The following is a 57,671-nucleotide window of genomic DNA, read 5'->3' on the forward strand; positions in this document are numbered from 1 at the left end:
ACGTCGCCGAGGACGTCCCCGACCCGTTGCCGCGGAATGTCCTCACCCCGTTGCTGAACCGCTGGCTCGGCGAACTCCGTCCCGAACGCGAGCACCGCGAACTGCTCCAGAGCGTCCGCGCCCAGCTCGCCGCGCACCCGCCCGCATGGGAACCGGCGCGTCGGGAACTCCTCACGGGAGGCCTCACCAGGGGCGGCACCGCGGCACCGCAGGCCTACCAGTTCACGCTCACCACGGACTGGCTGGCCCGGCGGATCCTCGGCCTCGGCCCCTACCCGCACGACGCGGGGTCCCTGCGCTTCCGGGCGATGCCCCGCGGCCCCAGGGACAAGGGCGCCGAGCTCGTTTCGCAGCCGCTGCCGTACGAGCCGGGCAAGCCCGCGGGCACCTGGTGGTTCTCGGTGGTCCTCAACATCACCCTGCACACGGTGCCGTTCGATCCGCTGCCTCGCTTCCATCTGCACTGGTCGATCCGGCGCTGGGCGACCCGCGTCGGCGTCAAGTCCGCCCGTCTGCATCTGCCGTACGGCAGCCGCACGACCGTCCTGCTGCGCCCGCGCGTCCCCGTCCTGCCCGGCGTCCCGCTCAGCGAGCGCTTCGCCGTCGCGCAGATGGAGCGGCGCTTCGACAAGGAGAGGGAAGCCTTCGAGGACGGCTGGGCGGACGGTGGCCCCGCGCGGCTGCTGGCGGACATCGCCTTCGGCGAGCCGTTCCCGGACGTGGAAGCGATCCTCACCGACCCTGAGGGCTGGCTGCGGCGTGACGCCCGCGCAGGGATCGTGTACCGCACGGCCATGGGCTCCCACGCGGTGAAGGCCGGCCTGATGCCGAACCAGTGTTCCCAGCTCACCGAGTGGGCCCAGCAGGCCATCCCCGAGCAGCTTCGCCCCGCCCCCCGGCTCACGCACACCGCGCTCGCCGGTGCGAAACCCCTCAACGCCCCGCCCGGGAGCGTCAAGAAGGAGGAGAAGGAGCAGGAGGCGGCGCGGCGGACGGCCGAGCGCCGGGCCGCTGTCGCCCATGCCGTCGCCGCCCTCGGTGACCCGTCCGACGGCCTCCCGGTGTTGGAGGCCCGGCTGCTGTGGCAGACCGCCGAGATGCGCTCGACGGCCGTCGCGGCACTCGTCGAGCGGCTCGGCCTCAAGGGCGACGGCGGCACAGCCACCGAGGACGCCCACCGGGACGCCACCCCGGAGAACCCGGTCGTGCTGGAGTGGCAGGCCTCCGAAATCACGGTACGGCTGCGCTGCTGCCGACCTGTCCGGGACGGTGTCGACAGTGCCGACGAGGCTGTCGCCCTCACCGGCGGTCTGGTCATCCCGGAGGGAGTCCGGCGCACCAGGGACGTCGTCACGGCGGCTGTGCACGCGCGCCGAAGCGAAACCGCCGAGTGGCTGCGCCGGGACCGCACCGGCGGGACGCCGGCTCTGGCGCTCGTGGAGATCGACCGTCCCGAGGACTTCGCGAGCCGTGACCACGATCCCAAGTTCGCTCTCCGCCTCGGCTGCGCGGACGCCGGCTTCGTGACCCAGTTCATGGCTGTCCCCCAGCAGGTCAAGGGCTACAACACGGTCGGCAACCAGCACCATCGTGCCCTGATGGCCTGGGACGACGGCCTGCGCCAGCTCGGCGCACGCGTCCACCCCGAGCACGGTCTGGCGGAGGGCCTTCCCGAGGGGATGCGGTACGCGGCCGTGTGGATGGTCCGCAAGAACCGCACCACCCGCACCCGTTGGGCAGCCGATGTCCCGGTGGCGGTGCTGGTCACCCCGCACGCCCAGGGCAGTGGCCTGGCCCGGGTGCAGGGGTGGGACCCGGACGCGGACGACGGCGCCGGCGCCTGGGTGCCGTATCCGGCGATGCTGTTGAAGCTGACGCGGCTGGCCGAGGTCCGGCCTCTCGTCCCTGCACCGCGCGGGGCCGAGGACGCGCAGCAGGCCGGAGGGAAGCGGCGTAGCTGGCGCGCGGACCGCGAGGAGCAGCGACGCGTGGCCGAGGAGTGGCTGCAGAAGGTACGGGCCTCGCTGCGCCGGGAGCCGACGCTGCTGTTCGTGGACGCGCAGAACGCCCGATCGCACTGGACCTGGCTCCAGGACGGCCGTACGGTCCCGGACCGGCTCCGCGACGGGCACGCCGAAGCGCGCCGTCTGGACGCCGATCTGCGACTGCTGCGCGTGCGGTCGTCGACGAACCGCGAGACCCCCCAGTGGTGGGGTGTCAACCCGAAAGAAGGGCCCAACGGAATGCCCTCCCACCTGTGGCTGCCCGAGGGCGACGGCTCGGGCAGGGTCTTCTACTCCACGACTCCCAAGCCGGTGCAGTTCAAGAGCTCGGCCGTCGAGGCGGACAAGCTGGCCCCGCGCCCTATCCGGATGGGCAAGCGCAAGGGACAGCCGACCATCGACACGGGTGAGGTCGGCTGGATGCCCACCCTCCTCGAAGTCGCCGTCCTCGGCTGTCACGAGGAGGACGGCGACGACCCCCAGGCCCTGGCTCTCACGGCCCACCTGTTGCGTCAGCCGCCGGACTACCCCGAGGCGCTCGCCCTGCCGCTGCCTCTCCACCTGGCCGGCCTCGGCCAGCAGTATGTGCTGCCGACGCGCGGGCAGCAGGAGGCTTCGGCGGGCGACGACATGGCTCCGGTCGCGGATCCGGATCCGGCGAAGTACCCGGCGCCCGGACTGGAGGAGGAACCCGAGGCGCGGGAACGCGGCGACGAGGACGAGCAACTGCTTCTCTTCGAGGAATCGCCCCAGGAACAGGCGGGCTGCCGACAGCTTGGTACACGGTCGGGTGACTGAATGCGTGTTGACGCCGTCCACGAATGCATGCGTTGATGACGCGATCGAGCTTGTGTACGGTTGCCGGTATGACGGACACCCCCGCCCCACCGGTCGGCCCGCTGGTCACCGGCTCCGAGATCGCCCGGCTGGCGGGCGTCACCCGTGCCGCCGTTTCGAACTGGCGGCGGCGCTACGACGACTTCCCCGCGCCGGCCGGTGGCGGTGTCAGCAGTCCGCTGTTCGACCTGACCGAGGTTCAGGCCTGGCTGGACGGGCAGCGCAAGGGCCACGACGTCTCGGTGGACGTGCGGCTGTGGCAGGCGCTGCGCGGAGTCTACGGTGACGACATGCTCGAAGGGCTCGCGGATGTCGCCCGCCTCCTCGCCGAGAGGCGGACACCCGCGGGGCTTCCGGCCGACGTGGTCCGGCTCGCGCTGGAGCTGGCGGGGAGCAGCGGCCCGGCCGAGGTGGTGAGTGCCCTCGCGGAGCGCTTCACGGACTCTGTACGGCGGGCCGGATCGGACCATGTCACCTCGCCGCGCATCGTCCGTGCCGTGCGCCACTTCGCCGGTGAGGTGCCGTCCGACGCGACTCTCTTCGACCCGGCCTGCGGTATCGGCACGCTGCTCCTGGCCGTCGGCCCCGAGCGCGGGCCCACGCGTCGGGGGCAGGAGTCCGACGCCCGTAGTGCCCGGTTCGCGCAGCTGCGGGCCGGCCTCACCGGACGTACCGGTGTGGACGTCGCCACCGGAGACTCGCTGCGCGACGACCGCTGGGCGGAGCTGAGGGCCGATCTGGTCGTCTGCGATCCGCCGGTGGGTGAGCCCGACTGGGGGCGGGAGGACCTGCTGCTCGACTCGCGCTGGGAGTTCGGCATCCCGTCGCGCGCGGAAGGCGAACTTGCCTGGTTGCAGCACGCCTACGCGCACACCGCGCCCGGCGGTCGCGTTCTCATGGTCATGCCCGCCTCGGTCGCCTACCGCAAGGCGGGCCGCCGCATCCGCGCCGAGCTCGTGCGGCGGGGTGCCCTTACACAGGTGACCGCCCTGCCGTCCGGTACCGCGGCCTCGCACGCGCTCCCGGTCCACCTGTGGCACCTGCGCCGCCCGCGGACCCCGGACGATGCCGTCACCGTCGTCCGGATGGCCGATCTGACGGCGGACGATCCCGACGGCCCCCTGGAACCGGACCCCGGCCGGCTGGCGGAGGTTGCGCTGATCGATCTGCTCGACGACTCCGTGGACCTCACACCCGGCCGCCACGTGGCGGAGCCGCATCGCGACTACGCGGTCGAATACCAGGCCCTGCGCAGCGAGTTGACCGAGCAGGTGCGGCTGCTGGCGGAGCTGCTGCCGGTGTTGGCCGCCGGTGAGGGCCCCAGTTCCCTGGACGGACCTGCCGTCAGCGTCGCTGATCTGGCCCGCGCCGGGCTCGTCGAGTACGGAGATCCGGAACCGGTCTCGGTCAGCGAGCAGCTCGACACCGACTACCTCCAGGGCTTCCTGCGCGGCGCGGCCAACACCCGGCGCTCCACGAGCACCAGCGGTACCTTCCGCTTCGACGGAAAAGGCGCCCGCATCCCCCAGATGGACATCACCGGACAGCGCCGGTACGGGGCCGCCTTCCGTGCGCTCCAGGAGTTCGAGGAGCGGTCGCGCAGGGTGGCGGAGCTGAGCCGGGAGGTGGCCGGTCTGGGGAGGGACGGTCTCGGCAACGGGGCCCTCAAGCCGGAGAGTTGAGCTGCTGTCAGCTCGTCGGTCCCCTCAGCCGGCCTGTCGCTGCGTCAATTCGGCTGCGGCACGAACGGACTGACGGCACCGCTCCACGAAACCGACAGCGCCTCCCGCGCCCGTGTGCAGGCCACGAACAGCAGGCACCGCTCCCGCAGCAGATCCGAGTCGTGCTGCAGCGGGTCCACAGTGGCGGGCGTCACCTCACGGGCGAACGGCACCGCGCCTGCCGTCACTCCCAGGACGGCGACGCAGCGGAACTCCAGTCCCTTCATGGCGTGCATGGTGGCCAGCCGCACCCCGTCCACGCCGGGCCCCGGGCTGTCCCTGACCCGGACCACCGGCACCCCGGCCGCCGCCAGCCTGTCGTACGCCTTGTCCAGCAGAACGTTGAAACGGGCGCACACGCCGATCTCCGAAGGGCGGATGCCCTGGGCGATCCAGCCCTCGACGCGCTCGACGAGAGCCGTGACCTCCGCCTGCTCGGAGCCGTACCTCTCCGTGTGGGGGCTGCGGCCGTGCAGCAGGGAGCGGTAACCGGCCAGGCTGTCGCTGCCCTCACCGCCCAGGTCGCCGACGGACACCGGGCTGAGGATGTCCGTGGACCAGACGAGGATCTCTTCCGTGGAGCGGTAGTTGACGCGCAGGCGGTGGGTGCGTCCGGCCACCGGGACGCCCAGGGAGCCGAGGGAGACCTTCGAGTCGTAGATCCGCTGGTGCGGGTCGCCCGCGATGAAGAGGTCGTCGCTGCCGGGGGCCACCGCACCGCGCAGGACGCGCCACTGGGCGGGGTGCAGGTCCTGGGCCTCGTCCACCACGACGTGATCGTGGGTGGGCGCCGACCCGGCCAGGAGGTCGGCGGCGCGCGCACACACCTTCAGGTGCGTGGTGGCTCTCCGGGTGCGTAGCGTCGACTCGAACAGTTCGACGGCGGGCCAGAGCTGGTCGCGTCGGGCGGAAGGCAGCGCGCTTCCGCGACCGCGCCGCGAGGCGGTGCGGTAGGCGTCGGCGGTGCGCAGGTCCTGAGCGAGGACGACGTGCCGGTACTCCTGAGCCAGGAACTGCTCCGACCACGGCAGCCCCAGCTGCTTGACGACCCGCTGCCACAGCTGCCGTTCCTCCCGGTCGTTCACGGGGGAGGGGGGCTTGCCGTCGAGGCGGGTGACGACACTGTGCGCGTAGGCGTTGACCGTGGTCACGTCGACGCGGCCGAGCAGTGTGTCATCGCCGTCCAGGAGCAGGGACAGGTTCTCGCGCAACGAGGCGGCCAGGGCGGTCGTGTACGTGGTGAGCAGCACCCGGGTGTCGGGGGAGCGCGACAGGAGATGCTTCACGCGGTGCAGGGCCGCGACCGTCTTGCCCGTGCCAGGACCGCCCGTGATCTGGACCGGTCCGCCGTACGACACCCGGTAGGCGACCCGGCGCTGTGAAGGGTGCAGGAACACGCGCCAGGCCGCGAACGGCTTCTCCAGGATGTCCGCCAGCTCCTGCGGGCCGGTGACCAGGGTGATACGGCTCGTGGTGTTGGCCAGGGCGACGGCCAGGCTCTTGTCCGGGTCGGGTCCCGCGTCGACGGGACGGCGTACGGCGACGACGTCCCGGTACACCTCGTCGGGGCTGAACCCCTCGGCGAGGTACTGGAGCACCTCGCACTGATCCTCCGGCAGCAGCGTCTCGAACGCCTGGAGCTGCTGCTTGTCGACGATGGTCCGCACCGCCCGCATCACCTGTTCGTCGATGCCGAGTTCGCGCAGCACGGTGTCCGAGTACGTCGCGAAGAGCAGGGAGTCGGCCGCGGCTGCCGCTTTCTCCAGAGCGGGGGTCAGCTGCTCGATGGCGACCACATTGCGGACTTCGAGCGCCCGCGTCGCGGAGTTCGTCGTGTACAGCCGCTTGGCGGCCCAGGTGTACGCGTCGTCGTGCCGTACGACGTTGACGAGCAGGAACACATCACTGCCGTCGTCCGGTGCGAGGACGACTCCGCGCCAGAAGTCGTTGACGCGGATGGTCCGCATGCGGTTGTCCCGCGCGTTGTGCACGGACTCCAGGTGGAGGCCCTTGTCCGCGTGGAGTTCGCCCACGGTGAGCAGTTGGAACTTCTGCATCGCCTTGCGCACGCCGGCCTTGACGGGCTTCTCCAGGACGTCGTAGCTCTCCCAGAAGCTGTTGGCGAACGCGAGCTGCGGCACGCGGTGAACTCCCCACCCTGGACGGACACTCCGACACTCCGCAGTCGATCATACGCGCGGGGTGTTCGCGGCCCGCGTGCCGGTGTCCGTCATCCGCCGGGCCAGCGCCGCGATGTCCGCGAGCAGCGCGGCGGGTTCCTGGTCGAGGTCCAGGGCGTGCTGGTGGAGGAGGATGCCCGCGTGACGCACCTGATGCGCGGCGTGCGAGGCGTTGCCCTTCGCGTACACGAGGTGCCCCTCGCGCAGGCCGAGAGCCGTGCAGTACGCCAGCATCTGGTACAGGTCGGCGTCCGGATAGCCGCCCCGCTTCTCCGCCTTGTACTTGGCGTCCGCCACGGCGCACGGCGCTCCGTCCACGCCGTACAGCACGAGGTCGGGCTTCATGCGGATCGCGGCGGCCGTGTCGAGGTGGTGGGCGTCCTGGAGCCGGGCGGTGTGACCGGTGTCCCTGAACGCCTCCCGCAGCGCCACCGTCACGAAGTCCTCGAAGAGCTTGTTCATGTCGAACAGGAACCCGTCGACGCGGAGCCCGCCGGGCGCGTGTTCGGCGGAGGCTCCGTCCAGGACGGCGTGGGCGAGGTGAAGGGCATGGTGGTAGCGGAAGTTGAGGCGGGTGGGCGCCCAGTCGGGGAGCGGCTGCCCGCGTACGGTCCTGGTGACGTCGGCCAGCCGGGCGCGCTGGCGCAGCAGTCTGCCGCGCACCTCGCGCGGGACGCCCGGCAGCCGCAGCAGATTCTCGACGGCGGCCCGCAGGATGCGGTTCTCGGCGATATCGGTGGTGAACTCGTCGTACGTCACTTCCACCGGCAGGGTCATGCTGAAGCGCCGCCGCATCTGTTCGGCTTCCCGGATACGTCCGCGCACGACGAGGGCGGTCTCCTCCGCCGCCCGGTACCCCTGCAGCAACCCCTGTCGCAGGGCACGGTCCATCTGCCGTTCCACGGCGTGGGCGAGCGCGGGCAGTACCTCGCGGTGCTCGGCCACCGAAACCAGCCCGTCACGCCAGGGACCCTTCGGGTCGAGGCTGTGACCGAGCAGGAAGAAGAGCCGGGCTATGGGCACCTTCGGTGTGATGCGGACGGTGACCGGCTCGCCACCGTCCGGGGTGGAGACGGCCACCGCCCCGACTCTGCTCCCGGCCCGCAGCGACCATCGGCCCGGCAGGTACGGGTCCGGGGCCGCGTCCACGATGCGCCCGGCGGCGAGGGCCCGGCCGATGGTGTCCGCCAGCGGCACGGAGACGGCCGCCGCGTGTTCGACGAGATGGACGGAATCGACCGCCGGCACGGGTGCGCCGCCGGCACTCATGCCCGCGACTCCCGCAGCGCCGCCAGCCCGTACCGCTTCTCGATGTCCACGCCTTCCCCGTAGTGGTGTTCCTCCAGCAGAGGAAGGATCTTCGTCCGCCAGGTCCGCTCCAGGCCGCCCTCCCGGTGGACGCCCTTCTTCATCAGGTACGAGGGCCCGATGCGGAAGTCCGCCTCGTCGATGCGGGAGTTGAGCACGTCCAGCAGATCGGCGAGCTCGGCGTCCTTGCCCTCCCGGGCCAGCCAGCGGCGCAGCAGCCCGCTCGTCGGCTCCGTACGCGGCGACAGCTCCACGAAGGCGAAACGGCGGCGCATCGCCGCGTCCACGAGCGCGATCGAGCGGTCGGCGGTGTTCATCGTGCCGATCACGAACAGGTTGGGCGGCAGCGCGAAGTCGTCCCCGGAGTAAGGGAGCTGGACGGACTTGTTCCGGTATTCGAGGAGGAAGTACAGCTCGCCGAAGACCTTGGCCAGATTGGCGCGGTTGATCTCGTCGATGATCAGGAAGTGCGGGATGTGCCGGTTGCCCTCGCGGCCCGCGAGGTCGGCCAGCTCACGCAGGGGGCCGGCGTTCATCCGGAAGGCGACCTCCTTCGTGTCCGGGTCCTCCTTCGGCCGGAAGCCCTCGACGAAGTCCTCGTACGCGTAACTGGGATGGAACTGGACGAGCTTCACCTGTTCGGGTCCGCCGCCCAGGAACTCGGCGAGCTTCAGCGCCAGATACGTCTTGCCGGTCCCCGGCGGCCCGTACAGCACCAACTGCCGTTCGTCCGCGAGCAGGTCGCGCACCTCGCGCAGCCACTCGGTTTCGTGTACCAGCAGCTCGGCGGCGAGTTCGTCCGTGGGGTCCGGCAGCTCCGGCTCGCGGCGGGCGACCAGCGCGGGAATCTCCACGCTCGGGTCGCGCTCTATGGCCTCGGCCTCCTCGGCCAGTTCCTCGTCGCTCAGGCCCAGCCCCGCGATCAGATCCTGGACCGCGGCGAGGTCGACGACGTCGTGCTGGATCGACAGCCTCTGCTGAAGCTCCTCCGGCAGGTCGTCGTACGGATGTCCGGTCGGCTGCCAGTCCACCGGCCGGCGCAGGTTGGACCGCCGGTCCTCGGACTCCGTCTGCTCCGCCTCGCCGCTGATCTCACCGACGAACAGCCGCCCGCCGGAGATGGTGCACACGGTGTCGCCGGGCCTCATGCGCGAGAGGAACGCGTGCAGTTCTTCGACGAGCTGCTGCTTCTGGCTGTACGTGGCCGTCGAGTCGTAGTCCTCCTGGACGAGGGTGCGCAGCTCGTCCTTGCTGGTGCCCTGCCGCACACCCTGCCGGAGCCGGGAGGCGGCGAGCGAGACCCGGCCCTCGGGAAGCCAGAGGCGCTGGACCAGGTCGAGCCCCGTGACGTTCGAGCCGCGGATCAGCCAGGGGCGGTTGGAGCCCATCCACAGACCGGGCATGAATTCCCCCAGGGGACGGTTGTCCGGGGTCTTCCAGTCGAGCCAGCCGTTGGAACTGCGGCCGGTCAGCACCGCCGCCGCCTCGGAGGAGGAGCCGAACGTGATGGTGTCGGCGGTCTCCAGCCAGCTCGGCCATGTCGTGGACGGTACGATCCGGCCCTGCCGGATCAGCTCCTCGCGCAACCGGTGGGCGGAAGCCACCCGCGTGGGGAACGACGGCACCACCTCGGGCCGTACCGGCTGCCCCGGGCCGACGACGAACTTCCGGCTGCCGTTGGTCCCCATCTCATGGGTCTGCTGCCCGACGGCGACCGGACCGCCGTTCGGCAGCCGGAGCCGGAACTCCGGGTACACCACACGCTCGTCGACCATGGTCCCCGCTCCCCTCGACAGAAGATCCTCACAACAGTAGATGCTCGCGCTGACAACGGCGTGCCGGTCGTTCCGGCGCACCCCTAGGATGTTGAACTCGTTTTGATCGCGGGTGCGGACGGGGTCCCTCGGCGCGGTGGGGCTCATGGGGAGGGCGTGGACGTCATGGCGGAGCACAGCACAGCCGATACGCGGGTCTCGGTCGAGGGCTTCGGCTCGGCCCGGGACGCGTGGCTGCGGGCGAGGGTCACCGAGTTGAGCGAGGTGCTGAGCGACTTCGGCCCGGAGCTGCATGCGTTGATCCCCGGTGACCTGGGCGATCGGCGGCTGGTGAGCGCCGTGGTCCTGTGCCGCGTCGCGGCCGACGAGGCACGCGTCCAGCCTGTGGCGGAGAGCGTCACGTGGCTGGAGCTGCTGGTCCCGGGCGCCCATCGCCACGACCTGGCCGGCGAGGTGCGCGGGCTGCGTTCCGCCCTCGTGGCGACCGAGGACCCGGCGCTGCGATCGTGGAACGCACGGGCGTGGGAGGAAATCGTCCTCGCACTCTGGAGGCGCGACCGGGCGGAAGCCGCCGGGCAGGGCCGGGCCGACGACGAGCTGGTGTCCCGTTGGGGTGTCCGGGTCGCGGATACGGCCGTCCTCTCGCTCGCCGGGCGGGCACGGTACGAGAACGGTCTGTCGCTCCCGTCCTTGACGGATCATCTGGACGACGAGGCCGCGGAACCCCTGAGTCTGCTCGCACGGGCGGTGCTGTCGCGGCCCGGCACCGCCGAGGCGATCGAGGACTCCCTCGCCGTGTACGAGGATGCCCTTCAGGGTGCGGGACACCTCGCGTTCATCGCCGAACAGCAGCTCTACGTCGAAGAGTTGGAAGAATGGTGTGACAAGCACGCGCGCGGTGCGACGCAGACGACGGAAGGCTTCCTGACCGAGCTGCGCGAGTACTCCGGGAGCTACGCCGACGATGTCCTCGATCCGCTGATCCGCTCGCTCCCGGCCGGTGAGCGGACTCTGTTCCGCACGGCCACGTCCCGCGACTGCCGCGACCGGAACGAGTACCTGACCGAATTCCTCGACTGTGTCGTGCCCCCCGCGGCAAGCGCCTGGACGGACGGCGCGCTGGACACCGGTATCGCGGAAGAGGCCGCGGAGCGCTGTGCCAGGGGGCAGCTCACCTGGCACGCCATGCGCGGCTCCGTACCGGTCTGGTACCACATCGTCACCTCCCCCCAGGAACGGGCAGCCGCACTGGCCCTCTCCGGCGGGGCCCCGTCCTCCGCGATCCGCGTGGACGCCGATGTCACGGTGGCGTTTCAGGGAAGCCTGTTCGACGAGCTGGGTCCGCACGGAGGGAACGAACAGGCCGGACCGGACGACTGGTACCCCGAGCCCGGTATCGAGCCGCGCTACTCCCGGCGCAGCGCCACCGACCTCTGTGAACTCCTGGCCCTCACCGAACTCGGCCACGCGCGCCTGGAGTTCATGACCCGGGGTGCGGACGGCACCTTCGTACCGCTCCGGTCGCTGCGGGCCGGGATCCGGGAGGCCGACGCCGAGGCATGGTCCTCGGGCGCGCTGCACGCCCTGCGGACACTGGTACCGAACGTCGACGACCTGGCGGACGCGATCGTGTCCGAAGGGCCCACGGGCCGGCCGGACCCCGAAGCGGGCGACGAGGAACGCTGGGACGAGACGGACGAACAGGAGCAGCCGTCGGACCGTACCTCCACGACGAACGGCCCGGACAGCCCTGAGACGCCCGCGCGGCCCGAACCCGCGCCGCCCAAGCCCGCCCGGCTCCCCGCCGACGTACTGGCCAAGGTGAAGGCCATGCTCAGGCAGGCCGAGGATCCGGCGGCCACCCAGGCCGAGGCGGAGGCCTTCCTGCAGAAGGCGACGGCCCTCATGGCCAAGTACGGCATCGAACAGGCCATGCTCCGTGGCGACGACCCCGCCACCCGCGAAAAGCCGGCGGACCGGGTGGTCGACGTCGTCGCCCCTTGGGCGCGCGAGTGCAAGCGGCTCCTGTCCGCCATCGCCTTCGCGATGCGCTGCCAGCCTATCTATCCCGGCGGCAAGGCGAACAAGGGCCGGGTTCATCTGTTCGGCTTCACCTCGGACCTGCATTCCGTGGACGTCCTGTACACGAGCCTGCGCCTGCAGATGCTGCAAGGCGCCGACCGCGCGGGCACGCGCCATCGGCCGCCGGGGGAGCTGCCGCGCGCCTACAAGCGTTCCTGGATGCTCGGCTTCATCCGGGCCGTGGCCCTGCGGATCGGCGAGGCCGAACGCGCGGCCCGGGAGGAGAGCGAACGCGACCGCGCCGAGGCCGCCGCGACGGAATCCGCCGTGCGGGGGCGGAGCGTGGCCCTGGTCCTCGCCGACCGGACCACCGAGGTCAAGGCCGAAGTCGCCTCCCACTACCCGAAGGTCGGCAAGACGCGCCGTACGCGCTTCACCGGCAGCGGATACCGGCAGGGACACGTGGACGGGCAGCAGGCCGACATCGGGGGCCTCGCACTGGACGACGAGGGCGAGGAGCTGGGCGCGCTGATCGCCTGATCGTCCCCCTGGGGCGGGGCGCCTTGTCCGCGAGGTGCCCACGTTCGCCCGAGCGAGCGCGCCCACACCGCACGGCTCCCAGGAGTTGTAGCCTGGGCCGGATCGAGAGAGGGCGAAGGATGGACGCGGAGATCACCCTGTTAGCCGGCACCGCCGGGACGACGATCGCGTCACTGCTGGCGACCGACGCGTGGAACGGTGTACGGAACGGGGTGCTCGCACTGTGGCGACGTGTCCGGCCGGAGAACGAGGAGCACGTCGCCGTCCAACTCGACACCTCGCGCCGGGATCTCCTGGACGCGCGGGCCGACGGTGACGAGGAAGCCGAGCGGGAGATCGCGGCGGAGTGGCGGGGCCGCGTCCGCCGTCTCCTCGTCGCCCACCCCGAGCTGGTGGCGGAACTGCGCTCCCTGCTGACCGAGTTCGCCCCTGGCGCACTCGCCACCACGAACGTCACCCAACACGCGACCGCCTCCGGCGACTCACGCGTCTACCAGGCCGGCCGCGACCTCAGCATCGACCAGCCGTGACCGGCCGCAACGACGGCCGGGCCAGTGACCAGGGGCGCGTCTACCAGGCCTCCGGCGACCAGCACATCGTCGAACATCACCATCACGGCGCCGCCTGGACCGGCCCGGACTCGGTGCGGCGTCCCCCCGTCGGCCGGGCACCGGCCATCCTCCGGGATCGCGACGAGCTGATCGGACGCCTGAAGGAGGCGGTGACCGAGGGCGCCGGAAACACCGTGTTCGTCCTGCACGGCCTGGGAGGATGCGGCAAGACGGCCGTGGCGTGCGCGCTCTTCGACCATGCCACCGGGGAACGCGGACGCGTGGGCCTGTGGGTCAACGCCTCCGACCAGGCATCCCTGCGGGCCGGGATGCTCGCGGTGGCCGCCGACCGCGGTGCTCTGGACGGTGAGCTGATGGCCGCGCGCAACGGCCTGCGCGCCGCCGCCGACCTGGTCTGGGACCACCTCGACCGGTCCGACCGGCCATGGCTGCTCGTCCTGGACAACGCCGACGACCCGGCGGTGCTGCGGGACGGCGGGTGGCTGCGCACCAGCCCGCGCGGAACCGTCCTCGTGACCACACGGCAGGCCGCCGGTCACTGGTGGCCCGCCGCCGAGCTGCTGCATGTAGGTGTCCTGCCGCGTGAGGAGGCGGCCCAGGTCCTGTGCGATCTGGCCCCCGGAACGGGTTCCGCCGAGGACGCCGCCGCCATCGCCGACCGCCTCGGCCGCCTGCCGCTCGCCCTCACCCTGGCCGGCGGGTTCCTGGCCCACCAGGTGATCGCTCCCTGGACCATGGAGGAGTACGGGCGTCGTCTGGAGGAACGTCCTGATCCCATCGAACTCATCGACCGGGGCGCCACGGACGCGGACAACGACTCGCGCCATCTGGTCAGCGGAACCTGGCAGCTCTCGCTGAACTCCCTGGTGCGGCAGAACCTGCCCGAGGCCGTCACCCTGCTCCGTCTGCTGGCCTGCTGGTCGAACGATCCGCTGCCCCTGTCGCTGCTGGGCGATGCCCGGATCGACCTGCCCCTGGCCGCCGACCGGGTGGAACTGGCGCTTCGGGGACTGCTCGACCGCTCGCTCACCGAACTCCTTCCCGGCGACATCCGCTGCCTGCGCACGCACGGGGTACTGCTCGACAGCGTCGCGCGCGTCACCCCGGCCGGTGAACGCGACGGACTCGCCGCCGTGGCGGCCGGAATTCTGCTGCGCTCGCTCCCCGCGTCTCCGGAACGCGGCCTGCGCGACAGCCGACTCACCGTCCTCGCCCCCCATGTCATGGCCTTGCTCCGCCGCGTGATCACCTGGCCCGAGATCACGGTCGGCACCGCCGAGTCCGCGGCCACCTGCGCCCTGCGTCTGGTGACGGCGCAGCATCGATCCGGCGACTACGCCTCCGCGCTGGCCGCGGCCGAACAGGCGACGGATCTCGTACGACGGCGACTGGGCGACGATCACGTCCTGGTGCTGCGCCTGCGGCAGCGGATCGGGAAGGCCACCGATCGTCTGGGGCGCCTCGAAGAAGCGGCGTGTCTCCACCGCGAGCTGCTCGACGACCTCGAACGGGTCTGCGGTCCCGAGGCACCGGACACCCTGACCACCTGCCTCCATCTGTCCCGCCCGCTGACCTGGCTCGACCGGCCGGGCGAAGCGGTACGGCTGATGCACCGGGCGGCGACCGGGCGAGCCGCACTGCTGGGCCCGTGGCATCCGCTCACGCTGGAGGCGAGGGCGTGTCTGCTCGAACTGCCTCCCGGACCGGAAGTGGACCGCGAGGTATCGGCAGGACCGGACCTGGTCGCCGACTGCCGCCGTGAGCTCGGTGCGGACCACCCGATCACCCTGTCGGCCGATCTCAACTGCGCGGGAGCGCTGTTCAGCACCGGACAGCACGCCGAGGCGCTGACGTCGGCCCGCCGTGCGCTGGCGGCGCACGAACACCGCTTTGGAACGGACTACCCCATCACGCTGGCGGCACGAAGCCTGCTCAGCAACATCCTGCACGCGGTCGGCGAGTACCGGGAGGCGATCGATCAGGCGGAGGCCGTCAGGGAATGGCGCGAGCGGGTACTGGGTCCGGAGCACCCCTGGACGACGGTGATCCGGGAGAAGCTCGCGCGATACCGGCGCTCCCTGGCGGAGGCGACGCCACCCGCCCCGAGCTGATGGGCGGCGGCCCGCTGTCAGTTCAGGACGGCGGGGTCAGCCACCGGTACGGTCTCCGTGAGCCACACGGGCCCGTCTGCGCACATCACCTCGACGCCGTCCGCCGGATCCAGCGACGTGCGCAGAACCCGGAGCCGACGGTCGTCCACGGTGGCGACCGGGCCGGACCGTCCCGAACTGCCGAACCTGAAGGCGCGCACCTGGTTGTGGATCTCTTCTCTGCCGTTGCTCCAGTCGATCCGCGAGAACTCGGGTTCCATCCAACCCGCGTACGTGGCGGCCTCTTCCTGCTGCGGTGTACCGGGGGACCCGGTGACGGCCCGCGAGAGCGCGAGAGGCAGAAGCCGCTCGATGCATCGGTCGACCTCTTCCCACAGCGACCGGGGAACGACATCGTCGCCCAGCGCGATCCCCGCCTCCTGGGCCAGAATTCCGCCGGTGTCGAACGCGCTCTCCATCCAGTGGATGCTGACGCCGATCTCCTTGTCGCCGTTCCTGATGGCCCAGTTGACCGGAAGCGGACCTCGGTATTTCGGCAGCATGGACGTGTGCACATTGATCGCGCCCAGACGCGTCGACCGAAGGACCGACGGCGGCAGCTTCCAGGGGAAGCCGTAGCAGACGATGAGATCGGCCCCGTACCCCTCGATGATGTGCGGCAGCATGTTCTTCCGGCCGGGGATCAGCAGATCCATCCCGTCCGGCAGCGCATCGACGATCTCGCCCACGACATCGGCCGCACCGCTCCGTGTCGGCCCGCCCGGCCGCAGTGACCGTGCGTGCAGAAAGGCGACGGGCACGTGCCCGGCCCGCTCGCAGACGCCGCGCAGCAGGGCAAAACCCTGCGCGGAGTAGGAAATCAGGAGGACGCGCATACCTCGCCTTTGACTCGCGACCGGCGTTCGACGGAACCTCTCACACCCCGGCCTCGGACGTTCCGGCCGCATTCCGCCGCGTTCCACGACGTCACTTCAGATCCGCTCCTCGGCCGGCTTCGGCGGCGGCAACGGGGCGACGTGACCGCTGAAGAAGTCGGCCAACGGCTCACCGGACCGGTGCATTTCCTGGATCGCCTGTCGGCACTCGGAGACGGCGCGCGGATCGTCGAAGCGGACGCCGCCGGCGAGTTTTCCCTCGTCGTCGTAGAGCACCTCGTACATCACCCAGGGACCGAGCACGACGAGCTCCGGCAGCGTGCGCCGCTCCTCGTACCGGCGGATTCCGTCCCGTCCGAGGACCCTCGTGTCCTCCCCGCACTGGGCCTTCAGGTGCAGCAGATGGAGTTCCCACTGGAGGTACGGGGAGAGGGGCTCCTCCACGCAGCGGACACGGTGGACGGTGAAGCCGTGTCCGGCGATGCGGCCGAAGTACTCCTCGTAATGGCCCCGCTGTCCCTCAAGCAGCGCCAGGGACTCCTCCCAGTCCCCACGGTGGAACGCCTCCCAGCTCTCCACCCCGGGCTCCTGAAAGCTTTGCCGGCGTTCGAGCTTCCAGAACCCCTCGGGGCCGGAACGCCAGAAATAGCGGTCGAAGTCCTCCATGTAGTCATCCAGTGCGAGACGCCGACCGGGGCCGTCGGCCTGCGGGCTACGCATCAGGGATGTCCGCCTTCGCCGCGACGGCCGTCCTGCGGGGGATGACCACGATCCGCTCGTCCGGAGCGACGGCAAGTCCCGGGGGAAGGCGGGTCAGGTAGGAATCGGTGAGGTCACGGCCCACTATGGCGATGTCACCGTTCTCCAGTTCCCAGACGTCCGGGCAGCCCTGTTCGCCGCCCGTGGTCCCGAGTTCGGCGGGAGATTTTCCCAGGCGGCGCACCAGCGGCGAAGAGGGATCGGCTTCCCAGCCCCGAGTCATCACGGTCGTCCCTCAATCTCTCCGAAGGTAACGGAGGTTACACCTGGAGTGAGATCGGGTGCCGACTTTCAGCCGTGCGAAACGGAGCCTCGCGACAGGGGAGTCGGCAACCGAACCGGCCTGGGGGATGGATGCTTCAGGAGGACGGTGGGCTCACCTTCGCCCATACGGTCTTGCCGCTCGGCGGATACGGGGCCACACCCCAGCGGTCGGCGAGGGCCGCGACCAGCAGCAGGCCTCGGCCCGACTCGCTGTCGTCCGGTGTGCCGATCGCCCCGCGCAGCAGCGGAGGCTGCTCGCCGCGTGCGTCGGTGACCGAGACGCGTACGGTGCCGGTCGCCGCGTGGAGCGCGAGGGCGAGCCGGAAGTCGCGCCCCTGCACGCGGCCGTGGAGCGCCGCGTTGGCGGCGAGTTCGGCGACGATCTGCTCCACACGCTCGGTGACCACGGGTGACACCTCCCAGGTGCGCAGTTGCTCGACGGCGAGCAGCCGGGCGAGGCGGGCGCCGCGTCGCGAGGACGACAGCAGCTGGGCGAAAGTGTGTGCGGAAAGGGAGATTTGGGGTGTGGGGGTATTCATGGGGCAACCGTGACGGGCGCGCGGGGGTGCGTTCCAGGGGCGAGGTCCGTACGCTGCGTCGCCGTACGGGCACTTTCTGTGCGAAGTACGGCCATCTCGTCGTCACTCTGGGTAAGTTGATCGTGTCGAAAGGTACGCGTACCCACTTTGGGAGGTGGCCGCGCATGACGGTCAGTACGGACGGCGTGGAGAGTACGGACGGCGACGACCTGACGGACGGCGAGGTGCACCGGGAGCCCGACCCCTCGGACAGCCTGCGCACCTTCGGGGCCGTCGTCCAGGCCCTGCGGGAACACGCGGGGTACAGCAGGGCCGACTTCGGGGGCGTGGTCCGGTTCTCCAAACACACGGTCGAGTCGATCGAGCTGGGTCGCCGGATGCCGGACCAGTCCTTCGTGGAGAGCGCGGAGGAGGTGCTGGGCAACACGGGGGCGCTGCGGAAGGCGGCGAGGTTCCTGACGCGGGGCGAGGCGGGGCTGGCGGCGTGGTTCCGGCGGTGGGCCCGGCTGGAGAAGGTGGCGGTGAGCCTGTGCACGTATGAATGCAGGCTGGTGCCGGGGTTGTTGCAGTCGGAGGAGTACGCGCGTGCCGTGTTCGACAACGGCATCCCGCCGTTCTCGGACGACCAGTTGGAGGCTCAGGTCATCGCTCGACTGGAGCGACAGAAGCTGCTGAGTGAGAGGCCGAACGTCCCGTTCAGCTTCATCGTGGAGGAGCACATCTTCCGGCGGCGGCTCGGCGGAACCGAGGTGACGCGGGGCTTGCTCGACCACGTGCTGGAACTTACTGCCCCGCGCAACGTGACGCTCCAGATTATGCCGCTGGACGCGGAGTTCCACGCGTGTCTCGATGGCCCCATGCGCCTTCTGGAGACTCCGGAGCGTCGGCGGCTCGCGTACTCGGAAGGGCAGCAGAACGGGCGCCTGATCAGCGACGCAAAAGAGGTGAGCCTCCTCTATCAGTGCTATGACACACTGCGCTCGCAGGCCCTGAACCCCAAAGACTCGCGGGGTCTGTTGGAGCGACTCCGAGGAGAGCTATGAGGACGACGGAACTCGCCTGGTTCAAGTCCAGCTACAGCGGCACCCAGGGCGACGACTGCGTAGAGGTCGCCGCCACCGAACAGGCCATCTGCGTACGGGACTCCAAGGACGTGGCCCGACCTCACCTCGCGGTCGGGCGCGACGGCTGGACGTCGTTCGTTCGCCACGCCGCACGCGGCTGAGCCCTCTGGGTGGGCCCAGCCGCACGGCGGTAGAACCTCAACCGGCCTCGGGCCGGGCCTCGTGCCGGGGGCCCTGGCCCGGGGGCGGTGTGAGGGTGGAGGTGTAGTTCTCGCCATCGATCAGCGGGCTCTCCAGGGTGAGCCCGGCCTCCGCCATGCGGTCGTACTCGGCGAGGATCAGCTCCTTGGTGCGGTACGAGCCGTACTTCGCTTCGTCCTTGCGGCGGACGATGGGGAAGGTATCGAGGATGTAATCGGCGTCCTCGCGGGAGATTCCGTAGAGGTGGAAGAAGAGGGCGTCTAGTTCGGCGCGGATCCGTTGGCGTCGTTCCTGGTTCCAGTGGAAGGGGCTGCCGATGTCTCCCGCGTAAATGGCGAACCCCTTCATGTCGGTTGCCGTGTAGGCAAGTTCGAGGACACGCGGCACGATGGAGGGCGCGTGGAGGGAAAGTTGCTCAGGGGAAGGCACGGGGAGCTGTTTGACGATGAAGAAGCTCATGGCAGTGCCACCAAGGTTCTGCCTTGCCGCGTAGTCGAAAACGAAGGACGACCAGGTAGCTCCGAGGAGTTCGGGCGCCAGGGAAATCGCCAGCAGGAACTTGTGTCCCACTCCAGTTTTCGGCATCAGAGCGTTGACCATGCTCCTTTCATCCGTAGCCCGGCAGATGTCCCGCCAGCCGAGGAGGAAATCGTGCGCCCACTTCTTTTCGGCGAGACGCCTACGGACACCCGGAACAGTAATGTCCTCGCCGTTTTTGTCGAATCTTCCTGACGGTGTGTCTTCCTCTGCCACCCAGTACCGGGGCAGAGCCAGGGCGTCGCAGTCGTCCTTCTCTTTCGGTGACAGCGGCTGAATATCTCCCCCGCCGTTGTAGGTGGCCCATCGGTGGTCGAAGTGGTGGAGCATCTTCGCTTCGTATAGAGGGAGCATTCGCGCTTTGCCCTTGACGAACACGTTGTCCTCAAGCGTCCAGCCGGAGGCTTCGAGTTCCTCTTGAGGGTGGAGCAGTGCCGAGTCATGGCTCGTGTGGAACATCATTTGAAACGCCATTCCCCACGGGTTGCCGTGAGGTGCACCTTCGGCCCAAAGTACGGGAAGGCGCCGATACACCCCCAGGGTAATTTCAGCATCTCGGCGGGACCTGAATACCGGAAGCGTCCCAGTATTCGGATTGAGTAGCCCGATCTCCTCCGGCGTGAGGGCGAACGTTTTCTCCGGGTCGTCCAGTTCTGCGGGGGCATGCAAGAAGAACGCAAACCGTGCCGCTGGCTCGCGCAGGGACCGGCCAGTGAGGGACAGAATGCTGAACTTCATACGAGAGTCCACGGCCGGGAAGAGGCCAGCGCGGTTCTCGAAGTCGTACAGCACGGCGATCGACCCGCTCTGCGCCAGGTCCTTGGAGAAATACTGCGTCCGCGCATCCGTAACGATCCCCGTCGGCACAATCACCCCCGCCCGTCCCTTCGGCGCCAGCAGGATGCGATCCGTCTCCGTGAACACGGAGTACGTGTTGAGGTTCCCCTGCCCCGTCAGCGGAACCCGCCCCGAACGCCGCAAAAAGTGGCTCTCCGCGTAGACCTTCCGCTTGCCCGCCTCGAACTCCTCATACAGCGGCACGGTCTCCGAGTGGTGCTTGAGCGCCTCGATCATCTTCTTCCGCACCGACGTACGCGAGGCCTCGGCGATCTCGGGCGCCCTTTGCGCGAAGAACTCCTGCTCACGGAAGTCCACGCTGTCCCACGGCGGGTTCCCCACCACGCAGTCGAAGCCGCCCGCCCACCCGGTCGCCGGGGACACGCCCTGGCCGCTCTCCGGAACGGAGAAGACCTCCGGGAACTCCAGGTGCCAGTGGAAGAAGGTGAACTGCTCGCGCAGGCGCGTGATCTCGGCCTTCGTCTCCGCAGCGACACCCTCGCCGCTCGTGTCCTCCAGAGCCTTGAACACCGCATGCGTCACCGCGCGCGGAGCCTCCGGCGTCTTGAGCCAGACGAACGCGGCGCACCACGCGTCGGCGACACGCTGGGCAGTCCGGTACGCGGAGGAGCCGGACCACTTCGCGTAATCCTCCTCCTGGCCCCATACGTCCTTCAACACCTCGGCCCGGGCCAGCGTGATGGACCGCAGCCCGCGCGCGAACGCGGTGTTGACGACCTTCACCGCCTCGTCGTCGATGTCGAAGAGGCTGCTCTGTCCGACCCGTTCCTGCGCGTTGATCTTCTCCAGGGCCTTGGCGTGCTTCTTGTCGTCGCCCTCGGTGGCGATGAACGCCTCGTCGGGGATCCCGTCTCGCAGCAGCTTCGGTGTCGCCCCGATCAGCCCGTTCCCGTGCTTCAGGTGCGCGTCCAGGAAGCCCAGCGGCTTCCCCGGCTCCAGCGCCTCCAGCCACAGGGAGACCTTGGCCAGTTCGACGGCCATCGGGTTGAGGTCGACGCCGTAGATGCACCGTGCGACGACCTCGTGGAGGGCGTGACGCACCGCGCCCAGAGTCGGCTCAGGGTTCCGTTCCCGTACCGCCGCGACCTGCTTGGCGATACGCCGCGCCGACGCGACCAGGAAGTGCCCCGAGCCGCACGCCGGGTCGCACACACTCAGCGACAGCAGCTCGTTCACGATCGACTCGGAAGGGTCGGCCGCGCCGGACTCCGAGGCCGCCTCTTCGCCCCGCCTGACCGCGTCCTTTATGACCGGGTCCAGCGTCGAGTCCAGCAGGCAGTCGATGAGCGAGGACGGCGTGTAGTAACTGCCCGTCGTCTTCCGGGTGTTGCCCGCAACCTCGACCAGCGTGAACGTGCGCTCGACGGCGCTGTGTTTCGGCTCCAGCTCCAGCAGGGACTCGTAGACGGAGCCCAGTTCCTCCGCGTCCAGGTGCCGGTAGTCCACCGACCGTCGGCGGCCCGAGCGGCCGTCCCGAACCTGCGACAGATGGCGCACAGCCGTCAGCAGCGCCTCGTTGGACAGCTTCAGGCCGCTGAGCGGCGCGTCCGTGGCCGTGTCGTTGAACAGGCCGCCGAGACCGGGCAGGCCGAGTTCGGGCCGGCCCTCTTCCTTGCCCAGTGCCGTGAGGACGATGCGCAGCGCCTCGTACAGGTCACCGTGGGCCGTGCCCCGGCGCCTGCGCGCGTGGGCGCGCAGGCGGGACGACGAGAAGTACGTCTCGTACCGCTCGCGGGCCAGCGGGTCCGCCTTCGGGGACAGCAGGGCGTCACGGTCCTCGGCCACGAAGACGAACAGCAGCCGGTACACGAGCCGCAGCAGGGCGGCCTGGAGGGCTTTCGGGCGGACGTCCTCGCGCAGGGCCGTGTTCTCGGGGTGCCGGAGGAAGCCCGTGCCCAGTGCGGTGATCGCCTGCTGGACGCCCTTGCGGAGCTGGTCCAGGGCGCGTGTGCCGGAGGCGATGGCTTCCGTACGCCATTTCTCCAACGGGCACGCGGACGGCGCCGCGTTCTCCGCGACCTCGAACCTCGACACGTGCAGCAGCCGGTACAGCAGGACGAACTCGCTGAACAGCTCGCCGTCGAAGACGGCCTCAAGGTCGAACTCCACGTACGACGCCGTGGCCAGCGCGCTGGAGTCACGTAGCAGGCGCAACTGGCGGCCGTTGGTGAGGACGCCCCACAGGTGGGCCTCCGTGCGGTTCAGGCACTCCTGGAGCATCGACTGCGGCGGCACCGTGCCTGTTCCGCCGGGCCGCTTGTCCAGGTCGGCGTTCCACGCGCTCTGGTGGATGAGCGCGTGGCCCGAGCGGTGGGAGACTGGGAACTTCTTGGTGGTGTCGGAGTCGGCGGTGATGCCCGCCGCGCCGACCTGCGTCAGGCGGCCGAAGCCCAGTTCCCGCCAGAGCGGGGCCAGCCAGTCGGTGCCGGCGCGGCCGGTCGGGTCGGTGGCGGGCAGGCCGGTCTCGCGGTCCTCGGGGAGGTTCTTGCGCAGGTCGCGCCAGAGCGGCTTCAGATACTCCCAGCTGCGCTCGGCCTCGTCGCGTACCGAACGGGACGAGGGCAGGCCGTAGTCGGCGGGCTGGGACCCGGGGACGTCCTTGCCCTCGGAGATCCGCACCAGCATGTCGGCCGGCAGCAGCCCCCCGACCGTGTGGACGGCGGTGAACACCTGGTGGCGGGTGGTGGCGGACATCAGGCGGACACTCCCGGAGCAGGCGCGGTGGCGGTGGCGGCTGGGGTGGGCAGGTAGACGTACACGCCGAGGACGTCGGCGGGCTTCTGGGCCGTGACGGAGAGACCTCGGACGATCTCACCGGACGCGGTCCTCACCCGCCGGTGCGCGACGTCGAGGCCTGCGGCCAGTTCCTCGCCGTACGCCGACAGGTGGTCGTTCACGCCCGGGAGCTGGTCGAGGGTGCGGGTCATCGTGCGGGTGCCGAAGTGCGGCGGTGTGCTCATGGACGCGGTGGCGTCGAGCAGTTCGGCGGCCCGCTCGGGTGTCAGCCAGACGGCGTTCCTGGCGGAGCCCTCGAAGGCCACCAGCCGGGCGTCCTCCGCGACGAGCTGCTTGTCGCCGTTGCGGGAGGGCAGCGTGAGGTGGAAGCGGTAGCGGACCAGGAGCAGGGTCGTCATGGTGGCGACCGCGTCCGTCGTGACGACGCCGCAGCGGCGGGCCGGGCGGGCCCCCGGCGCGTCCTTGTCCAGCGCGGCGTTCAGGACATGGGCCGCGAGCGCGCCGACGGCCGGGTCCGTGCGGACCAGGGCCGCCTCGCCGCGCGCCACCGCCGGATCCGTACGGAACGGGATCGGGCGGTCCTTCTCGATCACCTCCGCGCCTATGGCCGACGCGAGGGCGTCCTGGAGGCCGATGGGTGTGCCGCCCACCTGCGCCGTGAACTCCTCGTCGCCACCGCGCAGCACCGCGCCCAGGGCCTCCAGCGACTCCCGTACGAACGTCGTGATCTCGCCGGCGCCGCCCAGTGCCTGCCGGATCGAGACGACCTCGCGGGCCACCTCCTCCGGGTGGATCGAGCGCTGCGCGAACCGCGAACGCGACGCCTTCTCGCGCTCGGCGGCCGAGTTCCAGTCGCTCTCCACCTTGCCCGCGGCCGTGTCGAGGGCTTCGGAGCCGAACAGGGTATCCTGCTGGCCCTCGCGCCCGCGCATCAGCAGCCACTCGACGATCGCGTCCGTGACGCCCGTCGACAGCTCGTCGGGGATGGAGACGGAGATGCCGAGGTCCTTCTTGATCTGGCGGTGCTTCTTGATCAGGACTTTGAGGACCAGGCCGTCGATGCCGTTGTCGTCGCCGTAGACCGTGATGACCCGGACCTGGTCCCGGCGCTGCCCGTACCGGTCGACACGGCCCTCGCGCTGGTCGTGGCGGGTCGGGTTCCAGGCCAGGTCGTAGTGGACGACGGCGTCGAAGTGGTGCTGGAGGTTGACGCCCTCGGACAGGCAGTCCGTGGCGATGAGGACGCGGCGCGCGGCGGCGTCCGCGCCCGCCTCGGCGGCCAGCGCCTCGATGCGCTCGATGCGCTGCTGGGGGGAGATCGTGCCGGTGACCGCCTTGACGACCGTCCTGGCGCCGAGCGGGCCGCGCCTGCCGCTGTCCTTGTCGTTCTCCAACTGCTCGACGAGATACTCGGCGGTCGGGATGTAGCGGCAGAAGACAATCGGGTTGTGGCCGTCGGCCAGCAGCGCCTTCAGGTGCTTGATGAGGGCCTTGAGCTTGAGATCCTTGGCCGGGCCCTCCAACTCCTCGGCCCGGTCGGCGAGTTCGCCCAGGCGGGAGCGCGGGTCGTCCTCGGTGATCTCCGCGCCCGGCGCGACGTCCATGCCCTCCATGGCGTCGCTGTCGGCGGCGTCGCTGGTGAGCGGCGCGCCCAGCTTGTCGGCCTCCTCCGCCGAGGTGGCGATCGCCGCCGCCGAACGGGTCCGCAGGGTCTTCGCGGCGGCCCGTGGCGACGACACCAGCGAGCGCAGCAGCGCGATCGCCGACCACCACGCGATGCGCGCCTCCCGCTTGCCCTGGCCGCCCGCCTCCGCGACCCGCTCACCGGCGTAGGCGATCGCGTCGTCGAGCAGGGCCCGGTACTCCGGGGACAGCTGGTACTTCTCGTCCTTGAAGTAGCGGTCCGAGGGGAACGCGGTGCGCTCGGCCAGCGAGTCGTCGCCGAGACCGTCCTCCTTGGTGAGGTACTGGCGTACGTCCGCCCGCTTGCGCGCCACGAAGTGCTGGGCCAGCAGCCGCCGGCCGGACTCCGACTCCAGGCTCACGTCAGCGAGTTCTGGCTTGACCAGTCCCAGCAGGTTGCGGAACGCGGACTCCTTGCCGCTGTGCGGGGTCGCCGTCACGAGGAGCAGATGCCGCGTGGCGTCCTCGGCGACGCGGCGCAGCAACTCGTACCGGAGCTGGTTCTGTGTACTCGTCGAGGTGTCGTCGGCGGCCACACACGTGTGCGCCTCGTCCACGATCACCAGGTCGGGGCAGTGCCGTACGAAGTCGTCGCGGTGGCGCGGGGACTTGATGAAGTCCGTCGACACGATGACGTGCGGGAATTTGTCGAAGAGGGACTGGCCCAGGTCCAGGCCGCGTTCCAGACGCGAGACGGTGGAGGAGAGGACCAGTTCGGCGTCGATGCCGAACTTCGTCCGCAGCTCCTGCTGCCACTGCTCGGCCAGCGCGGGCGAACACAGCACCGCGAGTCCCGTCGCCTCGCCCTGCGCGAGGAGTTCGCTCGCGACCAGGCCCGCCTCGATCGTCTTGCCGATGCCGACGTCGTCCGAGATCAGCAGACGGACCGTCTTCTGCCGCAGCGCCATCAGGAGCGGTACGAGCTGGTAGGCGCGCGGCTCCACCGCGATACCGGCCAGCGAGCGGAAGGGGCCCGCGCCGGAGCGGAAGCCCACGCGCAGCGCCGTACGCAGCAGGCCGGCGGCCCGCTGGTTGCCGAGGTCGTCGGGGACCGGCGGATCGAACCGGGCCTCGTCCACGGTCTCGAACGCCGGGAACACGGCGGCGATGTCATCGTCCGAACCGCCCAGGGGCCGCAGCACGAGCAGATCGGGCTTGCTCTCCGGGAGCACCACCCATTCGCGGCCACGCGCCTTCACCAGGGAACCGGTGGAGTAAGTCTGGGACATGTGGGTCGTCAAATCCTCTGGTCTCTGGTCCGCCGGCGCTCTGGGCGGGGGCTCTCCGGGAAGGCGGTCGGTGAGGGCGGTCAGTCGGCGGCGGCGGCGCCGAAGTAGTTGGTGTTGGCCTTGGCGATGGCGTCCCAGTCGCCCCCGTGGGGGAAGCGGACGACGTCCCAGCGGGCGTTGAACAGGCGTTCCTCGGCGTCCTCGTCGCGGAAGACGTCCTGCTCCTTCGCCGGAGAGTCCACGAAGACGGCCACGTTCACACCGGGCAGCCGGTACGTGAAGTCCGGCGTCGCGTTCGCCTCGGTGAGGAACGCGCCGGGCTCGTCCGGCAGCCGCAGCCCGCGCGCCTTCGCCCAGCCCAGGAAGTCCCCCTGCGCGGCGAGTTCGGCGGCCGACGCCTCGACGGGCGTCGGCTCGGCGGGGGAGTCGGCGAGCAGCCGCCGGTACTGCTCGGAGCGCGACTCGCCCCGGGACGCGCGCCGCGCCGTGGCCGACGCGAGCCGCACCAGCAGGCCGGCCACCGTATGCCGGTTGATCAGCTTGTGGTTGAGCTGGTTGCCGTAGGTCAGCAGGCAGTCGTAGCAGCCGAGCGCGCAGGCCCGTCCCGGGCGGTGCTTCTCGCCGCCCTCGTCCTCGCCGTCCGGCGCGAAGTGGCAGATCTCCAGGGCGCGCGCCGCCGCCTTCGCCAGGGCGTCGTCCTCCGCCTGGAGGCGGCGCAGCACGCCGGCGCCGCCCTCAGCCGCCTCCGTGAACAGGATGCGACCGCGCGGACCGTCGTCCGGCGGCAGCAGCTCGCTGGACAGCTCGGCGTCCTCCAGCTCGAACGCGGCCTCGATGCCCCGCTCCAGCGCGTACATCAGGGACAGCGCGATCGGCTCCGGCAGCGGCTCGTCGAGCGTGAGGACGAGGATGTTGCGCCGGTCCTCCACATACGGGATGACCCGCTTCTTGCGCCGTACCTCCTTGCCGTCCGGGTCGATCACCGGAAGCTCGCTGGAGTCGCCGGACGCCTCGGAGGCGTCCTTGTCGTTCATCCAGCGGCCGTCCGCCAGGTCCAGCCAGTAGCCCGGCGGTTCGTCGTGCTTGGCGCGCACCCGGCCGGTGTTGGTGATCCGGACGGTCGCCGAGTCGCCGTACGCCACCTCCGCGAGCCGGTCACCGGATCCATCGGTGACCGACGCCTCCAGGTGGCCCTTGTCGGTGGCGTCACGCTGGTGGAAGCGGTACGACGTCTCCAGCTTGAATCCGGCGCGCCGCCGCTCCTCCTCGTCCGAGGAGATCCGCTCCCGGCGGGTGGTGTACACGGTGTGCAGTTGCAGCAGGCCGTACGTCGCCGATCCCAGCGGCTCGCCGCAGAAGCCGCAGCGGTCCTCGCGGCCCTCCGGAGGGTGGTGGTAGCCGCAGTGCGCGCAGCGGCGGGCCTCGCCGGTCGTCAGCTCGCCCGAGGAGTCCGGCGGCAGCTGGATGCGCGTCACCTGGTAGCGGGCGCCCTCGTGGTAGATCAGCGCACCCGGGCCGAACTCGCGGATCGCGAGGAAGCGGGGCCGCTGGAGGTAGTCACCTTCACCACGGCGGCGCCCGGTCTTCGGGATGTACGCGGCGAGCGGCAGGCGCGGGAAGCTGTAGCCGGGCAGGAAACCCTCGGAGGCCAGATAGCGGTACGGGTTGAAGTCGGAGAGCACCGACTTGTTGTCGACGCTCTCGTTCATCAGCAGGTTCAGCTGCGTCCAGGCCTCACGCTGGCGGGTGTTGGCCTGCTTGCGGTCCCCGTCCCTGAGGCCGTAGTCGATACGGCGCTCACTCTGCGTGTAGTAGTCCCTGAGCGCGGCGCGGAACAGCTCGCGCCAGCGCTCGAAGGCCTGGTCGAACCTGGCAGGCGCCGAGCGGACCCTGTCCTGGATCCAGTCGTCGTGCCACCAGGTGGTGTCGGCGAACGTGGCCAGCAGCGGGCCGAACACCCGGAGCGAGGCATCGATGGTGCGGCGCTGGGCGCTCTCGTCGAGGGAAGCGGCCAGGACGTCGGGGAGGAGGCCCAGGGCCGGCGCCACGTGGGCTCCGCTGTCCGGAGCCGGTACGTCCAGAACGTCGGACATGGCCCGGCCCAGCCGGAGACCCGTCTCCGCGATCCAGATGCCCTGGAGATGGGAGAGGACCAGGTCCTCGTTGGCCAGATCCAGGCGGGGCGGGACCACCGCGCCCGCCACCATGCGCTCCGAGCGGCGGAAGTAGTACTGGTCGTGGCTGTTGCCCGTCGCGCAGTACGTGGTGACCAGCGCCGGCTGGCCACTGCGTCCCGCGCGGCCCGAACGCTGTGCGTAGTTCGCGGGCGTGGGCGGCACATTGCGCATCATCACCGCGTTCAACTGCGAGATGTCCACGCCCAGCTCCATCGTGGGGGAGCAGTACAGCAGCTTCAACTCCGCCTTGCGGAAAGCCTCTTCACGCTGCTGCCGGTCCTCGGGAGAGACCTGCGCGGTGTGCTCACGGGCGAACAGACCGGACAGCGTGCCCGCCGCGTCCCTGTACAGGTCACGGAAGAACGTGTTCACGCGCGGGCCCTCGCCGCTCGCGTACGTACGGGTCAGCGGGTCGTGCGTGCCGCTCTCGCCCGTACCCGCGCGCCAGACGAGCGACTGGGCGGCCACCCGGTAGCCCGTGGCCGCCGGGCCGGTGGGCCTGCGGAAGCGGCCCGCGCGCTGGGGGGTGACCTCCACCTCCTTGACCAGACCGGCCTTGGTCAGGACCTTCAGCAGCTCCTCGATCACCAGCTGGAGGTCGTTCTGGTCGAGGTCCTTGAACGAACGGTCCGCGCGCCTCAGGTACTTGCCGAACTTGCCGCGCGCCGACAGGAACAGATCCGAGCGGTCCATACCGGGGCGGGAGGGGTGCGGATGAGCGGTGCCGACCCGCGGCTTGTCGGCGGCCGACAGCACCCAGGGGTCCACCAGCCGCTCCTCGCTGGCCCGCTGCAAGGAGTCGAAGACGTCGTCGTGGAAGTCCGACACCTCGATGGCCAGCGACCGGCGCATCTCGTTGAGCAGCGCCTTCATGATCTCGGCCCGCAACGCCGGGTCGGCGTCACGCAGCGTCGCATGGGTGGTGCCCCACCGGTCCTGGTTCCCCGCCACCCACTCCAGGTCCTCGTAGTCGATCTCCAGCAGACCCGTCTGCTCCAGGTTCGGCATCGTGATGCGCCAGCCGCGCTCCAGGTCCAGATAGAGCCGGAAGGCGACCACGTCGCGGAGCGTCCGGGCCGCGTTGCGGGCGAGCGCCGGCGCCAGATCGGGCTCGCCGGTGCACTCCGCCAGATCGATGGCGAGGGCGTTCGTGACGGCGGAGGCCAGCTCCTCGTGGCGCAGACCCTCCTCGCCCGAGTCCAGGGCAGCCCGGTACAGCGCCCCGCGCAACTGCGTGATCTGCACGAAGTCGTTGAAGTGGCCCGCCTGGAGGGAGGCGTCCTGACGGTTGTCGACGAAGGTGAGGAGCTTGCGCGCCTCCTTGTCCAGCGCCTCCTCCGGCACGGACTTGAGCCGGCGCACCACCGACGCCGAGATCAGCGAGGTCGCGGAGGAACGGCCTTCCTGGTCCAGCGTCGCCAGCTTCGCGAAGTCCCGGCCGCGTGTCTGCTCGTACGCCACCCCGCAGTGGAGACAGAACAGGAAGGGGGAGGGGACGAACGCGGCCTTCAGCTCGCCGCGCCCCTCATGGCCGAGCGGGTCGACGGTGACGGCACGCGGCACCCGGTCGCGGTACGACTTCTTCACGACCTCCTGGCCCTTCTCGTCCAACTCCAGCCAGGACTCGGGCAGCCGACGGTCGTCCACCGCGTACTGGAGGCTCGACGGCCACTCCCGCTCATGGTCGATGTACAGGTAGCCGTCCCCCTGCCGCCCGCCCGTCGCGGAGGTGTCCCGGCGTGCCTCGTAACGGATGCCGCCGTCCTTCTCGGTCCGCCACACCGTCAGATACTCCTGGCCGCACTCCCGGCAGAACGCCAGCGGCATCAGCAACTTGCCGCTTTTGTCGGGCTTTTCGAGCTGGTAGGAGCGGGTGAGATAGCGGGAGAGCTTGTCCTCCAGGGTGACGTAGACGGTGTCACCCTTGGAGAGGAACTGGTGCAGCCGGAACGCGAACAGCGGCCGTTCGGTCACCGGGTGGCGGGCCTGTGAACCTGCCTCCAGGGTGGCGCGGATGGCCTGGTCGCACAGGTCCACGCCGACCCCTGACTGTTCGTGCAACTCCGCCGCCGCGTCCTCGATCCGCGCCGGCTTGCGGCGTACGAGCCGCCCCGTCGCCTTGTCCGTGTCCAGGCCGAAGCGGGTCTCGATCCAGCGGGCCAGCGGATCGCGTACGAGATCGGCGTACGCGCGGGGAGCGGCCGGGGAGGTGAGGCGCTCGGCGGGCACGGCGGCGGGCGTTTCGCGGGTCGCGCGGACGAGAGTCTCGCCGATGACGTGCTCGGTCCGGACCGTCGTGCCGAACAGGGTGCGCGCCACGCCGGCGACGACCCGCTTCTGGTCCTCCTCCGTGCCCTCGGTGGACATGGTGGCCGAGGTGCCGATGCACTGGAGGTCACTCGCCTGGCAGGCCTCGCGTACCCGGCGGATCAGCAGCGCGACGTCGGCGCCCTGACGGCCGCGGTAGGTGTGCAGCTCGTCGAAGACCAGGAACTCCAGTCCCCGTGCCATGCCGATGAGACTCGCCCGGTCGGCCGGGCGGGTCAGCATCAGCTCCAGCATCACGTAGTTGGTGAGCAGGATGTCCGGCGGGTTGTCGCGGATCTCCTTGCGCTTCTCGTCGTCCTCCTGGCCCGTGTAACGGGCGAAGGTGACGGGCTCGCGGCCCGCGCCGTACCCGTCACGCAGATACTTCTCCAGCTCCTTGAGCTGGCTGTTGGCGAGCGCGTTCATCGGATACACGATGATCGCCCGGACACGCTTCGGCGCCTTCGGCCCTTCGGCGTCCCGTTGGTGCAGCACCTTGTTGACGATCGGGACGATGTAGGCGAGCGACTTGCCGGATCCGGTGCCGGTCGTCAGGACGTACGACGCACCGGACGCGGCGGCGTCGATGGCATCGCGCTGATGCTGATGGAGCGTCAGCGGGCGGCCGTCGGGGACGGTGCCGCCCTCGGTCTTCTTCGCCTGGAAGATGCGGGCGCACTCGTCGTGCAGCACCTTCTGCCCGGCCAGCTCCGCCACCGTGCCCCCGTTCTGGAAGAACGGGTTGAGCGACAGCCAGGGGTTCGGCCACTGCGACTTCTTGTCGAGGTCCTCCTCGACGAACGCCTCGATGCGGTCGTCGCGGATGATGGTGCCGCCCTCGGTGAAGGACCGGTAGTCCTTGATGAGTTCCCTGTGGACGCCGAAGACATCCATGCCGGCGCCGGAGGCGGTGGCAGGCGCGGGCTTCGGCGCGCCTGCCGGGGGCCGGGGTGCCCGGGTGGCCGTGGAAGCACGCAGGGGGCGGGTGGGGTCCAGGGCGGCCCAGTGCGGCAGCGGCGAGTGATCACCGTCGGTCGCGGCGAGGGGGAGCAGTGCGTCACGGACCGCCACGGCGTCCGCGGGGCGGTCCGCCGGGTCCTTGGCGAGCAGGCGGTGCACGAGACGGGCCAGCTCGACGGGGATCTCGCCGCGGATCCCGGCGACGGGCGTCGGGTCCTCGCCGGTGTGCTTGCGGGCGAGTTCGAACGGGGACTCGCTGGTGAACGGCGGGACCCCGACCAGCATCTCGTAGAGGACACAGCCGAGCGCGTAGAGATCGGCGGCCTGGGAGACCTGCTTGGCCTCGAACTGCTCGGGAGCCATGTACCGGGCGGTGCCGACGCTGACCCCCGTGCTGGTCAGCCGGGCCTCGTCCGGGTCGTCGACGATGCGGCCCATGCCGAAGTCGAGGACCTTCACCGTGCCGCCCTGGGTGAGCATGATGTTGGCGGGCTTCAGGTCGCGGTGCACGATGCCCGCGGCGTGCGCGGCGGCGAGGCCGTCGGCGATCTGGGCGCCGATCGCGGCGGCCCAGGCGACGGGAAGCTGCGGCTCCTCCCCGATCAGGTCGCGCAGCGTTTCGCCGTCCAGGAATTCCATGGCGAGATACGGGAGATCACCGCTGTCCGCTGCGATGCCGCCCGCGACGAGCCGTGTGAGGTTCCGGTGGCGCAGCCGGCGCATGATGCGCACCTCGCGGTCGAAGCGCTGCACGGCCTTGGGGTCGCCGCCGGTGTCGATCCGCACGCCGGTGCGGCGGCGCAGGATGGTCTTGACGGCGACCGTGCGCTCGGGAGATCCCTCGGCGACCCGGAGATCCTCGGCCCGGTGGACCTCGCCCATGTTGCCTCTGCCGATGACGTGCCCGATACGGAATCTGCCGTCGACCAGCTCGTGGCTCACTGCCGCTCCTCTGTCCTCTGCCCGCGGTCCCGCACCAGAACGCGACCCCCTGATCTGCTGCCGCACTGTTCATCGTCGCAGGGGAAGAGTGCGGCAGTCGTCACCGTACACGAAGGGGGTGATATTTATTATGTATTCAGTCTGTTGACATCGTCAACGCGCTGCCTCTGGTGCTTTGCGGTGACATGGGTAGGGGCGCGTGCATACAGACCCGGACGGCGGAGCCGTGGAAAAGGTTGCATGAATCCGTGAAGAAAATGTGCCCGAGGAGGGTGCTGGGCTCAGGGGGGGGCAGAGGTTCAGGGGTTCAGTACGGTGCCGGCGAAGTCCAGTGCCAGGTCGTGGGTGTGCTGGACCGGGAGCGGAGGGTCTTCGAACCAGTCGTCGGTGGCCTCCGGGTGCGGGCCCACCACGGCGACGCGGCCCGCGCCGTACGAGGTGACGAGTGCGGCGACCCGGTTGTTCGTGTACGTGGCGAGGACCGTCGTGTCCGGGCCCGGCGTGGGCGAGAAGCAGGGGCCGTCCTGGAAGAAGACGGTGCGCGGCTGTCCGCGCCAATTGACCTCGACCAGGGTGTTCTCCTCGCCGTGGACCGTGGCGCCCTCCGTGTGGATGTACTGGTCGATCTCGCCGGGGAGCAGGCCGAAGCCCTCGTCCTGTCCGGCGAGGTAGCCGCCCAGGCAGAAGCCCAGGTAGGAGCCGCCGTGTTTGACGAAGTGGCGGATGGCCTTCTTGTGCTGCTTGAGTTCCTGGTACGCGGGCGTCAGGTCACCGCCGCCGGGCTGGGCGTACAGCCGGGCCCGCGCCAAGGTGTCCTTGGACAGGGGGAGTTCTCCCTGCGGGCCGGTGGCGCGGACGTCCAGGCCCCAGGGGCCGCCGGCCAGCAGCTCGATCACCGTGTCGGCGCAGTCCATGTCCTCCTGGGTACGGCCCCGGTGGACGAGCGCCAGCGGACGCGTTTCGGTGGAGCGGCGGCCGGACGGCGCGTCGGACGGTGTGGAGGGGCGGGGGATGCCGAGGGTCTGGCGCAGGGAATCGAGAATTCCGGTGGACTTCATGGTTCCTCACCAAGGGTGTCGGGCGCGGGATCTCCCCTTACCGGTCCCTGGACGCGCGGTGGCGACTGCGTAGGGAGCGACCGTCGTACGAACGGAATTCCCTTTATGGCAGCCGTGCCGTGCCCGGCGCGACAGCCCACCGAGAGGGAACGTTCTTCCGTCACCCGTATGCCGATGGCCTCCGGCTGAATCGCCCATCCGTACCCAGGGGGCGGCTGCGGATCGGCAACGTGCGCCTGGCTCCGCCGGGCCCCGAACTCCCGCGCGCCGGTGGTACGTTGATCCGGCACTCGAACGTGGTTCGAGTGCTCGATCGATGTCCGCCGCGGTGCGACCGCACCGCACCGCGCCAGGCCGTCCCGCACAGGAGGAACTCGTGAAACTGGTCATCTTCGGCGCGAACGGCCCGACCGGCCGGTTGACCACGGAACAGGCGCTCGCCGAAGGCCACCAGGTCACCGCCGTGACCCGCCGGCCCGACGCGTTCCCGCTGAGCGGCGCCGGGTTGAGCGTGGTCAGGGCGGACATCCTGAACCCCGACGAGACGCACAGCGCGGTGGCCGGCCATGAAGCGGTGATTTCCACCGTCGGCGTGCCGTACACGAGGGAGCCGGTGACCGTCTATTCGGAGGGCACCGCGAACGTCATCACGTCGATGAAGGCGCACGGCATCCGGCGCCTGGTCTGCGTCAGTTCGATCGGGGCGAACTACGAGGACGCGCCCGGCGAGGCGTTCGTCTTCCGCAAGGTGATCGTGCCGATCCTGCTCAAGATGGGCCGTCCCCTCTACGAGGACACGAGCCGCATGGAGGCGATCGTGAGCGCCAGCGGCCTGGACTGGACGGTCGTCCGTCCCGCCGGCCTCTTCGACGCCACGACCACCACCGACTACATCATCAGCAGGACCCGTCACCCCGGCTGGTTCACCTCGCGCAAGGACCTCGCGGACTCGCTGGTGCGCGAGGTGGTCGACAACCTCAACGTCGACTCCCGCGTCGAGGTCATCACCACCAAGGGCGTGCCCGGTTACTTCCAGGTCTTCGCCAAGGAGGCGCTGCACATCGGCAAGAAGTGACCCGCACAGGGGCGCCGCCGTCGTCGTACGTGTCCGGGGTCAGCCGGTGGTGGGGAGCTGGGCCTCCAGGCCGTTGAGGACAAGCTTCACGCCCAGGTGGAAGTTGGCCTCCCAGTCCTCGTCGAGCATGTACTCGTAGTCCACGAGCGTCGGGTACGTGTCCCGCTGTCGGCGCAACTGCTCCTGTGCCGAAGCGCGTTCATCCTTCGACCACTGGAGGTTGGACTGGCTCGCGGCGGAGCCCAGGACATGGTTGTACAGCAGCCAGCAGGTTGCCTGCGTTTGCTGTGCGTTGAATCCGGCCCGCGACAGTGTCGCCTGGAGGAACTCCAGCCACGCGAGGAAGTTCGGCCCGATCGACGGCCGCTGACGCAGGGGGAGCGCGGCCGACCAGGGGTGCCGCAGAAGCATGGCCCGGCATCCGGAGAGGAGGGTCACGACGTTCTCCTCCCAGAATCTGTCGTGGCTCTCCTCACTGTCGTGGTCGTCCGGGAGCGTCGCCTCGGCGAAGATGGCATCGGTGGCCAGGTCGACGACGTCGTCCTTGGTGTCGATGTGCCAGTACAGCGTCGCGGTGCCGACGCCGAGACGCTCCGCCAGGTGGCGCATCGTCAGCCGCTCCAGGCCCTCCTCGTCCAGCAGGGCGATGGCCGCCTCGGTGATGCGTTCCCGGGTCAGCGGCGGCTCCTGGCGCGGGGCGGGCGGTCGGCGCAGCCAGACACTCCGCCCGGGACCTGCACCCGTACCCGTACCCCTACTCGTACCGGTACGGCCGTTTCCCCGTGGCTTGCTCACGCTGATCCTCCCCAACCCTTCCCGGCGCATCGTACGTGGCGGTACTCGGCGTCCCGGCCGCGTCACGACTGTCTCCCGCCGCCCCTACGATGAGGGCATGGCATCAAGCCCGCGTGCAGCAGGTGCACATCCTGTGCAGGTACCGGAGGCCGGGGACGGGGACCGGCTGGAGGTCGCCGCCTCGGTGCTGGCGCTGCTCGCGGACCGTACGCGTCTGGCCCTGTTGGAGCGGCTGGGGCAGGGGGACGCCGATGTCACCACCCTCACGTCGGCGTGCGGCGCCGCCCGGCCCTCGGTCAGCCAGCATCTGGCCAAGCTCCGGCTCGCCGGGCTGGTGACCGCCCGCAAGGACGGCCGGCGCGTGGTCTACTCCCTGCGCCACGGCCATCTGCGCCGACTGGTCGACGAGGCGCTGAACGTCGCCGACCACCAGATCGGCGCGCTGCCCGCCCACGACTGAGGCCGCACCCGCGACCTCGGCTGAGGCCGCACCTGCGACTTCGACTGAGGCCGCACCTGCGACCTCGGCTGAGGCCGCACCCACGCCCACGACTGAGGCCGCACCTGAGACCTCGGCTGAGGCCGCACCTGCGACTCGGGCAGCACCCTTCCGCCCGCCCCGGATTCCCGGTCCTTTTCCCGCTCAACATGTGCTCAGGTGCGCACATGTTGAATATGATGGCGGAGGTCTCACACCGCCGACCCGGGACGGGGATCCATGCTGTCCGTGCTGCGCGACCGCACCTACCGCCACCTGTTCACCGCCCAGGTCGTCGCCCTCGTCGGCACCGGGCTGGCCACCGTGGCGCTCGGCCTGCTCGCGTACGACAGGGCGGGCGACCGGGCCTCCGCCGTTCTGGGTACGGCGCTGGCGATCAAGATGGTCGCCTACGTCGCCGTCGCCCCGCTCGCCGGAGCCGTCGCCGCCCGCGTACCCCGCCGCTCCCTGATGGTGGCCGCGGACCTCACGCGCGCCGGTGTCGCGCTCGCGCTGCCCTTCGTCGGCCAGATCTGGCAGATCTACGTCCTGGTCTTCCTGCTCCAGGCGGCGTCCGCCACGTTCACACCGGTCTTTCAGGCCACCATCCCCGAGGTGCTGCCCGCCGAACGCGACTACACGCGGGCCCTGTCGCTCTCCCGGCTCGCCTACGACCTGGAGAGCCTGTTCAGCCCCGCCCTCGCCGCCGGGCTGCTGACCCTGGTCTCCTCCGACCGGCTGTTCGCCGGTACGGCCATCGGCTTCCTCGCCTCGGCCGCACTCGTCGTCTCCGTGGCCCTGCCCGGACCGGCCGCCCCGGCCGGCCCGCCCGCCTCGGGGTGTGCGGGTGCCTTGGGGCGTACGGGTGCCGTCCGTGCCGAAGTCGCCCTCGGTGCCCGGCTGTTCTGGGCCGCCCCGCGGCTACGGGCCCTGCTCGCCCTCGACCTCGCGGTCGCCGCGGGCGGCGCCCTCGTCTTCGTCCACAGCGTCGTCCTCGTGCGCGACCACTTCCACCGGCCGGCGGGTGACCTCTCTCTCGCCCTCGGCGCCTACGGCGCGGGCTCCGTGCTCACCGCCCTGCTCCTGCCCCGGCTGCTGCGGCGGTTCCACGACCGCGCCGTGATGCTGCCCGCCGCCTTCGCCCTGCCGGTGATCCTCGCCGCCGTCGCCGCGCTCGGCGCCGTCGCGCCCGGCGCCGGGGCCTGGGTCGGGTTCCTCGCCGCCTGGGCCGCGATCGGCGCGGCCTGCTCCGCCGTCCTCACGCCCGGCGGGCGCGTGATCCGCCGTTGCGTCGGCGACGCGGAGCTGCCCGCCGCCTTCGCCGCGCAGTTCTCCCTCTCGCACGCCTGCTGGCTGCTGACCTACCCCCTCGCGGGGCTGCTCGCCACGGGCGCGGGGCTGCCGGTCGCGGCCCTGGTCCTCGGCGCCCTCGCGCTCACCGCGGCGGTCGCCGCGACCGTCGTCTGGCCCGCACGTGAACCCGTACGGATCGAACGGGTCCACGCCGACCGGGACCGTCGTCCTCAGCCGTCCCATCCCCCTCACAAATGAAGAGGTGTTCATTCTTTCCTGTACGGTGAGCGGGTCGTTCCGTGCCGCCGTCCGCCGTCCGCCGTCCGCCGAAGGAACCCGCATGTCTTCCGCCCTCACCGAGCGCCCCGCCCCCGACGCGGCCGAGCCCGGCCGGAGTGCTGCCGCGCCCCGTCGCCGTACCCGCGTCCTCGCGCTGCCCGAGGCCCGCTGGGCGGCCACGGCGCTGGCGCTCTTCCTGGTCGCCCTCCCGGCGCAACTGGCCGGTGCCCCCGCCTGGAGCTGGGGCCCGCTGTACGCGGCGGCCTACCTGACCGGCGGCTGGGAACCGGCCCGCGCGGGGCTGCTGGCGCTGAAGGAGAAGACCCTCGACGTCGACCTGCTCATGATCGTCGCCGCGATCGGCGCTGCGGCCATCGGACAGGTGATGGACGGCGCCCTGCTGATCGTCATCTTCGCCACCTCCGGCGCGCTGGAGGCCCTGGCCACCGCGCGTACCGCCGACTCCGTACGCGGACTGCTCGACCTCGCCCCCGCCACCGCGACCCGGCTGGACGCCGGAGGCGAGGAGCGGACCGTCGCCACCGGGGACCTCGTCGTCGGCGACACCCTCCTCATCCGCCCCGGCGAGCGCGTCGGGGCCGACGGCCGGGTGACCGGCGGGGCGAGCGAGGTCGACCAGGCCACCATCACCGGCGAGCCCCTGCCCGTACCGAAGACGACCGGGGACGAGGTCTTCGCCGGGACCCTCAACGGGACCGGCTCCCTGTGGGTCACGGTCGAACGGGACGCGTCCGACTCCGTGATCGCCCGGATCGTGGCGATGGTCGAGGAGGCGTCCGCGACCAAGGCCCCGACCCAGCTCTTCATCGAGAAGGTCGAGCAGCGCTACGCGGTCGGCATCGTCGTCGCCACCCTCGCCGTCTTCGCGGTCCCGCTGGGCTTCGGCGCGAACCTGACCGACTCCCTGCTCCGGGCGATGACCTTCATGATCGTCGCCTCGCCGTGCGCCGTGGTGCTCGCCACCATGCCGCCGCTGCTCTCCGCCATCGCCAACGCCGGACGCCACGGGGTCCTGGTCAAGTCCGCCGTCGTCATGGAACGCCTCGGCCGGATCGACACGGTGGCCCTGGACAAGACCGGCACCCTCACCGAAGGCACCCCCCGGGTCACCGACATCCTCCCGCTGCCCGGCTCCGGACTCTCCGCGGACGCGCTGCTGGGCCTGGCGGCGGCGGCCGAGCGCCCCAGCGAGCACCCGCTGGCCCGCGCGGTCGTCGGCGCCGCCCGCGCACGCGGCCTGGCGCTCGCGGAGGTACGGGACTTCACCTCCGCGCCCGGCGTCGGGGTGACCGCCGTCGTCGACGGCCGTACGGTCACGGTCGGCGCCCCGTCCCGGCTCCCGGACGCCGGGGACGGTGGCGCGCCCGCAGGCGAATGCGCCGCCGCTGCCGTCGCTGAGCTGGAGGAGGGGGGCCGTACCGCGGTCCTCGTCCGGTGCGACGGCGTTCCCGTCGGTGTGCTGGGCATCGCGGACCGGCTGCGCCCCGACGCCGCCGCCACCGTCGCCGCCCTCACCGCCCTGACCGGCACCGCGCCGACGCTGCTGACCGGCGACAACCCGCGCGCCGCGGCCCGCCTCGCCGCCGAGGCGGGCATCACCGACGTACGCGCCGGACTGCTGCCCGAGGGCAAGGTCGCCGCCGTACGGGAGTGGGAGGCGGCCGGACGCCGGGTGCTCGTGGTCGGCGACGGTGTCAACGACGCCCCCGCGCTGGCCGCCGCGCACGCCGGTGTCGCCATGGGCCGGGCCGGCTCCGACCTCGCGCTGGAGACCGCCGACGCCGTCGTCGTCCGCGACGAACTCGCCACCGTCCCCGCCGTCGTCGCCCTCTCCCGCGCGGCCCGCCGCCTCGTGGTCCAGAACCTGGTCATCGCGGGCGTGTTCATCACCGGCCTGGTCGTCTGGGACCTGGCCGGCCATCTGCCGCTGCCCCTCGGCGTCCTCGGACACGAGGGCTCCACCGTCATCGTCGGCCTCAACGGCCTGCGCCTGCTGCGCGACGCCGCCTGGCGCCGGGCGGCAGGCGGCGTGTGAGGTGACGGAGCGTGGGATGGCGGTGCGTCAGATACGTACGCCCCACATGAACGGCATACCGCTGCGCGCGATCGACTCGTAACGGACCTGCGCCCCGGGCTTGGGCGAGTGCAGGATCTGGCCGTTGCCCGCGTAGAAGCCGACATGGCTCAGGTCGGTGCGCATGATGATGAGATCGCCGGGCCTGAGGTCGCCGAGGGAGTTGATACGGGTCCCGGCGTCCGCCTGGGCCTGCGAGGTGCGGGGGATCGAGACACCGGCCTGCTTGAAGGCCCAGGAGGTCAGACCGGAGCAGTCGAAGGAGCCGGGCCCGGTGGCGCCCCACACGTACGGCATGCCGACCCGGCTCTTGGCGGCGGCGAACGCCGCGGCGCCCCGCGACGACGCGCTGGCCTCGTTGCCCAGGTCCACGCGGGCGCTGTCCCGGTTGGCGCGGTCCTCCTGCTCGGTGATCTTGGCCCGCTCCTTGGCGCTGAGCGTGTTGAGGAGCTTCTGCGCCGTGGCCAGCTTGCCCTGGATCTCCTTCTTCTTACGGCCCAACTCGGCCCGCGTCTCACTGAGTTCCGTCAGCTTCGTGGCGGCCTGCGCGCGCTGCTGCCGTACCTCGCGCTGCTGGGTCTGGAACTGCTGGAGGTCGCTCACGTCGCGGGCGCCGAGCTGGTCCATGAGGGTCGCCTGGTCCAGATAGGCGTCCGGGTCGGAGGAGAGCAGGAGCTGCATGGACGGGGCGAGGCCGCCGCTGCGGTACTGGTCGGCGGCCATCGTGCCGATACGGTCGCGCAGTTCGTTGAGATCCGCCTGCTTGCGGGCGGCGGCGTCCTGGAGGGCGTCGACCTCCTTCTGGAGGGTGCCGGCCTTCTCCTTCGCGCCGCTGTACTTCTCGGTCGCCTGCGTGGCCTCCTCGTAGAGGCGGTCGACCTGCGCCTTGACGCCCTTCTTGGTCGGGTCCGGGAGGGGGTCGGCCGAGGCGGACTGCGCCGAGAGGGCGACCGCGGCCGTGGCGGTGGCCGTGAGCATCGTTCCGTAGGCATTGCGCTGCGGCTTGGGACGGCGGTGGGACGCCACGATGGAGCAGCTCCTTCTGTCTGACGTTCGAATACTAAGCAGGTTAGCTCTCCTGTTCCAAGGATGGGTGCTCCGGCCGCAGATGGTGACCTTCTCCTCCCGTGCCACGCGGCCGTTGGTGATGCCCACTCTGCTGTACTGCTAAGTCGATTGGCTCTTCTCGTTCCGGGGCGGCCCGGAAGCTACGATGAGCGGTCCGGGAGTGAGGGGAGCGGTTGTGCGACAGCTTGGCGAGCTGGAGGCGGAGATCATGCACCGCCTCTGGGCCTGGGGCCGGCCGGCCACCGCGCGCGACGTGCTGACCGACCTCAACAAGAAGCGCCCCCTCGCCTACAGCACGGTCAAGACCGTGGCCGACATCCTCCACCGCAAGGGCATGCTCCGGCGCGAGAAGGAGGGCCGGGCCTGGGTGTACGAACCCACCGGCACCCGCCAGCAGTACACGGCGGCCCTGATGCAGGACGCCCTCGGCGGCAACCCGGACCCCGCGGGCGCCCTGGTCAGCTTCGTGGAGCAGATCACGCCGGAGGAGGCCGACGCGCTGCGGGCCGCCCTGCGGACGGCGAAGCGGCGGAGCGGGGCGTGATCGCGGCCCTGGCACTGACCGGGTACGCGGTTCTGGTGGGCGCCGTGGTGCCGTACGGGCTGGCGAGGGCGCGCTGGGCGCACCGCGCCCCGGCCGTGGCGGTCCTGGCCTGGCAGGGGCTGATGGTGACCTTCGTGGTCTCCGTCGCGCTGGCCGCGTACCACCTGGTGCTGACCGAGGAGCATGTGCACCGGGGCCTCGTCGGGCTGCTCAGCATCTGCGGCGTGGCGGCGGAGGCCCCGGCCGGTCCCGATGGCGCCGGTGGTCCGGCCGGTCCGGGTGGTCCCGGTGGTCCCGGGGGCGCCTCCGCCCCGTCCTCCGCCGGTGGTACGACGTCCCCGGACGGCGGAGACGTCGCCCTCCTGGTCCCGGTGGCGGTCGCGCTCCTTCCGCTGGGCTGGCTGCTGCGCACGGCGTGGCGCTCGCGCCGGGCCCGGCAGCGCCGGCTCGACCTGCTCGCCCTCGTCGGCGTCCCGGCCCCCGAGTACGGCGCCACCGTCGTGGAGCACGACGTACCGGCCGTCTACTGCCTGCCGGGGCGACGCCGCCGCGTGGTCGTCTCGCGCGGCGCGCTGGACGTCCTCTCCGACGAACAGCTCCGCGCCGTCCTCGCCCACGAGCACGCGCATCTCGCGGGCCGTCACCATCTGCCGCGCATGGCGGCCGACGCGTTCGCCCGCGCCTTCCCCGGCCTGCCGCTCGCCCGGCACGCCACGGCGCAGACCGCGCTGCTGCTGGAGATGGCCGCGGACGACCGGGCGCTGCGCCGCCATCCCCGGGAGACGCTGGCCGCCGCGATGTGCGAGGTCGCCGCGGGCCGGGCGCCACGTGGCGCACTCGGCGCGGGCGGCCCCGGCACGCTGATCCGGGTGCGCCGGGTCCTCGCACCGCAGCCGAGGCCGCACCGCGCGACCTGGCTCGCGATCGTGGCGGCGTCGGTCGCGGCGCCCGTCCTCCCGCTCCTGCTCACCTGCGGGCCGACCCTCTGATCCGTACGGGTACAGGTACGGGTACGGTGCCGGACCTACCTGCGGGCAATCCCTGACGAACCAGGACGATCCCCCGTCAAAATGTGATTCGCGTCACGTCAGGGTTATGTCAGGTAACTGGCTGGAGGGCGTCAGTCCACTCCCTTTCCATGGGGTGCAGTCGAGTTGTTCAACCTCCCGGACCTCGGCCCCCCACAGCACGGAGGAGACGCCATGACCGAGACCCTGACCTGCCCCGCGGGCGGCGGCCAGTCGCTGCCGGAGTACCCGATGCCGCGCGCCGCGCAGTGCCCGCTGGCACCGGCTCCCACCGCGCAGGAGCTGCGCGCGGAGAAACCCGTCACCAAGGTGCGGATCTGGAACGGCGGCACGCCCTGGCTGATCACCCGCCACGCCGACCAGCGCACCCTGCTCACCGACTCCCGCGTCAGCGACGACGACCTCGACCCGGGGTTCCCGTACGTCAACGCGCACCGGGCGATGATCGCCCCGGTGTCGCCGCGGATGATCACGAACACGGACGCGCCGGAGCACACCCGGCTGCGCCGGACGGTGAACGGACCGTTCGTCGTCAAGCGGATCGAGAAGATGCGCGAGCCCATCCAGAAGATCGTCGACGACCTGATCGACGAGATGCTGGCCGGGCCGGCCTCCGCCGACCTCCTCAAGGCGCTGGCCCTGCCGGTGCCGTCCCTCGTGATCGCCGAGCTGCTCGGGGTGCCGTACAAGGACCACGACTTCTTCCAGACCAGCAGCAGCACGGTGCTGGACAGCTCGGTGGCACCGGAGAAGGCGCGCGAGGTCAGCGGAGCGCTGGCGGCGTACCTGGACAAGCTGCTCGGGGAGAAGCTGGAGAACCCCGGCGACGACGTCCTCTCGGAGATGGGCGGGCGGGTCAAGGCCGGTGAGATGAGCCGGACCGAGGCCGTCCACATGGGCGTCGCCATGCTGATCGCCGGTCACGAGACCACCGCGACGATGATCAGCCTGGGCACGCTGGCGCTGCTCCAGCACCCCGAGCAACTCGCCCTGCTGCGCGAGACCGACGACCCGAAGGTGGTCGCCAACGCGGTCGACGAGGTGCTGCGCTACCTGACGATCGTGCAGACCGGGGTACGGCGCGTCGCCAAGGCGGACATCGAGATCGGCGGCGTCGTCATCAAGGCCGGCGACGGCATGATCTTCGACCTGCACGCGGCGAACTGGGACCCGGAGGCGTTCCCGGAGGCGCAGCGCCTGGACCTGACCCGCCAGGCACGCACGCACCAGGCGTTCGGTTACGGGCCGCACCAGTGCCTCGGCCAGAACCTGGCCCGGCTGGAGCTCCAGGTCGTCTACAGCACGCTCTACCGCCGGATCCCCACGCTGCGGCTGGACGCCGCCCTTGAGGATCTGGAGTTCGACCACACGGGTACGACATACGGCGTGCACAGCCTGCCGGTCGCCTGGTAACCCCTCGCCGACCCTCGCTCCCGACGACCCCCCGTCAACTCACCCCCCCCATCAACCCCCCACAGCGAACAGAACAGAGGCGAACACCATGCGTGTTGAACTGGACGAGCCGAAATGCGTAGCAGCGGGACAGTGCGTGATGGCCTCCCCCGAGGTCTTCGACCAGCGGGACGACGACGGCGTCGCGATCCTGCTGGAGGAACACCCTGACGACGGCCTCCTCGACGGGGTGCGCGAGGCCGTGGCGATCTGCCCGGCCGCCGCGATCCGACTGGTCGAGCAGTGAACCGGATCGTGGTCGTGGGCGCCTCGGCCGCCGGGCTCGCGGCGGTCGAGACCCTGCGCAGGGAGGGGTACGACGGCACCCTCACCCTGATCGGGGAGGAGCCGCACGCCCCGTACGACCGGCCCCCGCTCTCCAAGCAGATCCTCTCCGGCGAGTGGAGCCCCGAGCGGCTGCCGCTGCGCCCGTACGCCGATCTCGACGCCCTCGGCCTCGATCTGCGGCTGGGGGTGGCGGCGACCGGGCTGGACACCGCGGACCGTACGGTGCGGCTGGCGGACGGCGCGCAGGTGCCGTACGACGGGCTGATCGTGGCCACCGGGGTACGGCCCCGGCGGCTGCCCGGCGAGGGTGCCCACGTCCTGCGCACCCTGGACGACGCGCTCGCGCTGCGGGACCGGCTGGGCCCCGGGCGGCGGCTGGCCGTGGTCGGCGCCGGGTTCCTCGGCGCGGAGGCCGCCGCCGTGGCGTGGCAGCTCGGCGCGCACGTGACCCTGATCGAACCCGCCCCCGTACCGCTGGCCCACGCGGTCGGCACGGCGGTCGGCGAGGTGCTGTCGCGGGCCCACCTGGAGCACGGCGTGGACCTGCGCACCGGCGTCTCCGTACAGGAGATCACCGAGGACGGCGTGCTCCTCGCCGACGGCGGCCTGGTCGAGGCCGACGAGATCCTGGTCGCCGTCGGATCGCTGCCCAACACCGAGTGGCTGGCGGACAGCGGGCTGACGGTGGGGGACGGGCTGGTGTGCGACACGTACTGCGAGGCCGCCCCCGGTGTGTACGGGGCGGGCGACGTGGCCCGCTGGCACAACCCGCTGTTCGGCGTCGACATGCGGATCGAGCACCGTACGCACGCGGCCGAGCAGGGCATGGCCGCCGCCCGCAACCTGCTTGCCGCTCCCGGGGCGCGCAAGCCGTTCGCGCCCGTGCCGTACTTCTGGTCGGACCAGTACGACATGAAGATCCAGGCGTACGGCTACCTGCGCGGCCACGACGAGGTCACCGTGGTCGCCGGGGACCTGGCGGAGCGCCGGTTCGTGGCCGCGTACCGCACCGGGGACCGGGTGACCGGGGCCCTCGCGGTCGGCATGCCGCCCAAGGAGATCCGGCAGTGGCGCCAGGCCATCGCGGCGGGCGCCTCCTGGCAGGAGACCGTACCGGCCGGGGCCACCGAGGCGGCCTGACCGCCCTTCACCCCTTCACCGGACAACGAGAAAGAGGTCGTTCATGCAGGAGCGTACGTACGACGACGCGCGGGACGTGGTGGTGGTCACCGGGGCGGGTGGCATGGGGTCGGCCGTCGCACGGCGGCTCGGCAGCGGGCGGACCCTGATCCTCGCCGACGCCTCGCAGACCCAACTCGACCGGGCCGTCGACGCGTTGAGCGCCGAGGGGTACGCCGTGCGGGGCGTGCTCACCGATGTGTCCGACCGGGCGTCCGTCGAGAAGCTGGCGGACTCGGCCGCGGGCGAGGGCCGGCTGACGGCCGTCGTGCACACGGCGGGCGTCGCCGCCGCCACCGCGTCGTCGCGGAAGATCTTCGACGTCGACCTGCTCGGCACGGTGTACGTGATCGACGCGTTCGAGCGGGTGGCCGTCCGCGGCACCTCGCTCGTCTGTGTCTCCAGCATGGCCGGACACTACGCCTCGCTGAGCCGCGAGGACGAGGCCGTCCTCGCGACGGCCCCGGCGGAGGAACTGCTCGGTCTCGGCGCGGTCGCCGCCGTCGGGGAGGACGCGACGGCCGCGTACATCCTGGCCAAGCGCGCCAACCACGTACGGGTGGAGGCCGCGGCGCTCGCCTGGAACCTGAAGGGCGCCCGGATCAACACCGTCAGCCCGGGGGTCATCTCCACCGCGATGTCGAAGGCGGAGGCCGACGCGGATCCGGACGGCCACATGCTCAGGATGGTCCAGGCGTGCGGCGCGGGCCGTACGGGCACGCCCGGGGAGATCGCCGACGCCGTGGCCTTCCTGGCCGGTCCGCAGTCGCTCTACATCACGGGCACCGACCTGCTCGTCGACGGCGGACAGGCGGGCTGGATCCGCTGGCACATGAAGCGCTGAAGTGTTGAGGCGCTGAGGCACTGAGGCACATGAAGCGCTGAGGCGGTTCAAGGGATGAGGCCTTACGGGCCCGTGGTGCGGTCGTCCGCGCCACGGGCCCGTGCGCGTGCCCCGACCGGGCCCGCGCGCGTGGGGCCCGTCCGGCTCAGTCGTCGGTGATGGCCGTGCTGCTGCCGCCCGCCGGGGCGCGGTCGGTCGTGGCGGTCAGTTCCCTGACCCGGTCGGCGGAGAGCGTGACCCCCGGGGTCTCGAAGAACCAGCGTCCGGTCGCCTCCTCGTCCATCCCCTTGGGTCGCGCCGCCATGTACGGCAGTACGTAGACCGAGGTGCCCGGCTCGCTGCGCCAGCTCTCCGCGAGCGGACCGATGTCCACCGCGTCGTAGCCGAGCACGTCCAGCAGCCGCGCCACCCGCGCCTTCGCCTCCGCGTCGTCACCGGCGAGGGGCAGGGCGCTGCGGTCGGCGGCGCCGGCGGGCCGGGCGCTGGTGAACAGGCGGCGGAAGTCGATGTTGTTGAACGCCTTGACCACCCGGGAGCCGGCCAGGTGCCGCTGCACCAGCTCGCTGGTGGTCAGCTCGGCCGCGTCCAGCTCGGCGATGCGGTCGTCGCGCTCCGGGTAGTAGTTCATCGTGTCGATGACGACCTTGCCCGCCAGGTCCGTCGGGGAGAGCCGCGTGTAGGCGCGCAGCGGGATCGTCGCCACGACCAGGTCGCCGGCGCGGGCTGCCTCGGCGGGCGTGGCCGCCCGCGCCTGCTCGCCGAGTTCGGCGACGAGGTCGGCCAGGGTCTCGGGGCCGCGCGAGTTGCTCAGGACGACATTCAGGCCGGCGGCGACGGCGAGGCGGGCCAGCACACTGCCGATCATGCCGGTGCCGATGAGCCCGAGGGTCTCGATGTTCGGCTGGGCCGGGGGCTCGGAACGCAACTCGCTCTGGTCCTGGTTCTCGGACATGGTGCCGCATCTCCGTCTCGATCGTGAACACGAATCGCTTATGTGAAACTCAGTGTCACAATAGAGTCTGTGACTCACTCCTGCAATCCAGGGTCGGAGGGAAGGTACGATCGCGGGATGGACGGAGCGGGTGAACCAGGCGGACCGGGCGCTGCGCGCGGCTCCGCGCGCACGAGCAGGGACATCGCACGGGCAGCCGTCCGGGCGGAGCTGGCCCAGGTGGCCTTCGAGCTGTTCTGCCGCGAGGGCTTCGACCAGGTCACGGTGGTCGAACTGGCCGCCGCCGCGGGGGTGTCGCGCAGCACGTTCCTGCGCTACTTCCACACCAAGGAGGAGGCCGTCCTCGGCGCCTTCGACACGCACGGCACACAGGTCGCCGACGCGCTGCGCGCCCGGCCCGCCGACGAGGACGACTGGACGGCGCTGCGGCGCGCGCTGGACACCGTCGCCGACCAGTACCGCCAGGACCCGGCCGGCACGCTCGCGATCGCGCGCCTCGTCCAGGACACCCCGGCCCTGTGCGCGCGGCAACTGGAGAAGCAGCACGGCTGGCGCCCGGCCCTGACCGAGGCCCTCGCCGAGCGCGGCGGCTCCGACGGGCCCGCGTCGCTGGTCCTGTCGGTCCGGGTCGCCGCCGCGCTGGACTGTCTGAACGTCGCCGTCGACCACTGGAGCGAGTCCGACGGCCGACTGGACCTGGTCGACCTCCTGGACGAGGCCTTCGCCGCCCTCGCGCCGCGCTAGAGGTGCCCGCCCCCCGTACGTGGCCGCGCCTACCCGGCGGGGCGCTCCCGCCGTGCGACCGCCGTACGTCCGACCGCCGCGGCCAGCTTGCGCAGCCGCCGCCGGTCCAGGGGCGGCTGCACCGGCGGGACGCCGGGCCGGTTCCTGGGGACCCGTACGCGCAGGGCGCCGGGCTCGATGCGGCACTGAACGGGCGCGGGCAGCACCAGCGCCTCCCCGTCGACGCCGACCTCTATCTCCGCCCGGTCGGCGTCCACCGTGACCTGGTGGGCCGTCAGGACCGTGAGTCCGGCCGACTGCCGGCCGCGCAGCAGCCCGGCGGCCTCCGCCGCGCTGTCGACCCGTACGCCGAGGACCCCGAGCACGCCCGCGTCCAGCCGCTCGCGCCGGCCCAGACCGGCCGGATCCTCCGTGCGGTACGGGTTGTTGCTCACCAGCAGGGCCTGCGGGCCGGTGACGGTGACGGGCGCCCCGCCGGTGTCGGCGGCGGTGGCGGTCAGCAGCGGGCCGCGCTCGTGCGTCAGCAGTTCGGGCAGCAGGTCGAGCGTGGTGCGTACCTTGTCGTCGCGGTAGGCGGGGCTCTGCACGACCGCCGCGTACGCCCCGAAGGAAGCGTTGTTGACGAAGGGGTGCCCGCCCGCGAAGCCGAGGTCGACATGGAGCTCGACGCCGTCGGTCAGCGCGTCCAGGCAGGCCGACGGGGTCTCCCGGTCGAGCCCGAGGTCCATCGCGAAGTGGTTACGGGTCCCGGAGGAGATCACCAGGAACGGAAGCCCCCGCTCCGCCGCCACGGCCGCGACGAGCGCCTGTGTCCCGTCGCCACCCGCCACACCCAGCAGATCGGCCCCGTCGTCGGCGGCCCGACGGGCGAGGGCGGCGACGTCCTGCGGGTGGTCCGGATCGAGCAGGACGACCTGTGCGCCGAGCCGCTCCGCCTTCTCCCGCAGCCCGAACCTGCCGACCTTCCCGCCGCCGGAACGCGGATTCATGATGAGGAACGGGCGCCGGGGCGACGGCGTCTCGTGTTCCCTCATGGCGGTGGTGCGCGTGGCGCCCGTACTGCTGAGCGCGGTGCGGCCCGTCCAGACGGCCACCGCCCACAGCGCGGCACAGACCAGGACCAGCCACAGCAGATTCGCCGCCTCGAAGACCGCGATGACGGTGAGCGGCGTCGCCACGGCCAGCACCATCGCCCCCACCCGGGCGGCCCCGCGACGGGTCAGGACCCACCAGACGGCCGCCGCGGTGAGCGCGGTCCCCGCCAGGATGGCCCCGATCAGCAGCAGGCTGGCCGCGGCTCCCGCGTACCCCAGCGGCAGCAGTACGGCCGCACCGGAGGCGGCCAGCGAGACCCGCGCCGACCACCGCTGCGCGGCATGGGCGCCCTCGCCGAATTCCACAGCCACTGCTTCTCCCACCGATCAGGCGCGTCGATCACGCGGCCCCGGCGTAGGGTACCGAGCGACCGCCCAGGGGGATGACCATGCCGCACGCCGACCGCACCGACCGGGCCGTCGCCGCGCTGTCCGCGCCCGGGGCGCCCTTCGCCACCGTACGGACGGAGAACGGCTCGCTCGTGTACGCGGACGGGCCGCGCACCCTGCGCGAGTTCGTCGAGGCGACCTGGGCCTACGGCGACCGGCCGTTCCTGCTGGGCGCCGAGCCGGACGCCGGGCCGGGCGCCGAATCCACGTACACGTACGGGGAGTTCTTCGCCGCCGCCACCGCCCTGGCCAACCACTTCGTGGACGCGTACGGACTGCGGCCCGGCGACCGCGCCGCCCTCGCGATGGGCGACCGCCCCGAGTGGCAGACCGCCTTCTGGGCCGCCCAGTTGGCCGGGCTGGTCGCCGTACCGCTGGACGCCACATGGGCCGAGGACGAGTTCACGTACGCGCTGGACGACTGCGCACCGCGCGTGCTCCTCGTGGACGGCGAGCGGTTGCCGCGCGTGCGGCGCTGGGCGGCGCGCCAGGGGGCGGGGGCCGTACGGACCGTCGTCCGCCACCACGGGGGAGCGGTGGAGGCGGGGACCGAGCGGTACGAGGACCTGCCCGCCGCCGGTCGGTACACCGCCCCGCCCGATGTCGAGGTGCGGGCCGAGGACGACGCCACGATCAGCTACGTGCCGGGGCCGTCCGGCCGGCTCCGGGGCGCCGTCGCCACGCAGCTCGCGCAGGCCGGGGCCGCGATGAACGCGCGCTTCCTCGCCACCGTCGCCGCCCTCGAACGCCGGGAGATCCCGGGCCTCGGACCTGTCCCGGTCACGCCGCTGACGTACCCCTTCTCCCGCGTCGAGGCGCTCACCCGCGTGTACGCGGCGATGGCGGCGGGCGGCGCGCTCCGCGTCACGGACGGGCCGCGGAGCGGTAGCGGTGTCTCCGATTCCGGTGACACCTTCGGCCTGCCGGAGACCTGCGGCGCCGTGCTCGCCGGGGGCCGCCCCACCCCCGTCACGGAGGTACGGGTCGACGGGGCGGGGGAGTTGTGGCTGCGCGGCCAGTCCCTCGTACGCGGCTACTGGGGCGGGAAACCGGCGGACGGGGTCCCGGCCCGGGACGGCTGGTTCGCCACCGGCGTCACCGCGACCCTCGGCGACGGGCGCGTCAGGACCGGGTCACCCGCACCCTGAAGTGGTCGTCCGGCTCCTGCGAGAGCACCGAGATCCGGATGCGGTTGTCGCGGTCCACGAAGGACTGCCCCGGCCGGTACGGCGCGTCCGACAGCTCCGCGTGGACGTTCGGCCGCCGCGTACAGCCGCCGCTGTTCTCCTTGCTGTCCGCGATGGTGACCGGACCCCGCCCGGTGTCCACGGCGGCGTCCACGCGGTAGACCAGCACGCCCGGTTCGCAGACCGCCTCGTCGTTGCCGGCCCGCGTCCGTACCTCCACCGCGTACCCCGACTCCTGGGAGACCGGCACGAAGGCCATCTTGGGGCCGCCCGACGTCGCCAGCGGCCCGAGCAGGAAGTCGCTGCTGCCCTGCCCCGACGCGCAGCCGATCTGCTCGTCGTCGAGCCAGCCGAGCTTCCACTTGTGCCAGCCCAGCAGATCGTTGTTGGCGCCCCAGTCCTCGGACATGATGTCCCAGTGCCCGACCGAGCCGCCGCCGTCCACCGTGTAGAGGTCGGGGAGGCCGAAGACATGGCCGTTCTCGTGCGGCAGGACCCGGTAGCCGGTGTCGCCGTACGAGCCGGAGCCGTCGTCCTGGCGGCTGTAGACGAAGGACGTGTTGGCGAGCGGGACACCGTCCGCCTGCGGGGCGTCCGCGTTGCCGGAGAAGGTGACGGACAGGACGGTGTCCAGGGCCGAGGGGCCGGCGTTGGGCGTCACCAGGATGTTGACCAGGTCGTACGCGGTGAAGTCCACCCGCGGGTCGGCGGCGGCCACGATGTCGTCGACGAGCTGCCGGTAGCCGGGTTCGTACGGCGCGCCGCGCGCTATCCCGTACTCCGCGAACGGCAGCGGCATCCGCAGCCAGTTCTTGATCGGCGCCTCGGCACGGTACTCCAGGCGCCCGTACGAACTGGTCCTGAACCACTCCGACGTCTTCGGGAAGAACTCGGCGAGCCGGTCGAGCGCCTTCCCCGGGCCCGGCGCGTCCGAGAAGTCGATCATCAGGTTGAGGGCGCGGATCCTGCCGGTCGAGCGGGAGTAGCCGGGCGGGGTGGGCAGCCCCTCCGACATCTGGACGGCCGTGGCGGCGGAGATGCGGCACGGGCCGCGGCTCGTGTCCTTGACCGCGCCGGGCCCCGACGAGGCGCGGTGGGGGGAGGGGAGGGTACCGCTCGCGCTGGTCAGGGCGGCGAGGGTGAGCGTCGCGAGGCCGGCGAGGGCGCAGAGACGGCGGGAGCCGGTGATGGGTATGAGACGCCTCTGCTGCATACGGTCGCCTTCGGTCTCGGCAGCCTGCCGTCCCGGCTGTCCTCCGTTCGATCACCCTCCGTCGGTCGGTGTGTCGGCGCTCGCTGGGTGCGCCGATCGGGGCAAAAGCCGTAAACGTGGATATGTGACTCAGGTCACACGGGTGGCCGAAATAACCGGGGACAAGTTCCCCGTTTGCATCTACGTCCCCGGGCGCCGGGGGCCACGCAGACCGAGGAACCGAAAGCTGGGAAGGGGCCCGACGTGACCGCCACCACCGCCGCCATCGAGGCTGCCGTCGCTGCTGCCGCGGCCGTAGGACCGGCGGCACGCCGCGTCCCCCGGCCGCGCGCGGACGCGCTGCGCAACCGGGAGCGGATCGTGGCGGCGGCCCGTGAGGTGTACGTGGAGTACGGCTCCGAGGCGCCGCTCGACGAGATCGCCCGCCGGGCCGGAATCGGCAACGCCACGCTCTACCGGCATTTCCCCGACCGGCACACCCTCGCGCACGAGGTCGTCCGCTCGGTCCTGGTCCGCGTCGCGGACCAGGCGGAGCGGATCGAGGCCGAGGAGCCCGACGCGTTCACCGCGCTGCGGCGCTTCGCCCACACCGCGGCCGACGAACGGATCGGGGCGCTCTGTCCGATGCTCTCCGAGGCGTTCGACAGGAGGCGTCCCGACCTGGACGCCGAACGGCGCCGCCTCGAAGGCGCCGTCGAAGGGCTGATGGAGCGGGCACGGCAGGCGGGGCGACTCCGTCCCGATGTCGAGGTCGGCGACCTCATGATCGCGCTCTCCCAGCTCACCCGGCCGCTGCCCGACAGCGGCTGCCTCACGATGGACCGGTTCGTGCACCGGAACCTCCAGCTCTTCCTGGACGGCCTGGAGGCCCCCGCCCGGTCCGAACTGCCCGGCTCGGCCGCGACCCTGGAGGATCTGCGCCGCGCCGCTCCGTGACGCGCCCCTGAACCAAAGAACCAAGAGTCAAAGAAGAATCAAAGAACCAAGAACCAAGAATCGAAGAACCAAAAGAGCCGAAGAGGCGAAGAACCAGCGACAACGGATCAAGGCCCGCGCGCGACCGAGCCGTCCCGGCCACCGCACCGGACGCTCACACCCCGCGGGTCCCTCGCACCGGCCACGCCACTCACCTCACTGACGCATCGCAACTGACGCATCGCACTGACTGACTGACCGACTGACTGAGGCATCGCACTGACGCGTCTCACTCACACGTCTCCCTACACGTCCCAGCGCAGGGCCCGCCAGAAGGCCACGCGCTGCCCGTGACGGCTTCACGCCGTCGCCATCAGCCCGCCATGACTTCGTAAGTCCCGCAGCGTCGCCTGTACTTACGTACGTTTCGCCCTTTCTGCATCCTTAGGTGGATACCTCCATGTCAAAAACAGCCGAGAAGCGGCTTCCCGATCCGGGCGCCCTGTCCGCCCCCGACCCGGGCCGCTGGAAAGCGCTCATCTTCATCGCCCTGGCCCAGCTCATGGTCGTGCTCGACGCGACCATCGTGAACATCGCGCTGCCCTCCGCCCAGCAGGACCTGGGGATATCCGACGGCAACAAGCAGTGGGTCATCACCGCCTACGCCCTCGCCTTCGGCGGTCTGCTGCTCTTCGGCGGACGCATCGCCGACCTGTGGGGCCGTAAGCGCACCTTCGTCACCGGCCTGATCGGCTTCGCCGCCGCGTCCGCCATCGGCGGCGCCGCGACCGGCGAGGCGATGCTGCTCGGCGCCCGCGCGCTCCAGGGCGCCTTCGGCGCGCTGCTCGCGCCCGCCGCGCTCTCGCTGCTCGCGGTGACCTTCAGCGACGCCAAGGAGCGCGCGAAGGCGTTCGGCATCTTCGGTGCGATCGCCGGTGGCGGTGGCGCCGTGGGGCTGATCCTCGGTGGGTTCCTCACCGAATACCTGGACTGGAGGTGGACGTTCTTCGTCAACATCCCGTTCGCGATCGTGGCCGCGCTCGGCGCGTACTTCGTGATCCGCGAGCCCGCCTCCGGCCGTAACCGCTCCGCGCTCGACATCCCCGGCGTCGTCCTCTCCACGCTGGGCCTGGTCTCGCTGGTGTACGGCTTCACGCGCGCCGAGTCCGACGGCTGGAGCGACCCCGTCACCATCACGCTCTTCGTGGCGGCCGTGGCCCTGCTCTTCCTCTTCACGGTCGTCGAGTCGAAGGTCAAGGCCCCGCTGCTGCCGCTGCGCGTGGTGACCAACCGCAACCGCGCCGGCGTCTACCTCTCGCTGGGCCTGGCCATCATCGCGATGTTCGGCCTGTTCCTCTTCCTGACGTACTACCTCCAGGTCGTGCAGGGGTACTCGCCGGTCAAGACGGGCTTCGCCTTCCTCCCGATGATCGCGGGCATGATCACGGGCTCGACCCAGATCGGCGCCCGGCTGATGACCCGGGTCCCGCCGCGCTACCTGATGGGCCCCGGCTTCCTCGTCGCGGCCGTCGGCATGCTGCTGCTGACCCGGCTCGACCTCGGCTCCTCGTACACGGGTGTGATCCTGCCGGGCCAGCTCCTGCTGGGCCTCGGTATGGGTACGGCCTTCATGCCGGCCATGTCGCTCGCGACGTTCGGCATCGAGCCGCGGGACGCGGGCGTCGCCTCGGCGATGGTCAACACCTCGCAGCAGGTGGGCGGCGCGATCGGTACCGCCCTGCTGAACACGATCGCGGCCTCGGCCACGACCTCGTACCTCGCCACGCACGCGGCCACCGCGGGCGACGAGCGGCTCCTCCAGATGCGTGCCCTGGTGGCCGGATTCTCCAGCGCCATCTGGTGGGCGGTCGGCATCCTCGCCGTCGCGGCGACGATCGCGATCACCTTCATCAACACCGGCCGCCCCGGCTCCTCCACAGGCGCTCCCGGCGCGGCCGGTGAGGAGGGCGCGGCGGCGGACGAGGTGCAGGTCCCGGTCGCGATGCACTGACCGACACGCACCCGCCGGCCCGCGCTCGCGGGCCCGCACCCGCGGGCCCGCGCTCGCTGATACGCACCCGCCGGAAGCGAAAGGCGGAACGGCCGCCCCCGCGGCCCGCCCTGGCGCCGCCACTCCCCGGATCCCCGGATCCTCGGAGTCAGCGGCGCCAGGGCAGATCCGCGCCCGTCCCCTCGGGCTGCAGCCCCTCCGCCATCACCCGCATGATCTCGCCGAGCTGACCGACCTGTTCCGGGGTGAGCCGGTCGAAGATCGCCTGGCGTACCGCGGCGACATGGCCGGGCGCCGACCGCTGCAGCATCCTGAAGCCCTGGTCCGTCAGGAACGCGTTCTGTCCCCGCTTGTCGGAGGGACACTCCTCACGCTGGACCCAGCCGTTCTCCTCCAGCCGCGCGATCGCGTGGGAGAGCCGCGAGCGGGTGATCTTGGCTTCCATGGCGAGCTGCGTCATCCGCAGCCGGCGGCGCGGCGCCGACGAGAGTTTGACGAGAAGCCCGTAGTAGATGTGCGGCATCCCCGCGTCACGCTGGAGCTGACGGTCGAGGTGGTCCTCCAGCAGGGTCGTCGCCTGGACGTACGTCAGCCAGACGCGCTGCTCCTCGTCGCTCAGCCAGCGCGTTTCCTCCGCCCGGGCCTCGGGTTCTCCGCTGGTGTCCTCGCCTGGGCCGGCGCCGCTGCCGGTAGATGCCATGCTCATGTACTCCACTCTACTCATTCTTGAAAATTAAACTAGATCTGGTTAAGCTGATAAGTAATGAATGCTTGAGCTTTCAAGTAGACGTCCGGGTGGGGGACGCGTGGACGTCGACACGGATGACCCCGGGAGTCACCATGAACGCCGTTGCCGAGCGCATGCCCGCCCTCTACCTCTCCCACGGGGCCCCGCCCCTGGCCGACGACCCGGTCTGGCCCGGGGAGCTGGCGGCCTGGTCGGCGACGCTGCCCCGCCCCAAGGCCGTCCTGATGGTCTCGGCGCACTGGGAGGAGGCCCCGCTCGCGCTGGGCGCGACCGTCTCCGTACCGCTTGTGTACGACTTCTGGGGCTTCCCCGAGCACTACTACCAGGTGCGCTACGACGCCCCGGGCGCGCCGGAGCTCGCCGACTCCGTACGGAAACTGCTGCGCGGCGCCGGCACCCCCGTACAGGACGTGCCGGACCGCGGGCTGGACCACGGGGCGTACGTACCGCTCGTCGAGATGTATCCCGAGGCGGACATCCCCGTGCTCCAGATCTCCCTGCCGACGCTCGACCCGCGCAAGCTGCTGGAGATCGGGCGCAAGCTGGCCCCGCTGCGGGACGAGGGCGTCCTGATCGTCGGCAGCGGCTTCTTCACCCACAACCTCGCCGCGCTGCGCCACCCGGGCGGCGGCGTGCCCGGCTGGTCGGCGGAGTTCGACGACTGGGGCACGCGGGCCCTCCAGGCGCAGGATGTCGACGCCCTGCTCGACTTCGAGCACAAGGCCCCGTCCGGCCGGCTGGCCCACCCCCGCACCGAACACTTCGCCCCGCTGTTCGTGACGCTCGGCGCCGCGCAGGACGAGCTGGGCACCGGCAGGAGCGTCATCGACGGCTTCTGGCTGGGCCTGGCGAAGCGGTCGGTCCAGTTCGGCTGAGGATCTCCGGCTGACCTCCGGCTGATCTCCGGCCGAGGATCTTCGGCCGGGCCGGGGAATGCCCGGGGAGGGGCGGGGAAGGCGCGGACGTGCGGGCGTCCATGCGGACGGTCGCGAGGGTGCGGGGGGCGTCCGAGGGTGTCCGGAGGGCGTCCGGGGACGCCCTGAGCAACCAAAGCCGCATGCGAATCGTCTTCAAGAAGTGACCGGAGCTGCTGAAGTCGCCGGTCGCGCTCTTCGCGGAGCGCGGTCGGCATCCGTCTCGGCAACTGCCCTGACCTGCGGTTCTGTGCCCGGCAGAGGGCGCGGGTCACTCGGTCGGCGGCACAGGGTACTGCATGATCACAAAATCTATGCACGCCATGGGAATTCTGTCCGGATTCCAGTCGTTGTTTCCAACGGATGCAGGGCACCCGGAAGGGTGTCGCGACCTACTCAGTTCAGTAAGGGAGCTCGCATGGCAACCCGTGCCGTCGCCCGTCGTTCCGCCTCCGGCGGGGCGAAAGCGGCAAGCAGTGTTCGCGCCGTAGGCGGGGAGATCGCCGACCGCGACCTGGTCGGCATGTACCTCGACGAGATCGCTCGTACGCCGCTGCTCGACGCAGCGAAGGAAGTCGAGCTGTCCCAGACCATCGAGGCCGGGGTCTACGCCCGGCAGATCCTCGACGGAGAGGTGGAGAGCGAGGCGCGCGGCGCTTCGCGCGAGGAGCTGGAGGCGCTGGTCGCCGAGAGCGAACGCGCGAAGGACGTCTTCATACGCTCGAACCTCCGCCTCGTGGTGGCCGTCGCGCGCCGTTACCCGCGCAGCGGCCTGCCCCTGCTGGACCTCATCCAGGAGGGCAACGCGGGACTGGTCCGCGCGGTGGAGAAGTTCGACTACGCCAAGGGCTTCAAGTTCTCGACGTACGCGACCTGGTGGATCCGCCAGGCCATCACGCGCTCCATAGCCGACCAGTCGCGCACGATCAGGCTCCCCGTCCACCTGGTGGAGGAGCTGGGCAGGATCCGCCGCGTACAGCGCGAGTTCAACCGCGAGCACGGCCGCGATCCGGAGCCCACGGAGGTCGCCGCGGAGCTGGACTCGAACCCGGCGCGCGTCATCGACGTCCTGGACTGGGCCCGTGACCCGGTCAGCCTGAACATGTCGGTCGACGACGACGGGGACACCCAGTTCGGCGACCTGCTGGAGGACACCTCCGCGGTCTCGCCCGAGCAGTCCGTGCTCACGCTGCTGCGCAGCGAGGAGCTGGAGGACCTGATCAGCAAGCTCGACCAGCGCACGGCGTCGATCATCAAGATGCGGTACGGCATCGAAGACGGCCGCGAGCGCACGCTGACCGAGGTCGGCAAGCAGCACGGCCTGACGCGGGAGCGGATCCGCCAGATCGAGAAGCACGCGCTGCTGGAGCTGAAAAAGATGGCTCGGGACACCGGCTTCGACGCGGCGGCGTGACGTCGCCGTTCTGTGGCCGTAGTGTCCCCCTTACTCGTACTGTCTCTCCGAGCGGTACGGGACGGCTGATCCGTCGGCCCCCAGAGACGAGCCCCGGCACCAACCCCCCCCAGGTGCCGGGGCTCCCCTCTGTCCTCCGTGCCTCCTCCGCCTTCTTGGCCTTCTCCGCTTCTCCCGCTACCCCGTCGGTGCGGCGGCCCGGGTCAGCCTCGTCCCCAGCTCGTACAGATACCCCGTGAGCTGTGCCGGGGCGTGCGCGGTGAACTCGCAGTCCACCAGAGCCAGGCGCAGCGCGAACCACTCCAGCGAGTCGGTCACGGTCGTGCGCAGCCGGCAGGAGTCCGGCCCGGTGGGTGTGGGCGCGGGCAGATACGGCGGCAGCCGGGCCACCACGAACTCCGCGGGCGCCCGGA

General features: G+C 71.2%; 41 protein-coding genes (2 of these 41 running past the window's edge). 23 read left to right on the forward strand and 18 right to left on the reverse strand.

The window, feature by feature from the left end:
- Together ACIBJC_RS13500 and ACIBJC_RS13505 are read left to right on the forward strand one after the other, a co-directional pair.
- Positions 1-2,801, forward strand: the 3' portion of a protein-coding gene (locus tag ACIBJC_RS13500) for a pPIWI_RE module domain-containing protein (protein ID WP_399291665.1). It extends 373 nt beyond the left edge of the window; only the last 2,801 of its 3,174 coding nucleotides appear in the window; the start codon falls outside the window, past its left edge; it ends in the stop codon at positions 2,799-2,801.
- Between the two features lie 68 nt (positions 2,802-2,869).
- Entirely contained in the window at positions 2,870-4,522 is a 1,653-nt protein-coding gene (locus tag ACIBJC_RS13505) for an N-6 DNA methylase (RefSeq protein WP_399291667.1), read from the forward strand.
- Positions 4,523-4,566: 44 nt separating this feature from the next.
- On the opposite strand, the gene ACIBJC_RS13510 is transcribed toward ACIBJC_RS13505, so the two are convergent.
- The 3 genes from ACIBJC_RS13510 to ACIBJC_RS13520 are packed head-to-tail and all read right to left on the reverse strand — an operon-like array spanning position 4,567 to position 9,824.
- Positions 4,567-6,702, reverse strand: coding sequence for a UvrD-helicase domain-containing protein (locus ACIBJC_RS13510; RefSeq protein ID WP_399291669.1), 2,136 nt, complete (start codon positions 6,700-6,702; stop codon positions 4,567-4,569).
- 48 nt (positions 6,703-6,750) lie between these two features.
- A complete protein-coding gene (locus ACIBJC_RS13515; protein WP_399291671.1) occupies positions 6,751-8,010 on the reverse strand; it encodes an McrC family protein in 1,260 nt (419 codons plus the stop codon).
- The gene (locus ACIBJC_RS13520) at positions 8,007-9,824 is read right to left on the reverse strand and encodes a DUF4357 domain-containing protein (RefSeq protein ID WP_399291673.1); all 1,818 of its coding nucleotides are present in this window, start codon (positions 9,822-9,824) and stop codon (positions 8,007-8,009) included. Before ACIBJC_RS13520 ends, ACIBJC_RS13515 begins: the two co-directional genes overlap by 4 nt.
- 165 nt (positions 9,825-9,989) lie before the next feature.
- On the opposite strand from ACIBJC_RS13520, the gene ACIBJC_RS13525 reads away from it, so the two are divergent.
- The 3 genes from ACIBJC_RS13525 to ACIBJC_RS13535 all read left to right on the forward strand — a co-directional run bounded on the left by ACIBJC_RS13525 (position 9,990) and on the right by ACIBJC_RS13535 (position 15,069).
- Positions 9,990-12,386, forward strand: coding sequence for a DUF2786 domain-containing protein (locus tag ACIBJC_RS13525; RefSeq protein WP_399291675.1), 2,397 nt, complete (start codon positions 9,990-9,992; stop codon positions 12,384-12,386).
- 119 nt (positions 12,387-12,505) lie between these two features.
- Positions 12,506-12,916 carry a hypothetical protein gene (locus ACIBJC_RS13530; RefSeq protein ID WP_399291677.1) on the forward strand — a complete coding sequence of 137 codons (411 nt, stop codon included), beginning with the start codon at positions 12,506-12,508 and terminating at the stop codon, positions 12,914-12,916.
- Positions 12,913-15,069, forward strand: a complete 2,157-nt coding sequence (locus ACIBJC_RS13535) for a tetratricopeptide repeat protein (protein ID WP_399291679.1) — start codon at positions 12,913-12,915, stop codon at positions 15,067-15,069. Before ACIBJC_RS13530 ends, ACIBJC_RS13535 begins: the two co-directional genes overlap by 4 nt.
- Before the next feature lie 17 nt (positions 15,070-15,086).
- Here the strand turns inward: ACIBJC_RS13535 and ACIBJC_RS13540 are convergent, their stop codons facing one another.
- The 4 genes from ACIBJC_RS13540 to ACIBJC_RS13555 all read right to left on the reverse strand — a co-directional run bounded on the left by ACIBJC_RS13540 (position 15,087) and on the right by ACIBJC_RS13555 (position 17,506).
- On the reverse strand, positions 15,087-15,944 hold the full coding sequence (locus tag ACIBJC_RS13540) for a methionyl-tRNA formyltransferase (RefSeq protein WP_399291681.1): 858 nt from the start codon (positions 15,942-15,944) through the stop codon (positions 15,087-15,089).
- A gap of 96 nt (positions 15,945-16,040) precedes the next feature.
- Positions 16,041-16,664, reverse strand: a complete 624-nt coding sequence (locus ACIBJC_RS13545; RefSeq protein ID WP_399291683.1) for a DUF6879 family protein — start codon at positions 16,662-16,664, stop codon at positions 16,041-16,043.
- On the reverse strand, positions 16,657-16,926 hold the full coding sequence (locus tag ACIBJC_RS13550) for a hypothetical protein (protein ID WP_399291684.1): 270 nt from the start codon (positions 16,924-16,926) through the stop codon (positions 16,657-16,659). Before ACIBJC_RS13550 ends, ACIBJC_RS13545 begins: the two co-directional genes overlap by 8 nt.
- A gap of 136 nt (positions 16,927-17,062) precedes the next feature.
- Positions 17,063-17,506, reverse strand: coding sequence for an ATP-binding protein (locus ACIBJC_RS13555; RefSeq protein WP_399291686.1), 444 nt, complete (start codon positions 17,504-17,506; stop codon positions 17,063-17,065).
- A 164-nt stretch (positions 17,507-17,670) separates the two neighbouring features.
- Here ACIBJC_RS13555 and ACIBJC_RS13560 point away from each other — a divergent pair, with 164 nt between their 5' ends.
- Positions 17,671-18,549 (forward strand): helix-turn-helix domain-containing protein, encoded by an 879-nt coding sequence (locus tag ACIBJC_RS13560; RefSeq protein ID WP_399291687.1) that lies wholly within the window; start codon positions 17,671-17,673, stop codon positions 18,547-18,549.
- Complete coding sequence (locus ACIBJC_RS13565; RefSeq protein WP_399291689.1) at positions 18,546-18,731, forward strand: DUF397 domain-containing protein; 186 nt, start codon at positions 18,546-18,548, stop codon at positions 18,729-18,731. Before ACIBJC_RS13560 ends, ACIBJC_RS13565 begins: the two co-directional genes overlap by 4 nt.
- A 37-nt stretch (positions 18,732-18,768) precedes the next feature.
- On the opposite strand, the gene ACIBJC_RS13570 is transcribed toward ACIBJC_RS13565, so the two are convergent.
- From ACIBJC_RS13570 to ACIBJC_RS13585, 4 genes are all read right to left on the reverse strand, one after another.
- On the reverse strand, positions 18,769-22,860 hold the full coding sequence (locus ACIBJC_RS13570; protein WP_399291691.1) for an Eco57I restriction-modification methylase domain-containing protein: 4,092 nt from the start codon (positions 22,858-22,860) through the stop codon (positions 18,769-18,771).
- Positions 22,860-25,814: a helicase-related protein gene (locus ACIBJC_RS13575; protein ID WP_399291693.1), complete on the reverse strand. Its 2,955-nt coding sequence runs from the start codon at positions 25,812-25,814 to the stop codon at positions 22,860-22,862. The genes ACIBJC_RS13570 and ACIBJC_RS13575 overlap by 1 nt, the downstream gene beginning before the upstream one ends.
- 80 nt (positions 25,815-25,894) lie before the next feature.
- The gene (locus ACIBJC_RS13580; protein ID WP_399291694.1) at positions 25,895-32,200 is read right to left on the reverse strand and encodes a protein kinase; all 6,306 of its coding nucleotides are present in this window, start codon (positions 32,198-32,200) and stop codon (positions 25,895-25,897) included.
- Positions 32,201-32,499: 299 nt separating this feature from the next.
- On the reverse strand, positions 32,500-33,258 hold the full coding sequence (locus ACIBJC_RS13585) for a BPL-N domain-containing protein (RefSeq protein WP_399291696.1): 759 nt from the start codon (positions 33,256-33,258) through the stop codon (positions 32,500-32,502).
- 376 nt (positions 33,259-33,634) lie between these two features.
- Between ACIBJC_RS13585 and ACIBJC_RS13590 the strand changes: the two genes are divergently transcribed.
- On the forward strand, positions 33,635-34,333 hold the full coding sequence (locus tag ACIBJC_RS13590; RefSeq protein WP_399291698.1) for an NAD(P)-dependent oxidoreductase: 699 nt from the start codon (positions 33,635-33,637) through the stop codon (positions 34,331-34,333).
- Between the two features lie 39 nt (positions 34,334-34,372).
- On the opposite strand, the gene ACIBJC_RS13595 is transcribed toward ACIBJC_RS13590, so the two are convergent.
- Positions 34,373-35,128 carry a TetR/AcrR family transcriptional regulator C-terminal domain-containing protein gene (locus ACIBJC_RS13595; RefSeq protein ID WP_399291700.1) on the reverse strand — a complete coding sequence of 252 codons (756 nt, stop codon included), beginning with the start codon at positions 35,126-35,128 and terminating at the stop codon, positions 34,373-34,375.
- Between the two features lie 97 nt (positions 35,129-35,225).
- Between ACIBJC_RS13595 and ACIBJC_RS13600 the strand changes: the two genes are divergently transcribed.
- The 3 genes from ACIBJC_RS13600 (at position 35,226) to ACIBJC_RS13610 (ending at position 39,234) form a co-directional block, all read left to right on the forward strand.
- On the forward strand, positions 35,226-35,588 hold the full coding sequence (locus ACIBJC_RS13600) for an ArsR/SmtB family transcription factor (RefSeq protein WP_399291701.1): 363 nt from the start codon (positions 35,226-35,228) through the stop codon (positions 35,586-35,588).
- Between the two features lie 258 nt (positions 35,589-35,846).
- Entirely contained in the window at positions 35,847-37,157 is a 1,311-nt protein-coding gene (locus ACIBJC_RS13605; RefSeq protein ID WP_399291703.1) for an MFS transporter, read from the forward strand.
- Between the two features lie 82 nt (positions 37,158-37,239).
- Entirely contained in the window at positions 37,240-39,234 is a 1,995-nt protein-coding gene (locus ACIBJC_RS13610; RefSeq protein ID WP_399291704.1) for a heavy metal translocating P-type ATPase, read from the forward strand.
- A gap of 27 nt (positions 39,235-39,261) precedes the next feature.
- Here the strand turns inward: ACIBJC_RS13610 and ACIBJC_RS13615 are convergent, their stop codons facing one another.
- Positions 39,262-40,299 carry an NlpC/P60 family protein gene (locus tag ACIBJC_RS13615; protein WP_399291706.1) on the reverse strand — a complete coding sequence of 346 codons (1,038 nt, stop codon included), beginning with the start codon at positions 40,297-40,299 and terminating at the stop codon, positions 39,262-39,264.
- Between the two features lie 217 nt (positions 40,300-40,516).
- Between ACIBJC_RS13615 and ACIBJC_RS13620 the strand changes: the two genes are divergently transcribed.
- The 6 genes from ACIBJC_RS13620 (at position 40,517) to ACIBJC_RS13645 (ending at position 45,676) form a co-directional block, all read left to right on the forward strand.
- Positions 40,517-40,885, forward strand: coding sequence for a BlaI/MecI/CopY family transcriptional regulator (locus tag ACIBJC_RS13620; RefSeq protein WP_399291708.1), 369 nt, complete (start codon positions 40,517-40,519; stop codon positions 40,883-40,885).
- The gene (locus tag ACIBJC_RS13625) at positions 40,882-41,874 is read left to right on the forward strand and encodes a M56 family metallopeptidase (RefSeq protein WP_399291709.1); all 993 of its coding nucleotides are present in this window, start codon (positions 40,882-40,884) and stop codon (positions 41,872-41,874) included. Before ACIBJC_RS13620 ends, ACIBJC_RS13625 begins: the two co-directional genes overlap by 4 nt.
- A 213-nt stretch (positions 41,875-42,087) precedes the next feature.
- Positions 42,088-43,326, forward strand: a complete 1,239-nt coding sequence (locus ACIBJC_RS13630) for a cytochrome P450 (protein ID WP_399291711.1) — start codon at positions 42,088-42,090, stop codon at positions 43,324-43,326.
- 88 nt (positions 43,327-43,414) lie between these two features.
- A complete protein-coding gene (locus ACIBJC_RS13635; protein WP_329822287.1) occupies positions 43,415-43,612 on the forward strand; it encodes a ferredoxin in 198 nt (65 codons plus the stop codon).
- Positions 43,609-44,793 (forward strand): NAD(P)/FAD-dependent oxidoreductase, encoded by a 1,185-nt coding sequence (locus ACIBJC_RS13640; protein ID WP_399291714.1) that lies wholly within the window; start codon positions 43,609-43,611, stop codon positions 44,791-44,793. Before ACIBJC_RS13635 ends, ACIBJC_RS13640 begins: the two co-directional genes overlap by 4 nt.
- Before the next feature lie 43 nt (positions 44,794-44,836).
- Positions 44,837-45,676, forward strand: a complete 840-nt coding sequence (locus ACIBJC_RS13645; RefSeq protein WP_399291716.1) for an SDR family oxidoreductase — start codon at positions 44,837-44,839, stop codon at positions 45,674-45,676.
- Positions 45,677-45,821: 145 nt separating this feature from the next.
- Here the strand turns inward: ACIBJC_RS13645 and ACIBJC_RS13650 are convergent, their stop codons facing one another.
- Positions 45,822-46,706, reverse strand: coding sequence for an NADPH-dependent F420 reductase (locus ACIBJC_RS13650; protein ID WP_399291717.1), 885 nt, complete (start codon positions 46,704-46,706; stop codon positions 45,822-45,824).
- Positions 46,707-46,745: 39 nt separating this feature from the next.
- Between ACIBJC_RS13650 and ACIBJC_RS13655 the strand changes: the two genes are divergently transcribed.
- Entirely contained in the window at positions 46,746-47,372 is a 627-nt protein-coding gene (locus tag ACIBJC_RS13655; protein ID WP_399291719.1) for a TetR family transcriptional regulator, read from the forward strand.
- Between the two features lie 29 nt (positions 47,373-47,401).
- Here the strand turns inward: ACIBJC_RS13655 and ACIBJC_RS13660 are convergent, their stop codons facing one another.
- Positions 47,402-48,778 (reverse strand): diacylglycerol/lipid kinase family protein, encoded by a 1,377-nt coding sequence (locus ACIBJC_RS13660; RefSeq protein ID WP_399291721.1) that lies wholly within the window; start codon positions 48,776-48,778, stop codon positions 47,402-47,404.
- A 77-nt stretch (positions 48,779-48,855) separates the two neighbouring features.
- Between ACIBJC_RS13660 and ACIBJC_RS13665 the strand changes: the two genes are divergently transcribed.
- Positions 48,856-50,004 carry an AMP-binding protein gene (locus ACIBJC_RS13665; protein ID WP_399291722.1) on the forward strand — a complete coding sequence of 383 codons (1,149 nt, stop codon included), beginning with the start codon at positions 48,856-48,858 and terminating at the stop codon, positions 50,002-50,004.
- Here the strand turns inward: ACIBJC_RS13665 and ACIBJC_RS13670 are convergent.
- Positions 49,979-51,256: a M6 family metalloprotease domain-containing protein gene (locus tag ACIBJC_RS13670; RefSeq protein WP_399291724.1), complete on the reverse strand. Its 1,278-nt coding sequence runs from the start codon at positions 51,254-51,256 to the stop codon at positions 49,979-49,981. The genes ACIBJC_RS13665 and ACIBJC_RS13670 overlap by 26 nt on opposite strands.
- Before the next feature lie 264 nt (positions 51,257-51,520).
- Between ACIBJC_RS13670 and ACIBJC_RS13675 the strand changes: the two genes are divergently transcribed.
- Both ACIBJC_RS13675 and ACIBJC_RS13680 read left to right on the forward strand, forming a co-directional pair.
- Positions 51,521-52,192: a TetR/AcrR family transcriptional regulator gene (locus ACIBJC_RS13675; protein ID WP_399292323.1), complete on the forward strand. Its 672-nt coding sequence runs from the start codon at positions 51,521-51,523 to the stop codon at positions 52,190-52,192.
- Between the two features lie 439 nt (positions 52,193-52,631).
- Positions 52,632-54,182 carry an MFS transporter gene (locus ACIBJC_RS13680; RefSeq protein WP_399291726.1) on the forward strand — a complete coding sequence of 517 codons (1,551 nt, stop codon included), beginning with the start codon at positions 52,632-52,634 and terminating at the stop codon, positions 54,180-54,182.
- 148 nt (positions 54,183-54,330) lie between these two features.
- Here the strand turns inward: ACIBJC_RS13680 and ACIBJC_RS13685 are convergent, their stop codons facing one another.
- Entirely contained in the window at positions 54,331-54,882 is a 552-nt protein-coding gene (locus tag ACIBJC_RS13685; protein WP_399292324.1) for a MarR family winged helix-turn-helix transcriptional regulator, read from the reverse strand.
- A 140-nt stretch (positions 54,883-55,022) separates the two neighbouring features.
- Here ACIBJC_RS13685 and ACIBJC_RS13690 point away from each other — a divergent pair, with 140 nt between their 5' ends.
- Together ACIBJC_RS13690 and ACIBJC_RS13695 are read left to right on the forward strand one after the other, a co-directional pair.
- Positions 55,023-55,805 (forward strand): dioxygenase, encoded by a 783-nt coding sequence (locus ACIBJC_RS13690; protein ID WP_399291728.1) that lies wholly within the window; start codon positions 55,023-55,025, stop codon positions 55,803-55,805.
- A gap of 457 nt (positions 55,806-56,262) precedes the next feature.
- Positions 56,263-57,258, forward strand: coding sequence for an RNA polymerase sigma factor RpoD/SigA (locus ACIBJC_RS13695; RefSeq protein ID WP_399291730.1), 996 nt, complete (start codon positions 56,263-56,265; stop codon positions 57,256-57,258).
- A 177-nt stretch (positions 57,259-57,435) separates the two neighbouring features.
- Here ACIBJC_RS13695 and ACIBJC_RS13700 read toward each other — a convergent pair whose 3' ends face one another.
- Positions 57,436-57,671: the 3' end of a helix-turn-helix transcriptional regulator gene (locus ACIBJC_RS13700; protein WP_399291732.1), read on the reverse strand. The gene runs 739 nt beyond the window's last position; only the last 236 of its 975 coding nucleotides appear in the window; the start codon falls outside the window, past its right edge — the gene reads right to left on this strand; its stop codon occupies positions 57,436-57,438.

Source organism: Streptomyces sp. NPDC050509, assembly GCF_044457965.1.
Lineage (GTDB): Bacteria > Actinomycetota > Actinomycetes > Streptomycetales > Streptomycetaceae > Streptomyces.

Bases quoted from the DNA above. Each gene is read 5' to 3' on its own strand.
- ACIBJC_RS13505 (WP_399291667.1), top strand. From the start codon at position 2,870: ATGACGGACACCCCCGCCCCACCGGTCGGCCCGCTGGTCACCGGCTCC.
- ACIBJC_RS13515 (WP_399291671.1), bottom strand. From the start codon at position 8,010: ATGAGTGCCGGCGGCGCACCCGTGCCGGCGGTCGATTCCGTCCATCTC.
- ACIBJC_RS13520 (WP_399291673.1), bottom strand. From the start codon at position 9,824: ATGGTCGACGAGCGTGTGGTGTACCCGGAGTTCCGGCTCCGGCTGCCG.
- ACIBJC_RS13525 (WP_399291675.1), top strand. From the start codon at position 9,990: ATGGCGGAGCACAGCACAGCCGATACGCGGGTCTCGGTCGAGGGCTTC.
- ACIBJC_RS13530 (WP_399291677.1), top strand. From the start codon at position 12,506: ATGGACGCGGAGATCACCCTGTTAGCCGGCACCGCCGGGACGACGATC.
- ACIBJC_RS13540 (WP_399291681.1), bottom strand. From the start codon at position 15,944: ATGCGCGTCCTCCTGATTTCCTACTCCGCGCAGGGTTTTGCCCTGCTG.
- ACIBJC_RS13545 (WP_399291683.1), bottom strand. From the start codon at position 16,664: ATGCGTAGCCCGCAGGCCGACGGCCCCGGTCGGCGTCTCGCACTGGAT.
- ACIBJC_RS13550 (WP_399291684.1), bottom strand. From the start codon at position 16,926: ATGACTCGGGGCTGGGAAGCCGATCCCTCTTCGCCGCTGGTGCGCCGC.
- ACIBJC_RS13555 (WP_399291686.1), bottom strand. From the start codon at position 17,506: ATGAATACCCCCACACCCCAAATCTCCCTTTCCGCACACACTTTCGCC.
- ACIBJC_RS13560 (WP_399291687.1), top strand. From the start codon at position 17,671: ATGACGGTCAGTACGGACGGCGTGGAGAGTACGGACGGCGACGACCTG.
- ACIBJC_RS13565 (WP_399291689.1), top strand. From the start codon at position 18,546: ATGAGGACGACGGAACTCGCCTGGTTCAAGTCCAGCTACAGCGGCACC.
- ACIBJC_RS13570 (WP_399291691.1), bottom strand. From the start codon at position 22,860: ATGTCCGCCACCACCCGCCACCAGGTGTTCACCGCCGTCCACACGGTC.
- ACIBJC_RS13575 (WP_399291693.1), bottom strand. From the start codon at position 25,814: ATGTCCCAGACTTACTCCACCGGTTCCCTGGTGAAGGCGCGTGGCCGC.
- ACIBJC_RS13585 (WP_399291696.1), bottom strand. From the start codon at position 33,258: ATGAAGTCCACCGGAATTCTCGATTCCCTGCGCCAGACCCTCGGCATC.
- ACIBJC_RS13600 (WP_399291701.1), top strand. From the start codon at position 35,226: ATGGCATCAAGCCCGCGTGCAGCAGGTGCACATCCTGTGCAGGTACCG.
- ACIBJC_RS13605 (WP_399291703.1), top strand. From the start codon at position 35,847: ATGCTGTCCGTGCTGCGCGACCGCACCTACCGCCACCTGTTCACCGCC.
- ACIBJC_RS13610 (WP_399291704.1), top strand. From the start codon at position 37,240: ATGTCTTCCGCCCTCACCGAGCGCCCCGCCCCCGACGCGGCCGAGCCC.
- ACIBJC_RS13630 (WP_399291711.1), top strand. From the start codon at position 42,088: ATGACCGAGACCCTGACCTGCCCCGCGGGCGGCGGCCAGTCGCTGCCG.
- ACIBJC_RS13635 (WP_329822287.1), top strand. From the start codon at position 43,415: ATGCGTGTTGAACTGGACGAGCCGAAATGCGTAGCAGCGGGACAGTGC.
- ACIBJC_RS13645 (WP_399291716.1), top strand. From the start codon at position 44,837: ATGCAGGAGCGTACGTACGACGACGCGCGGGACGTGGTGGTGGTCACC.
- ACIBJC_RS13655 (WP_399291719.1), top strand. From the start codon at position 46,746: ATGGACGGAGCGGGTGAACCAGGCGGACCGGGCGCTGCGCGCGGCTCC.
- ACIBJC_RS13665 (WP_399291722.1), top strand. From the start codon at position 48,856: ATGCCGCACGCCGACCGCACCGACCGGGCCGTCGCCGCGCTGTCCGCG.
- ACIBJC_RS13670 (WP_399291724.1), bottom strand. From the start codon at position 51,256: ATGCAGCAGAGGCGTCTCATACCCATCACCGGCTCCCGCCGTCTCTGC.
- ACIBJC_RS13680 (WP_399291726.1), top strand. From the start codon at position 52,632: ATGTCAAAAACAGCCGAGAAGCGGCTTCCCGATCCGGGCGCCCTGTCC.
- ACIBJC_RS13685 (WP_399292324.1), bottom strand. From the start codon at position 54,882: ATGGCATCTACCGGCAGCGGCGCCGGCCCAGGCGAGGACACCAGCGGA.
- ACIBJC_RS13690 (WP_399291728.1), top strand. From the start codon at position 55,023: ATGAACGCCGTTGCCGAGCGCATGCCCGCCCTCTACCTCTCCCACGGG.
- ACIBJC_RS13695 (WP_399291730.1), top strand. From the start codon at position 56,263: ATGGCAACCCGTGCCGTCGCCCGTCGTTCCGCCTCCGGCGGGGCGAAA.